General features: G+C 71.9%; 54 protein-coding genes and 3 tRNA genes (2 of these 57 running past the window's edge). 22 read left to right on the top strand and 35 right to left on the bottom strand.

Translation table 11 applies throughout. From position 1 onward, the window contains the following. Positions 1-214: the 3' portion of an MDR family MFS transporter gene (locus ACFXGI_RS09825; protein WP_384704900.1), read on the top strand. It extends 1460 nt beyond the left edge of the window; the window shows 214 of its 1674 coding nt (coding positions 1461-1674); its start codon lies off the left edge, out of view; the stop codon is at positions 212-214. Between the two features lie 82 nt (positions 215-296). On the opposite strand, the gene ACFXGI_RS09820 is transcribed toward ACFXGI_RS09825, so the two are convergent. From ACFXGI_RS09820 to ACFXGI_RS09765, 12 genes are all read right to left on the bottom strand, one after another. Then, positions 297-950, bottom strand: coding sequence for a TetR/AcrR family transcriptional regulator (locus ACFXGI_RS09820; RefSeq protein WP_384704899.1), 654 nt, complete (start codon positions 948-950; stop codon positions 297-299). A 90-nt stretch (positions 951-1040) separates the two neighbouring features. Next, positions 1041-3296 carry an ArnT family glycosyltransferase gene (locus ACFXGI_RS09815; protein WP_384704898.1) on the bottom strand — a complete coding sequence of 752 codons (2256 nt, stop codon included), beginning with the start codon at positions 3294-3296 and terminating at the stop codon, positions 1041-1043. Next, the gene (locus ACFXGI_RS09810) at positions 3293-4561 is read right to left on the bottom strand and encodes a glycosyltransferase (RefSeq protein ID WP_384704897.1); all 1269 of its coding nucleotides are present in this window, start codon (positions 4559-4561) and stop codon (positions 3293-3295) included. Before ACFXGI_RS09810 ends, ACFXGI_RS09815 begins: the two co-directional genes overlap by 4 nt. Positions 4562-4586: 25 nt before the next feature. Continuing rightward, on the bottom strand, positions 4587-6179 hold the full coding sequence (locus ACFXGI_RS09805) for an ATP-binding protein (protein ID WP_384704938.1): 1593 nt from the start codon (positions 6177-6179) through the stop codon (positions 4587-4589). A gap of 38 nt (positions 6180-6217) precedes the next feature. After that, positions 6218-6985, bottom strand: coding sequence for a response regulator transcription factor (locus ACFXGI_RS09800; protein WP_030857904.1), 768 nt, complete (start codon positions 6983-6985; stop codon positions 6218-6220). Between the two features lie 88 nt (positions 6986-7073). Next, positions 7074-7952 carry an amidohydrolase family protein gene (locus tag ACFXGI_RS09795; protein ID WP_384704896.1) on the bottom strand — a complete coding sequence of 293 codons (879 nt, stop codon included), beginning with the start codon at positions 7950-7952 and terminating at the stop codon, positions 7074-7076. Continuing rightward, the gene (locus tag ACFXGI_RS09790) at positions 7936-8274 is read right to left on the bottom strand and encodes an antibiotic biosynthesis monooxygenase family protein (protein ID WP_384704895.1); all 339 of its coding nucleotides are present in this window, start codon (positions 8272-8274) and stop codon (positions 7936-7938) included. Before ACFXGI_RS09790 ends, ACFXGI_RS09795 begins: the two co-directional genes overlap by 17 nt. 113 nt (positions 8275-8387) lie before the next feature. Beyond that, positions 8388-9269 carry a DUF2797 domain-containing protein gene (locus ACFXGI_RS09785; RefSeq protein WP_384704894.1) on the bottom strand — a complete coding sequence of 294 codons (882 nt, stop codon included), beginning with the start codon at positions 9267-9269 and terminating at the stop codon, positions 8388-8390. Further along, a complete protein-coding gene (locus ACFXGI_RS09780) occupies positions 9266-9700 on the bottom strand; it encodes an Lrp/AsnC family transcriptional regulator (RefSeq protein WP_030857900.1) in 435 nt (144 codons plus the stop codon). The genes ACFXGI_RS09785 and ACFXGI_RS09780 overlap by 4 nt, the downstream gene beginning before the upstream one ends. Before the next feature lie 126 nt (positions 9701-9826). Further along, the gene (locus ACFXGI_RS09775; protein ID WP_053692457.1) at positions 9827-10192 is read right to left on the bottom strand and encodes a PH domain-containing protein; all 366 of its coding nucleotides are present in this window, start codon (positions 10190-10192) and stop codon (positions 9827-9829) included. Between the two features lie 188 nt (positions 10193-10380). After that, positions 10381-10453, bottom strand: a tRNA-Arg gene (locus ACFXGI_RS09770). Positions 10454-10705: 252 nt separating this feature from the next. Continuing rightward, a tRNA-Ser gene (locus ACFXGI_RS09765) sits at positions 10706-10796 on the bottom strand. 247 nt (positions 10797-11043) lie between these two features. Here ACFXGI_RS09765 and ACFXGI_RS09760 point away from each other — a divergent pair. The 3 genes from ACFXGI_RS09760 (at position 11044) to ACFXGI_RS09750 (ending at position 15630) form a co-directional block, all read left to right on the top strand. Continuing rightward, on the top strand, positions 11044-11481 hold the full coding sequence (locus tag ACFXGI_RS09760; RefSeq protein ID WP_384704893.1) for an SSI family serine proteinase inhibitor: 438 nt from the start codon (positions 11044-11046) through the stop codon (positions 11479-11481). Positions 11482-11600: 119 nt separating this feature from the next. Further along, complete coding sequence (locus tag ACFXGI_RS09755) at positions 11601-15032, top strand: PAS domain-containing protein (RefSeq protein WP_384704892.1); 3432 nt, start codon at positions 11601-11603, stop codon at positions 15030-15032. A gap of 13 nt (positions 15033-15045) precedes the next feature. Beyond that, entirely contained in the window at positions 15046-15630 is a 585-nt protein-coding gene (locus ACFXGI_RS09750) for an antibiotic biosynthesis monooxygenase (RefSeq protein WP_384704891.1), read from the top strand. Between the two features lie 18 nt (positions 15631-15648). Here the strand turns inward: ACFXGI_RS09750 and ACFXGI_RS09745 are convergent, their stop codons facing one another. The 9 genes from ACFXGI_RS09745 to ACFXGI_RS09705 form a co-directional block, all read right to left on the bottom strand. Further along, positions 15649-17310: a long-chain fatty acid--CoA ligase gene (locus tag ACFXGI_RS09745; RefSeq protein WP_384704890.1), complete on the bottom strand. Its 1662-nt coding sequence runs from the start codon at positions 17308-17310 to the stop codon at positions 15649-15651. Between the two features lie 161 nt (positions 17311-17471). Further along, on the bottom strand, positions 17472-18005 hold the full coding sequence (locus ACFXGI_RS09740) for a SigE family RNA polymerase sigma factor (RefSeq protein WP_030153345.1): 534 nt from the start codon (positions 18003-18005) through the stop codon (positions 17472-17474). Between the two features lie 190 nt (positions 18006-18195). Beyond that, positions 18196-19362 carry a lipid-transfer protein gene (locus tag ACFXGI_RS09735; RefSeq protein WP_384704889.1) on the bottom strand — a complete coding sequence of 389 codons (1167 nt, stop codon included), beginning with the start codon at positions 19360-19362 and terminating at the stop codon, positions 18196-18198. Next, complete coding sequence (locus ACFXGI_RS09730; RefSeq protein WP_384704888.1) at positions 19359-19754, bottom strand: acyl dehydratase; 396 nt, start codon at positions 19752-19754, stop codon at positions 19359-19361. The genes ACFXGI_RS09735 and ACFXGI_RS09730 overlap by 4 nt, the downstream gene beginning before the upstream one ends. After that, positions 19751-20800 (bottom strand): acyl-CoA dehydrogenase family protein, encoded by a 1050-nt coding sequence (locus ACFXGI_RS09725; RefSeq protein WP_384704887.1) that lies wholly within the window; start codon positions 20798-20800, stop codon positions 19751-19753. The genes ACFXGI_RS09730 and ACFXGI_RS09725 overlap by 4 nt, the downstream gene beginning before the upstream one ends. Then, the gene (locus tag ACFXGI_RS09720) at positions 20800-21813 is read right to left on the bottom strand and encodes a bifunctional MaoC family dehydratase N-terminal/OB-fold nucleic acid binding domain-containing protein (RefSeq protein ID WP_384704886.1); all 1014 of its coding nucleotides are present in this window, start codon (positions 21811-21813) and stop codon (positions 20800-20802) included. Before ACFXGI_RS09720 ends, ACFXGI_RS09725 begins: the two co-directional genes overlap by 1 nt. Continuing rightward, positions 21810-22961 carry an acyl-CoA dehydrogenase family protein gene (locus tag ACFXGI_RS09715; RefSeq protein WP_384704885.1) on the bottom strand — a complete coding sequence of 384 codons (1152 nt, stop codon included), beginning with the start codon at positions 22959-22961 and terminating at the stop codon, positions 21810-21812. Before ACFXGI_RS09715 ends, ACFXGI_RS09720 begins: the two co-directional genes overlap by 4 nt. 231 nt (positions 22962-23192) lie before the next feature. Then, entirely contained in the window at positions 23193-23498 is a 306-nt protein-coding gene (locus ACFXGI_RS09710) for a hypothetical protein (protein ID WP_384704884.1), read from the bottom strand. Positions 23499-24027: 529 nt separating this feature from the next. Then, positions 24028-24378: a DUF6344 domain-containing protein gene (locus ACFXGI_RS09705; protein ID WP_384704883.1), complete on the bottom strand. Its 351-nt coding sequence runs from the start codon at positions 24376-24378 to the stop codon at positions 24028-24030. Between the two features lie 167 nt (positions 24379-24545). Between ACFXGI_RS09705 and ACFXGI_RS09700 the strand changes: the two genes are divergently transcribed. Both ACFXGI_RS09700 and ACFXGI_RS09695 read left to right on the top strand, forming a co-directional pair. Continuing rightward, positions 24546-25049 (top strand): GNAT family N-acetyltransferase, encoded by a 504-nt coding sequence (locus tag ACFXGI_RS09700; protein WP_384704882.1) that lies wholly within the window; start codon positions 24546-24548, stop codon positions 25047-25049. A gap of 95 nt (positions 25050-25144) precedes the next feature. Beyond that, a complete protein-coding gene (locus tag ACFXGI_RS09695; protein WP_384704937.1) occupies positions 25145-25963 on the top strand; it encodes a hypothetical protein in 819 nt (272 codons plus the stop codon). A 59-nt stretch (positions 25964-26022) separates the two neighbouring features. Here ACFXGI_RS09695 and ACFXGI_RS09690 read toward each other — a convergent pair. From ACFXGI_RS09690 to ACFXGI_RS09665, 6 genes are all read right to left on the bottom strand, one after another. Further along, positions 26023-26110: transfer RNA gene (locus tag ACFXGI_RS09690), tRNA-Ser, on the bottom strand. A 39-nt stretch (positions 26111-26149) separates the two neighbouring features. Beyond that, positions 26150-27112, bottom strand: coding sequence for a trypsin-like serine peptidase (locus ACFXGI_RS09685; RefSeq protein ID WP_384704881.1), 963 nt, complete (start codon positions 27110-27112; stop codon positions 26150-26152). 190 nt (positions 27113-27302) lie between these two features. Further along, the gene (locus tag ACFXGI_RS09680; RefSeq protein WP_384704880.1) at positions 27303-28361 is read right to left on the bottom strand and encodes a YeiH family protein; all 1059 of its coding nucleotides are present in this window, start codon (positions 28359-28361) and stop codon (positions 27303-27305) included. Continuing rightward, complete coding sequence (locus tag ACFXGI_RS09675) at positions 28361-28915, bottom strand: cysteine dioxygenase (RefSeq protein ID WP_384704879.1); 555 nt, start codon at positions 28913-28915, stop codon at positions 28361-28363. The genes ACFXGI_RS09680 and ACFXGI_RS09675 overlap by 1 nt, the downstream gene beginning before the upstream one ends. Positions 28916-29015: 100 nt before the next feature. Then, positions 29016-29921 (bottom strand): LysR family transcriptional regulator, encoded by a 906-nt coding sequence (locus ACFXGI_RS09670; protein ID WP_384704878.1) that lies wholly within the window; start codon positions 29919-29921, stop codon positions 29016-29018. Between the two features lie 108 nt (positions 29922-30029). Next, positions 30030-31547 carry a S1C family serine protease gene (locus ACFXGI_RS09665; protein WP_384704877.1) on the bottom strand — a complete coding sequence of 506 codons (1518 nt, stop codon included), beginning with the start codon at positions 31545-31547 and terminating at the stop codon, positions 30030-30032. A gap of 224 nt (positions 31548-31771) precedes the next feature. On the opposite strand from ACFXGI_RS09665, the gene ACFXGI_RS09660 reads away from it, so the two are divergent. The 3 genes from ACFXGI_RS09660 (at position 31772) to ACFXGI_RS09650 (ending at position 34403) form a co-directional block, all read left to right on the top strand. Next, a complete protein-coding gene (locus tag ACFXGI_RS09660) occupies positions 31772-32569 on the top strand; it encodes a glycerophosphodiester phosphodiesterase (RefSeq protein ID WP_384704876.1) in 798 nt (265 codons plus the stop codon). Positions 32570-32654: 85 nt separating this feature from the next. Continuing rightward, complete coding sequence (locus tag ACFXGI_RS09655; protein ID WP_384704875.1) at positions 32655-33257, top strand: ATP-binding protein; 603 nt, start codon at positions 32655-32657, stop codon at positions 33255-33257. 171 nt (positions 33258-33428) lie between these two features. Continuing rightward, positions 33429-34403, top strand: coding sequence for a DUF5926 family protein (locus ACFXGI_RS09650; protein WP_384704874.1), 975 nt, complete (start codon positions 33429-33431; stop codon positions 34401-34403). A gap of 181 nt (positions 34404-34584) precedes the next feature. On the opposite strand, the gene ACFXGI_RS09645 is transcribed toward ACFXGI_RS09650, so the two are convergent. Both ACFXGI_RS09645 and ACFXGI_RS09640 read right to left on the bottom strand, forming a co-directional pair. Further along, positions 34585-35202, bottom strand: coding sequence for a hypothetical protein (locus ACFXGI_RS09645; RefSeq protein WP_384704873.1), 618 nt, complete (start codon positions 35200-35202; stop codon positions 34585-34587). Between the two features lie 114 nt (positions 35203-35316). Continuing rightward, complete coding sequence (locus ACFXGI_RS09640) at positions 35317-36030, bottom strand: bifunctional DNA primase/polymerase (RefSeq protein WP_384704872.1); 714 nt, start codon at positions 36028-36030, stop codon at positions 35317-35319. A 408-nt stretch (positions 36031-36438) separates the two neighbouring features. Between ACFXGI_RS09640 and ACFXGI_RS09635 the strand changes: the two genes are divergently transcribed. Further along, positions 36439-38061 (top strand): PP2C family protein-serine/threonine phosphatase, encoded by a 1623-nt coding sequence (locus ACFXGI_RS09635; RefSeq protein ID WP_384704871.1) that lies wholly within the window; start codon positions 36439-36441, stop codon positions 38059-38061. Between the two features lie 104 nt (positions 38062-38165). Next, the gene (locus ACFXGI_RS09630; protein ID WP_384704870.1) at positions 38166-39632 is read left to right on the top strand and encodes an aminopeptidase P family protein; all 1467 of its coding nucleotides are present in this window, start codon (positions 38166-38168) and stop codon (positions 39630-39632) included. A gap of 114 nt (positions 39633-39746) precedes the next feature. Here the strand turns inward: ACFXGI_RS09630 and ACFXGI_RS09625 are convergent, their stop codons facing one another. Beyond that, on the bottom strand, positions 39747-40238 hold the full coding sequence (locus ACFXGI_RS09625) for an ATP-binding protein (protein WP_030857836.1): 492 nt from the start codon (positions 40236-40238) through the stop codon (positions 39747-39749). A gap of 219 nt (positions 40239-40457) precedes the next feature. Between ACFXGI_RS09625 and ACFXGI_RS09620 the strand changes: the two genes are divergently transcribed. The 9 genes from ACFXGI_RS09620 (at position 40458) to ACFXGI_RS09580 (ending at position 50266) form a co-directional block, all read left to right on the top strand. After that, entirely contained in the window at positions 40458-41282 is an 825-nt protein-coding gene (locus ACFXGI_RS09620) for a hypothetical protein (protein ID WP_384704869.1), read from the top strand. A gap of 106 nt (positions 41283-41388) precedes the next feature. After that, positions 41389-42096, top strand: coding sequence for a YcnI family protein (locus tag ACFXGI_RS09615; protein WP_384704868.1), 708 nt, complete (start codon positions 41389-41391; stop codon positions 42094-42096). A gap of 112 nt (positions 42097-42208) precedes the next feature. Beyond that, entirely contained in the window at positions 42209-42862 is a 654-nt protein-coding gene (locus tag ACFXGI_RS09610) for an SCO family protein (RefSeq protein WP_384704867.1), read from the top strand. Beyond that, complete coding sequence (locus ACFXGI_RS09605; protein WP_384704866.1) at positions 42859-43344, top strand: copper chaperone PCu(A)C; 486 nt, start codon at positions 42859-42861, stop codon at positions 43342-43344. Before ACFXGI_RS09610 ends, ACFXGI_RS09605 begins: the two co-directional genes overlap by 4 nt. Before the next feature lie 22 nt (positions 43345-43366). Beyond that, positions 43367-45394 (top strand): copper resistance CopC/CopD family protein, encoded by a 2028-nt coding sequence (locus tag ACFXGI_RS09600; RefSeq protein ID WP_384704865.1) that lies wholly within the window; start codon positions 43367-43369, stop codon positions 45392-45394. Further along, positions 45391-46674 (top strand): iron uptake transporter deferrochelatase/peroxidase subunit, encoded by a 1284-nt coding sequence (gene efeB / locus ACFXGI_RS09595; RefSeq protein WP_384704936.1) that lies wholly within the window; start codon positions 45391-45393, stop codon positions 46672-46674. The genes ACFXGI_RS09600 and efeB overlap by 4 nt, the downstream gene beginning before the upstream one ends. A gap of 42 nt (positions 46675-46716) precedes the next feature. Next, entirely contained in the window at positions 46717-47652 is a 936-nt protein-coding gene (pheA, locus tag ACFXGI_RS09590) for a prephenate dehydratase (RefSeq protein WP_229338015.1), read from the top strand. Between the two features lie 527 nt (positions 47653-48179). Beyond that, entirely contained in the window at positions 48180-49457 is a 1278-nt protein-coding gene (gene serS, locus ACFXGI_RS09585) for a serine--tRNA ligase (RefSeq protein ID WP_030857820.1), read from the top strand. Continuing rightward, on the top strand, positions 49454-50266 hold the full coding sequence (locus ACFXGI_RS09580; RefSeq protein ID WP_351775704.1) for an HAD family hydrolase: 813 nt from the start codon (positions 49454-49456) through the stop codon (positions 50264-50266). The genes serS and ACFXGI_RS09580 overlap by 4 nt, the downstream gene beginning before the upstream one ends. A 154-nt stretch (positions 50267-50420) precedes the next feature. On the opposite strand, the gene ACFXGI_RS09575 is transcribed toward ACFXGI_RS09580, so the two are convergent. From ACFXGI_RS09575 to ACFXGI_RS09555, 5 genes are all read right to left on the bottom strand, one after another. Then, entirely contained in the window at positions 50421-51089 is a 669-nt protein-coding gene (locus ACFXGI_RS09575; protein WP_384704864.1) for a rhomboid-like protein, read from the bottom strand. A gap of 85 nt (positions 51090-51174) precedes the next feature. Further along, complete coding sequence (locus tag ACFXGI_RS09570; RefSeq protein WP_030857813.1) at positions 51175-51894, bottom strand: ABC transporter permease; 720 nt, start codon at positions 51892-51894, stop codon at positions 51175-51177. 14 nt (positions 51895-51908) lie between these two features. Further along, positions 51909-52820, bottom strand: a complete 912-nt coding sequence (locus ACFXGI_RS09565; RefSeq protein WP_384704863.1) for an ABC transporter ATP-binding protein — start codon at positions 52818-52820, stop codon at positions 51909-51911. Further along, positions 52817-53704, bottom strand: a complete 888-nt coding sequence (locus ACFXGI_RS09560) for an ABC transporter permease subunit (RefSeq protein ID WP_363124711.1) — start codon at positions 53702-53704, stop codon at positions 52817-52819. Before ACFXGI_RS09560 ends, ACFXGI_RS09565 begins: the two co-directional genes overlap by 4 nt. Then, entirely contained in the window at positions 53694-54677 is a 984-nt protein-coding gene (locus tag ACFXGI_RS09555; RefSeq protein WP_384704862.1) for an ABC transporter ATP-binding protein, read from the bottom strand. Before ACFXGI_RS09555 ends, ACFXGI_RS09560 begins: the two co-directional genes overlap by 11 nt. A gap of 263 nt (positions 54678-54940) precedes the next feature. Between ACFXGI_RS09555 and ACFXGI_RS09550 the strand changes: the two genes are divergently transcribed. Next, on the top strand, positions 54941-55798 hold the full coding sequence (locus ACFXGI_RS09550) for a M24 family metallopeptidase (protein ID WP_384704861.1): 858 nt from the start codon (positions 54941-54943) through the stop codon (positions 55796-55798). Continuing rightward, positions 55795-56105 carry the start of an SDR family oxidoreductase gene (locus tag ACFXGI_RS09545; RefSeq protein WP_384704860.1) on the top strand. Its footprint extends 1480 nt past the window's final position, so the window shows 311 of its 1791 coding nt (coding positions 1-311); its start codon is at positions 55795-55797; the stop codon falls past the right edge of the window. Before ACFXGI_RS09550 ends, ACFXGI_RS09545 begins: the two co-directional genes overlap by 4 nt.

The following is a 56105-nucleotide window of genomic DNA, read 5'->3' as shown; positions in this document are numbered from 1 at the left end:
CGCGCCGTTCCGCACGGTCGTCGAGTCCGCGTACGGGCACGGCGTCGGCGACGTCTTCCTGTACGCGGCGCCGTTCGCGCTGCTCGGGCTCCTCCTGGTGCTGTTCATCAAGGAGGTCGCGCTGAAGTCGAAGCCCGCGGCCCACGCCCCGACGGCGTCGGCGGCCACGGCCACCGGCACGGCCACGGCCACGGCCACGGCCACGGCGGAGTAGCGGCACCGAGCGGTACTCACGGACCCCCGTCGGGCCGCCCCTCCCCTCTGACAGGGCGGGAGCGGCGCCCGGCGGGGGTTTCCTACACCCCCGGCCGGGCGGTGGCCTTCGCCTCGATGCCCGCGATCAGGACGTCGAGCGCGAGGACGAAGTCCCCGTCGGACGCCCGCCGCGCGGCGCCCCCGCAGCCGTGCAGGAACTGCGACACGGCCAGGTGGGCGCCGGTCCGGCAGGCACCCGCCAGGCCGGTGGCGTCGAGCAGCCGCTGCAGCGCGGTGTCGAAGGCCCGCGCGTGCGGGCCGATGTTCGGGTACGCGGCCGTCAGCGGCGCCACCCAGGGGTGTTCCGCCAGCAGCCGCCGGTAGCCGCAGGCCAGCGACCTCAGCCGGCCGGTCCAGCCCTCCTGGGGCGGCGCGGCGGGTGCGATCGGCTCGGCCGGGGCGCTGCGGGGCAGCGGGAGCTCGCCCAGGGCCCGGTCCAGGGCGAGTTCGAGCAGGTCGTGCTTGGTGTCGACGTACCAGTACAGGGACATCGCGGTGACCCCGAGCCCGGCCGCGAGCCGCCGCATGGAGAACCGGGCCAGCCCCTCGGCGTCGAGCAGCCGGACGGTGGCTCCGGTGATCCGGTCCCGGTCGAGACCCGAAGGCGCCTCGCTGCGGCGCCTGGCGGGTGCGGAGTGCCCGGGGGCCAGCCACACGCTGGTCCGGGAAGCGCCGGGATCGGCCGTGGTCACCATGGAGGCACCCTCCTCACGACAACTGGATCAGCCCGGAATGCCCGGTCCGCCCACTTGATGCTAGAGGGTGCCTCCCGCGTTCCGGCAGGTTCAGGACGGGGCGGACGTGCCGTTCAGGGGGGCGGTCAGGTCGTAGAAGGTGGCCCCACCGACCGTGGTGGTCTTGAAGTTGGCCTTGACCCAGCTCGTGATGGCGCTGCTGGTGCCACCACCCGGACCACCGCCCGGGCCGCCGCGCGTGCCCTGCCCCTCGCCGCCCGAGCCGCCGCCCTCACCGACGAAGTAGTGGATCTTCCCGGCGCGCACGTACTCCTGGAACTTGGCGAGCGTCGGGGACGGGTCGCTTCCGTTGAAGCCGCCGATCGGCATCACCGGCTCGCCGGAGGCCAGCTGGTAGCTCGCCGCGTTCTGCGCGCCGACAGCGGCCGCCGCCCAGGTGTACTTCCCCGCGTCCTTGCGCAGGGCGGCCGTGGCCTCCTTGCCGGCCTTCGTGCCGTTCAGCAGGCCGCCGAAGCCGCCGCCACCGCCGGGGCCGCCCGCGAAGTTCTCCATGCCGCGTGCACCGCGCCCGCCGCCGGCCCCCTGGCCGCCCGGGAAACCCTGGCCACCCTGACCGGGCCGGCCGGCCTGACCGCCCGGGAAGCCCTGGCCGCCGGGGAACTGTCCGGGCCCGCCCTGCGGACCGCCGCCCTGCTGACCCTGCGGGCCGCCCTGCTGCGCGCCCATGCCCGGCGAGAGTTCGCCGCCACCGAAGCGCATGCCCATACCGCCCATGCCGCCCCGGCCGCCCGAGACCGCGGGACCGGCCGTCACGATCGACCCGCTGCGCGCGGAGTCCACGGTCGTCAGGCAGTACGCGAGCGGACCGGCCAGCGCAGCCGCCAGCCCCAGCCCCGCCGCACCCAGCACGAACCGGCGGCCGAGCCGGGCGCCGAACAGCAGCCCGGCGGCGGCGAGGAGGCCGGCCACGAGGACCGTCCAGCGCAGCCACGGCAGGTATCCGCTCGAGCGGCCGAGCAGGACGTACGACCACCAGGCGGTCAGGGCGAGGGTGCCGGACAGGGTGAGCGCGGCGGCCTTGCCGCCCCGCTCCTCCCACAGCATCGCCACGCCCATGCCGACCAGCGCGGCCACGAACGGCGCCAGCGCCACGGTGTAGTACTCGTGGAAGATGCCCTGCATGTAGCTGAAGACGAGCGCCGTGATCAGCAGGGCGCCGCCCCACACCAGGAACGCCGCCCGGGCCATGCCCTCCAGGGAGTCGGCGGCCCGGCGGGCCCGCCAGGTGATCACGATTCCGGCGACGAGCAGGACCAGGGCCGCCGGGAGCAGCCAGGAGATCTGTCCGCCGATGTTGGCCGAGAACAGCCGGTCGATGCCGGTCTCCCCCCAGCCGCCACCGCCGCCACCGCCACCGCCACCGCCACCGGGGCGGGCTCCGCCGCCGCCGACGCTGCCGGTCTCGTCGCCGTTGATCCGGCCGAGGCCGTTGTAGCCGAGGGTGAGCTCCAGGAAGGAGTTGTTCTGCGAGCCGCCGATGTACGGGCGGGAGGACGCGGGCCAGAGCTCCACGATCGCCACCCACCAGCCGCCGGCCACCACCATGGCGGCTCCGGCGAGCAGCAGCTGGCCGAGCCGGCGGCGCAGCCGGGTCGGCGCGCAGACCGCGTACACGAGGGCGAGCGGCGGCAGGATGACGAAGGCCTGGAGGGTCTTGGTCAGGAAGGCGAAGCCGACCGCGACGCCGGCCCAGACGAGCCACTTGGTGTGCGCGCCGTCGAGGGCGCGCAGGACGCAGTAGACGGTGACGGTCAGCAGCAGGGTGAGCAGCGCGTCCGGGTTGTTGAAGCGGAACATCAGCGCGGCGACCGGGGTGAGCGCGAAGACCGCGCCGCTGACCAGTGCGGCGGCGGGCCCGAAGTGGCGGCGTACGGCGGCGTAGAGCACGGCGGTGGTGCCGACGCCCATCAGGGCCTGCGGGACGAGGATCTGCCAGCCGCCGAGCCCGAACAGCCGGACGGACAGCGCCATGGGCCACAGGGCGGCCGGGGGCTTGTCGACGGTGATGGAGTTACCGGCGTCGGAGGAACCGAAGAAGAAGGCCTTCCAGCTCTCGCTGCCCGCCTGGACGGCGGCGGAGTAGAAGGAGTTGGCGAAGCCGGAGGCGCCCAGGTTCCACAGCAGCAGGACGGCGGTGGCCAGCAGGAGCGCCGCGTACGCGGGCCGCTCCCAGCGGGGGCGCCCTGCGGTCGCGGTGCCGGCGCCGGAGGTGGCGGTCGGGGTGGACGGAGCGGTCGGGGCCCGTTCGGGGAACGGGGAGTCCATGGGTGGTACGGCCGTGGTCATCGGGTGTCGTCCTTCGCGGGTGTGGCGCGCCGCTCGGGGAAGACCCAGGCGCGGAAGAGCAGGAACCTCAGCACGGTCGCGGCGAGGTTGGCCGTGATCAGCACGGCCAGTTCGGTGCTGTGGGAGGGGGCGGAGGTGGCGGCGCCGAGGGCGGCGAGCGATCCGCTGGTCAGGGCCAGTCCGACGCCGAACACGACGAGGCCCTGGGCCTGGTGGCGTACGGCCCGGTCGCGGCCGCGGACTCCGAAGGTGAGCCGGCGGTTCGCGGCGGTGTTGGCGACGGCGGAGGCCAGCAGCGCGCCGGCGTTGGCGAGCTGTGGTCCGGCGCCGAGCCGGAAGAGGGAGTACAGGGCGAGGTAGGCGAGCGTGGACAGCGCCCCGATGACGCAGAAGCCGAGGAGCTGGCGGGCCAGCCCGCGCGGCACGCCGGGCAGGGCGCTGCGGTCGCGCGGGTCGTCGCCGAAGGGGCGGGCGAGCCGGTCCAGCGGCAGTGCTCCGACGGCCAGCGCCCGGCCCACCCGCCACATGCCCTTGAGGTCCTCGGTGGCGGTGCTGACGATGTGGACGGTGGAGTCCGGGTCGTCCACCCAGTCGACGGGAACCTCGTGGATCCGCAGCCCGGCCCGCTCGGCGAGCACCAGCAGCTCGGTGTCGAAGAACCAGCCCGAGTCCTCCACCAGCGGCAGCAGCCGCTCCGCGACCTCCCGCCGGATGGCTTTGAACCCGCACTGGGCGTCACTGAAGCGGGCGGCGAGCGAGGAGCGCAGGAGCAGGTTGTAGGCGCGGGAGACGAACTCCCGCTTGGCGCCGCGCACCACGCGCGAGGAGCGGGCGAGGCGGGTGCCGATGGCGAGGTCGGAGTGGCCGGAGATGAGCGGGGCGACCAGCGGCAGCAGCGCGTTGAGGTCGGTGGACAGGTCCACGTCCATGTACGCGAGGACGGGCGCCTCGGAGCGGGACCAGACGGTCCGCAGGGCGCGGCCGCGGCCCTTCTCCTCCAGCCGGGTGCTGCGTACGCCGTCGACGTCGGCGGCGAGGGCGGCCGCGATCTGGGGGGTGCGGTCGGTGCTCGCGTTGTCGGCGATCGTGATGCGGAACGGGTACGGGAACGTACGGGTGAGGTGGTCGTGGAGCCGGCGCACGCACGGGCCGAGGTCCGTCTCCTCGTTGAAGACCGGGATCACCACGTCGAGTACGGGCTCGCCGGGCACGGGCGCGAGGTGCGCCCGTGCCGGAAGGGCGCCGGAGGAGGTGTCGGTTCGCATGCACCGACCTTCTCCGGGCGGGCTGTCACCGCTGTGTGGTGAGCCTGTGCCCTGTCTGTGAGTCCGTCCGGGACTGCACCCGCGGCTCCGCCCGGGAGTCCGCCCGGGAGTCCGCCCGGGGGCTCGTCCTCGGGGTCTGGTCCGGTGCGAGCGGGAGCAGGACCTCGAAGCAGGTGAGCCCGGGCTCGCTGTGTACGTCGACCTGTCCGCCGTGTGCCGTCACCACGGCCTCGACGATGGCCAGCCCCAGGCCGGTGGAGCCCGCTGCCCGGGAGCGGGAGGCGTCGCCGCGGGCGAACCGCTCGAAGACGTGGGGGAGCAGGGCGGGCGGGATGCCGGGCCCGTCGTCCTCGATCCGCAGCCGGACGGCGGATGTTTCACGTGAAACATGGGCGGTGACGGTGGTGCCGGGCGGGGTGTGCGTACGGGCGTTGGCGAGCAGGTTGACCAGGACCTGCTGGATCCGGGCCGGGTCGGCACGGATGGGCGCGGGCTCGTCGGGAAGCTGAAGGCGCCAGTGGTGCTCGGGCCCGGCGGCCCGGGCGTCGCTGACGGCGTCGACGACGAGCGGGGCGAGGTCGGTGTCCTGCGAGCTCAGCGGGCGGCCCGCGTCGAGCCGGGCGAGCAGCAGCAGGTCCTCGACGAGGCCGGTCATCCGGGTCGCCTCGGACTCGATGCGGCCCAGGGCGTGCCGGGTGTCGGGGCCGGGCTCCTCCCGTCCGCGGCGGGTCAGCTCGGCGTACCCGCGGATGGAGGCCAAGGGCGTCCTCAGCTCGTGGCTGGCGTCCGCGACGAACTGGCGGACCCGGGTCTCGCTCTGCTGGCGGGCCGTGAGGGCGGAGGAGACGTGTCCCAGCATCCGGTTGAGGGCGGCGCCGACCTGGCCCACTTCGGTACGGGGGTCGGCCTCGGCCTCCGGGACCCTCTCGTGGAGGGCGGGTTCGCCGCTGTGCAGGGGGAGTTCGGAGACGCGGGTGGCGGTGGCCGCCACCCGGCGCAGCGGGCGCAGGGCGACCCCGACCAGGGCCTGTCCGGCGAGGGAGGCCGCGATCAGCCCGGCGAGGGTGACGAAGACCTCCACGGCGATCAGCGTGCTCACGGTGGAGTCCACCTCGGCGAGCGGGAAGCCGAGGACGAGGCGCCCGTCCGGGGCGGTGAGCACCCGGTACGCGCCGAGGTCCGGAAGGTCCAGGTTCACCGGGCCGGGCATGCCGTGTGCGGCGGCCTTGCGGGCGGCTCGGGCCAGGGCCTCGCTCTGGGCCTGGGTCAGGCGCTGGATGTGGTCGTACCCGGGCCCGCCGACGGCGGCGCTGCGTGCCGTGCTGGCGACCGTGCCGTCGGCGAGGAGCCGGATCCCGGCGGCGCCCAGCGGGGTGCCGGGGGCGAGGACGAACTTGTCGTCCTTGTCGCGGAGCGCCTTCTCCTCAAGGGGCTTGCGGATGCCCATGTCGACGGAGACCCTCAGCTGGTCGTCGAGCTTGTCGACCAGGTACGAGCGCAGCGCGAGGGTGGTGACGGCCCCGATGGCCGTGCCCACCACGGCGATCAGCGCCACCGCCGAGACGACGAGCCGGGCCCGCAGGGACCAGGAGCGGACCGGGCGGAAGGGGCGGGGCAGGCGGAAGGCGGGACGCGGCCGCGGCGGGGGGAGGGCCACTACTCGGCCGGCTTGATCAGGTAGCCGGCGCCGCGCCGGGTGTGGATCATGGGCGGGTAGCCGGGACCGCTCTCCAGCTTGCGCCGCAGGTAGGAGATGTACAGCTCGACGACATTGGCCTGGCCGCCGAAGTCGTAGGACCACACCCGGTCCAGGATCTGCGCCTTGCTCAGCACGCGCCGCGGGTTGCGCATCATGTAGCGCAGGAGCTCGAACTCCGTGGCGGTCAGGTGGATCTCCCGGCCGCCCCGGGACACCTCGTGGCTGTCCTCGTCGAGCCGCAGATCGCCGACGGCCAGGACGGAGCCCCCGCGGGCGGCGTGCGCCGCGCCCGAGCGGCGGACCAGGCCGCGCAGCCGGGCCACGACCTCCTCCAGGCTGAAGGGCTTGGTGACGTAGTCGTCTCCTCCCGCCGTCAGGCCCGCGATGCGGTCCTCGACGGAGTCCTTGGCCGTCAGGAACAGCACGGGGAGCTGCGGGATCTCCCGGCGCAGCCGGCCGAGGACGGCGAGTCCGTCCATGTCGGGGAGCATGATGTCGAGGACCACGACGTCCGGCCGGAACTCCCGCGCGGCCCGGACCGCGCCGGCCCCGTCGCCCGCGCTGCGGACTTCGCAGCCCTCGTAGCGCAGGGCCATCGAGAGCAGCTCCGAGAGCGAGGCCTCGTCGTCGACGACGAGCACCCGGCAGGGGCCGCCGTCGGGCCGGACGAGGGCCGTCGGGTTGCTGGTGGACGTGGACGCATGGGAGGTGGTCGTCGCAGTCATGCGACCACGCTGGCCGCGGCCTCTGAGAGCGTTCTTGTCCCTACCTGTGAATTTCCTGAGAAACCCCGAGCGGCGCCGGGCCGGCCGCTCAGACCAGGCGGAACAGCCGGGCCCCGTTGTCGTGACAGACCGCGCGCAGCCAGTCGTCGCCGAGGCCGAGCCCCTCCAGGGCCTCCAGCTGGTGCTCGTACGGGTAGGGGATGTTCGGGAAATCGGTGCCGAGCAGGATCCTGTCGCCGAGGTCGGCGAGCCGCCCGAGCTCTGTCTGCGGGAAGCCGCGGAACCGCTCAGAGAAGTCGGTGAAGGCCATGGTGGTGTCGAGGCGCACCGCGGGGTACCGGTCGGCGAGGTCCAGGAAGTCCGCGTACTCGGGCATGCCCATGTGCGCGACGATCAAGGGCAGCCGTGGGTGCCTGGCCAGCAGCCGGGCGACCGGCTCGGGTCCGGTGTACTTGGCCGGGACCGGCCCCGACCCGCAGTGGATCACCGTCGGGATGCCCGCATCGGCGAGCATCCCCCAGACCGGGTCGAGCCGGTCGTCGTTCGGGTCGTACCCGCCGACCTGGAGGTGCGCCTTGAAGACCCGGGCCCCGGCCTCGACGGCCTGCCGGACGTACGCCTCGGCCCCGTCCTCCGGGAAGAAGGTGGCGGTGTGCAGGCAGTCGGGGGTCCGGGCGGCGAAGTCTGCGGCCCAGGAGTTGAGCCAGGCGGCCATCGCCGGCTTGTGCGGGTAGAGCATCGAGGTGAAGGCGCGGACCCCGAACTCCCTCAGGAGCGCGACCCGCTGCTCCTCCTCGTGCCGGTAGGTGATGGGCCACTCGACGCCGCCCGGCGGCCCGAACGCGTCGAAGTAGTCCCACACCTTCGCCAGGACCCGCTCGGGCATGAAGTGCGTGTGGACGTCGACCAGTCCGGGCAGCCCGAGCCGCTCGCGGAAGGCGCGGACCGCGTCAGCCGTTGCGGGCAAAGCCGTGGCTCCGTTCGACGGTCGCGACGTGCAGGGTGTAGCTCTCGTACCAGTCGGCGCGGCCCTTCTTCATGGCCGCCTGGTGCTCCAGGTTCTGCCGCCACTCTCCGAGGGACTCGTGGTCGCGGAAGTAGGCGACGGTGATGCCGAGGCCGCCGGGGGTACGGGCGGATTCGTAGCCGAGGAAGCCCGGGTTCGCGGCCACGATCTCGTTCATCCGCTGATTGGTCTCCGGGTATCCGGTGTCGTCCGGCATGCGGATGTTGCTGAAGACCGCCATCACGTACGGCGGTTCGTAGGCGGGTACGGGCTGGATGCTCATGCCCACCACCTTCCGCAGCGGCCCCCTGGCATGTCCACCGGAAAGGGGCCCGGGGGCCCAAAGGGATCCAAGTTTTGACCTTGGACGTCCTGCCGCCGGTGTGGCCCCGCTGCTCAGAACAGCCCGTCCTGCCCGCCGGGCGCGGCGAGCGGGGGCAGTTCGGCGACGGGTACGGCGGTCGCGGCGTCGGCGGCGGGGGCGACGAGCTCCCATCCGGCGAGCAGCCGGGTGTCCACCACGAGCCCGTCCGCGAAGTGCAGATCGGGACCGGCCGCGCCGGCGAGCCGGCCCACGACGGCCCCGCCAGGGACCATCTCGGTGACCACCCGCGCGGGAGCCGGCAGCCCGTCCAGCCCGAACGGCCCGGCGTGATCGCCGATTTCGCACTCCAGCCGCTCCAGCGACTCCGGCCAGCCCTCCAGGGCCGCGGCCCGGGCGTGCAGCTCGGCGACCTCCCGGGCGCGGTCGGCCGGCGCCGGCAGGTGACCTCGTACGGCGCGCTTGCGGGCGTACGCGATCCGGTCCGGCACCCCGAGGGCGGCCCGCAGCAGCTCCTCGGTGCGGCGGGTGGCCATCAGCGGCCCCCGCCCCAGCCAGGTCCAGGTCACCGCGCCCTGCTCCAGCAGCCGGGCCGGGCCGCGCTCCTCGGCGGTGATGCCGACCTTGACCATCTCGGGCCCGAACCAGGCCAGGTAGACGCGGTAGGTGCGCGGGTCGGCGGCATTGGTGTCGGCGGCCACCGAGAACGACCGGTCCAGGCGGGCGCATTCGGGGCACTGGGCGTTCCCGGCCCGGCCGGGCACGATGGCGGCCGTGGGACACGGGGTCCGCTTCCCTGCCCGCCGCACACCGAGGCAGTGCCGCTCCCCGCGGGCCGCGAAAGCCAGCCGCTGCCCGTACGCGAGCGGGCTGCTGCGCTCACCGCGCCCCTCGGCCCACCACCCGATGGCGGGGAGGCCGCCGGTCCACCGGATCCCGGTGCACCGCCAGGTCACAGCGGGAGCGGCCGCTCGAAGAAGGTGTCCAGCACGACGGTGGCGTGCGTGCCGCTGACGCCGTCGACGGCGTAGAGGCGGCGCAGGACGTCCTGGAGCTGCTCGGTCGAGGCCGTGCGCACCTTCACCAGGACGGAGGCGCTCCCCGCGATGATGTGCGCCTCCTGGATCTCGGCGATCGCCTCGAAGGCCGCCTTCGAGTCCCCCATCCAGGCGTTGGAGTCGACCATCACGTACGCGAGCACCCCGCTCCCGACGGCCGCGGGATCCACCTCGACCGTCGTGCGCCGGATGACCCCGCGCTCGCGCAGCTTGCGTACGCGCTCGTGGGTGGCCCCGGCCGACAGCCCCACGGCGGTGCCGAGGGCGGCGTAGGACTGGCTCGCGTCCTGCTGCAGGCGCAGGACGAGCGCCCGGTCGATGTCGTCCACGCGATCTTCCTCCGCATCCCCTGAAACCCGTGCGTCGACAGTACAGGATCCTGCGATCTCACCGGCAGGCCGAACCAAATTCAGAAGCCAGTGCGCCGAGGGAGGGAGCGCCGCCCACAGGCGTGACTACCTGGCGACGAACTGGGTGAGGATCGCCTGCACCTCGTAGATGTCCACACCCTTGGTGAACGTCTTCTCGATCGGCGCGGCGCTCCCGGAGAGCCAGATCTTGAGCTCGGCGTCGAGATCGAAATGCCCGGCGGTCTCCACGGAGAAGTGCGTGATGCTCCGGTACGGGATGGAGTGGTACTCCACCTTCTTCCCGGTGAGGCCCTGCTTGTCGACGAGCACGAGCCGCCGGTCGGTGAACAGGATCGTGTCGCGTATCAACAGGTACGCGGCGTGCACCTGCTCCCCCTGCCCGAGCAGCCGCGCGTAGTCCCGCTGCGCCGACATCGGATCGACCGTGTGCGCGTTCCCGAACAGCCCCATGACAGTCCCCCTCTCGCGGCCCGACCGTTCCGAACCGTCTCCAAGGACCGTATCCACCCCCGGCCGGCCGATCATCCCCCACAGGACCGACCCCCACCCCCGAAGAACCCCGAGACCCGCCTCCCCACCGAGAAGGACACCGGAGAACGCAAGAGGCCCCCCGGCGAACCGGGGGGCCTCTCATGCTGTGCACTCGGCAGGATTCGAACCTGCAACCTTCTGATCCGTAGTCAGATGCTCTATCCGTTAAGCTACGAGTGCTTGGGCTTCTCGGGGTTTTGCGCCCCGTTGGCCTTGCGAGAACAACAATACATGGACCTCGGCGGGACGCGAAATCCATTAGCCAAACCGTGCCTGACCTGCGGAAACGCTCCAGATGAAGATCATCGAAGTGGGTCCGCACCGCTGTCGGGGCGGGGTTGGGACGGTGGTCGGCCTGGCCGGAACGCGTCAAAGCAAGACCCCGGAACGCACCGAAGCCCCGGTCCGTCAGGACCGGGGCTTCGGCAGGTGCGGAGGCGGAGGGATTTGAACCCTCGATGGGCTTTAAGACCCAAACCGCATTAGCAGTGCGGCGCCATAGACCGGACTAGGCGACGCCTCCAGCACACCCCCGCGTACGAGGGTGCGTGCAGATGATGACACAGCCACAGGGCCGCTCACCAATCCGCTCCCACGGTACAAGGACAGCCGCCACCAGAGCAAAGCCTTAAGCCTCCCGGTCCGCGTCCTCCCGTACGTCCTCCCACGCGCCCTTCCGGCGCGTCCGTCCGTACGCGCGCCCGTACGCAACGTCGGCGGGCGCGCGTCGTTGGTCAGGTGTACGACGTACGGACGACCTGGAGTGCCCCATGCTGCGTCTCGCCGCCTTCGCCGTCACCTCCGCCCTGGCCGCCTCGGCGGCCACGGCAGCGGGGCCACTGCCCCCGCTGCCGACACTGGGCCGGCTGCTGGCCGCGCCCGACCGCCTCACCATCACCGTGTCCGCCACCGGCAACCCCCGGGCGGACGGCGAGTACCTGCTCGAGTGCAACCCCGTCGGCGGGAACCACCCCGAGGCCGAGCGGGCCTGCGACCGCCTCGACATCCTCGCGAAGCAGGACAAGGACCCCTTCGCCCCCACCGCCAAGCGGCAGATCTGCACCATGCAGGACGGGGGCCCGGCCACCGCGCACGTCACCGGAACCTGGCAAGGCCACAAGGTGGACGCGACGTTCCGGCGGACCGACGGATGCGAGATCGTCCGGTGGAACAACCTGGAACCTGTGCTTCCGGGTGGGCGCTCCTGACCTGGGAGGATGCGAAGGATGCACGGTATCCACCGACCATCCGCCACCTCAGGCCGGGGCAGTGCCCTTAGACTCCTCCCGTGACATGCCGGTAGTTGTGGTCAGGGAGGAAGCTCGTCGTGAGCAGCAGGCCATCCCGAGGCGCTGCTCGCCTCGCAGCAATACTCGACGCTCTTCCGGACGCGCTGTTGCTCGTCAACGCCAACGGCACGGTCGTCAACGCGAATTCGATCGCCCTCGAAGTGATGGAGAGTCCCGGCACCGGCCTCGTCGGCCGCGGCGTGCTGGACCTCCTCCCCGAGTTCGACTCCAAACTGATCCCCGGCTCCATGCGCCGGCCCGGCGAGGACGAGGGCGGCCGGGCCAAGCCCAAGCGGATGGTCGCGCGCCGTACCGACGGCACCGAGTTCCCCGTCGAGGTCACCGCCGCCCACCTCGACGGCCGCGACGCCTACCGTGAGCCGCAGCCCGCGTACACGGGTGACGAACTGTTGATGCTCGTCGTGCGGGACCTCTCCGAGACCGTGGACACCGAGGCCGAGCTGGCCCGCTCACAGCGGCAGACCGAGATGATCCTGCGGGCCGCCGCCGAAGGCGTCGTCGGCACGGACACCGACGGTCGGGTCGTCCTCGTCAACCCGGCCGCCGCGCAGATCCTCGGGTACCGCGCCACCGACCTCGGCAACCGCGAGCTGCACGGGCTGATCCAGCACTCGCGCGCCGACGGCTCGCCGTTCCCCTTCGAGGAGTCCCCGCTCGCCGACACCCTGCGCAGCGGCCGCAAGCACCGGGTGCGCGGCCAGGTGCTGTGGAACAAGGCCGGGCAGCCCGTCGCCGTCGACCTGACCACCTCGCCCGTACGGGACGGGGAGCTGCTCGTCGGCGCCGTCATGACCTTCACCGACCGGCGGTCCTACGACGCGCTGGCCGCCCGGCACGCCCAGCTGCTGGCCGTCCTCGGCGATTCCCTGCGCGGGCCGCTGGAGGAGCTGCGGGGGGAACTGGCCACGCTGGCCGCCGACGACGCGGGGCAGCTGTGGCCCGAGGCCAACCAGCTGCTGCACCACCTGGCCGCCGGGTACTCCCGGATGACCGCGCTCGTCGACAACGTGCTCGGCTTCCAGCGGCTCGACGCGGGAACCGAGAAGCTCAGGAAGAAGAAGGTCCTGATCGACGGGGTCGTCGCGTCCGGCATCGACGGCGCGGTCGAGCTGATCGGCCCGGGCCGCGTGCAGTTCGCCGTCCACGCGCCGACCATCGAGGCCGAGGTGGACGCCGAGCGGATCGCCGGCGCCCTCGCGCATCTGGTCGCGGACGTCGCCGGGGTGGACGCCACCGGCAAGACCCCCCAGGGCAGCGGGTACGGCGACTCGACGATCGTCGTGGCCGCCGCGCAGCGGGGCGATGTCGTACGGATCGAGGTGCGTGGGCCGTACGAGGGCGGCAACCCGGTGCACGAGCCGATCGTGCGGGGCATCGTGGCCGCGCACGGTGGTGTGCTGCAGACGGTGGAGGTACCCGGCGCGCCCGGCGGTGCGTACGTACTGGAGCTGCCGCTCGGTGCGGGAGCCGGAACGGTGACGCTGCCGGAGCCGAAGCCCGAGCCCGCGAAGGAGCCCGCGGCCACCGAGGGCCCGGGCAAGGGCCCCGCCGGACGGCGGGCACGGCGCGGGGTGGACGCGTTCCTGGAGGACGCGGCCGAGGAGCCGAAGGCGACCGGCGCCGCCGGGGGCGGGAGCGCGCTGGCGCTGCCGTCCGGGCGGCGGCGGGCGGGTGAGTCCGGTGGAGTCGACGCCGCGAGCCCCGAGCTCGCGCAGTCCCCGGTGAACCCGGCGGGCCTGGGCACCGGGCGCCGACGCGGCCGGGACGGCGACGGAAGCGAGACGGGCGGCGAGGGCGGACCCGGCCGGCCCGTGCCCCCGCAGGGCACCGCCATGCCCGCGCTCCCGCCGGTGCCGCAGGGGTCTCCCGGACCCGGTCGCGGTCCCGGTGTGCCCCCGGTGCAGCAGGGCGCGCCGGTTCCGCCCGTACCCCCGGCGCCCGCCTTGCCGCCGGTTCCGGTGACCGAGCATCCCGCCGGGCGGCGGCGCGCGCTGGGTTCGGCCGCCGCTCCTCAGCCCGGCGGTCCCGTACCCGCGACGGGCCTCGGACCGGCTCAGGCCGCCGCCCCGCAGGCCCCCGTACGTCCCATCGCCCCCGAAGGCGGCTTCGCCCTGCCCGCGGGCCCGACCCCGGCAGCGGCTCCCGCACCGGCGCCGGGCTCCGCGCAGGGCCCCGCCGCGGCCGGACCGGCCCCCGCTCCCGGCGAGGCCGAGGGCGATGTCCCGGCCGGGCGGCGCGGGCGCCGGGTGCTGAGCGCGCCCGCCGCCGAGCCCGCCGCCGAGCCCGAGGCCCCCGCCGCGGAGCCGGCCGCGGAGGAGCCCGTACCGCCGACCGGTCGGCGGCGTGCGCTGCCCGCCACTCCGGCCTGGCCGGTCCCGGCGGCCCGTACCGCTCCCGAGGACGAGGAGGGCGCCGGCCCGGTGGCCGTCCCCGGTGCCAGGCAGCCCAAGGACACCCCGGCGGAGGCCGCCCAGCCGATCAGCGTGCGCGCCCTCGGCACCCTCGGCCAGGGCATCTCCGTCGACTCCGGCTCCACCGACGGCGCGGGCGGTACGAGCGGCTCCGGCCGTCGTCGCCGGCTCGCCGAGCCCGCGCCCCAGGGACGGGCGTTCGCGATAGGAGCCCCCGAGGCGGGCGCGGACGAGGGCCCCGAGCCGCTGGACGGCCCCGGGGGCGCCGTCGAGGTCGTCAACCGGCCCGTACCGCTGCCCGTGGACGACGAACTGCCTCCGGAGCCCCTGGACAACCCGCGCCGCCTCCTGGTGTGGCCGGCGCCGGATGTGCAGACGCAGCAGGCGCTCAGCGACCGCGGCTACCGCCCGGTGATCGTGCACTCCCGGGAGGAGGTGGACGCACAGATCGCCGCGTTCCCCGCCGCGCTGTTCGTGGACCCGCTGACGGGGCCGATCACCCGGACCGCCCTGCAGTCCCTGCGCCAGGCCGCGGTGGCCGCCGAGGTCCCCGTACTGGTCACGGCCGGGCTGGGGCACGCCACACGTGAGGCGGCGTACGGAGCCGACCCCGCCGTCCTCCTCAAGGCGCTCGCCCCGCGCGACAGCGAGCAGCACCCCTCCCGCGTGCTGCTGATCGAGGAGCGCGACGAGATCGCGACGGCGCTGACGGCCGCCCTGGAACGGCGCGGCCTCCAGGTCGCGCGGGCGGGCGCGGACACCGACGCGGTGGAGCTGGCGACGCGGATGCGTCCCAACCTGGTGGTCATGGACCTGATGCAGGTCCGGCGCCGGCGGGCCGGGATCGTGGACTGGCTGCGCGCCAACGGGCAGCTCAACCGGACCCCCCTGGTCGTCTACACGGCCACCGGGATCGCCCCGGACGAACTGCCGCGGCTGGCCTCGGGGGAGAGCGTGCTCTTCCTCGCCGAACGGTCCACCACGGCGGACGTCCAGGGCCGCATCGTGGACCTGCTGGCCAAGATCGGAACGAACTAGTCATCCTGGCCCGATGGCCATCATCGACACGCGCGAGCAGACCGTCCCCGCCGACAACGGGGAGGTGAACCTCCTCATCGCCCGGCAGGTGGAGCCGGGCCACGAGGAGGCGTTCGAGGCCTGGGCCCACGGGATCCTGGAGACGGCCGCGACCTTCCCCGGGCATCTGGGGTACGGACTGTTCCGTCCGGCGGCGGACGGCGGCCCGTGGTTCCTGGTCCACCGCTTCCGGAACCAGGAGGCCTTCCAGCGGTGGCAGGACTCCGCCGAGCGGGCCCAGTGGTTCTCCAACTGCCTGGGCCACCACCACACCGAGATAGCCCGGCGCGAACTGCACGGCATGGAGACCTGGTTCGCCAAGCCGGGTACGACCCGGCCCGCGCCGCCGCGCTGGAAGATGGCGATCAGCTCGGGGCTGGCCATCTTCCCGATCTCGCTCGTCGGCAACGCGGTGCTCGGGCCGTATCTGGTGAATCTGCACTTCGTCCTGCGGACGGCCGCCTTCGCCGTCGTCTTCAGCACGCTGATGACCTACCTGGCGATGCCGGCCGTCAGCAGGCTGCTGCGGCCCTGGCTGACCAAAGCCGCCCAGGGCTGAGCATCAGATGTTCGCGCTTCAGCCGATCCTGGTGACGACCAGCTCGCCGTCCGCGTACTGCTTACGGATCACCTTCTTGTCGAACTTGCCGACGCTGGTCTTCGGGACGGCTTCGACGGTCGTCCAGCGCTCGGGCAGCTGCCACTTGGCGATGGACTGGCCGAGGAAGACGCGCAGCCCGTCGTAGTCCACGGTCGCGCCTTCCTTGAGGACGACGGTGGCCAGCGGGCGCTCGCCCCACTTGTCGTCCGGGACGGCGACGACCGCCGCCTCGGCGACCTCGGGGTGCGCCATCAGCGCGTTCTCCAGCTCCACGCTGGAGATCCACTCGCCGCCGGACTTGATGACGTCCTTGGCGCGGTCGGTCAGCGTGAGGAACCCGTCGGGGCTGATCACGCCGACGTCGCCGGTCTTGAGCCAACCGTCCGCGCTGAACTTGTCCTCGGGGCGCAGCGGCTCGCCGGAAGCACCGCCGTAATAGGCGCCCGCGATCCAGGTGCCGCGTACCTCGAGTTCACCGGCCGACTCGCCGTCCCAGGGCAGGATGTCGCCGCCGGGGCCCACCAGGCGCGGCTCGACGCCCGCGGGGAAGCGGCCCTGGGTGATCCGGTACGGCCACTGCTCCTCCTCGCTCAGGCCGGCCGGCGGGTGCGCCATGGTGCCCAGCGGGGAGGTCTCGGTCATGCCCCAGGCGTGGCAGAGGCGGACGCCGAGCTTGTCGTAGGCCTCCATCAAGGAGGGCGGACAGGCCGCGCCGCCGATGGTGACCTGCTTCATCGAGGTGAGGTCGCGCGGGTTGGCGGTGACCTCGGCGAGCAGACCCTGCCAGATGGTGGGGACGGCCGCGGCATGCGTGGGCTTCTCCCGCTCGATCATCTCGGCGAGCGGGGCGGGCTGGAGGAACCGGTCGGGCATCAGCAGGTTGATGCCGGTCATGAACACCGCGTGCGGCAGACCCCAGGCGTTGACGTGGAACTGCGGAACCACGACGAGGCTGGTGTCCTTGTCGGTCAGGCCCATCGACTCGGCCATGTTGACCTGCATGGAGTGCAGGTAGATCGAGCGGTGGGAGTAGACGACGCCCTTGGGGTCGCCGGTGGTGCCGGAGGTGTAGCACATGGCGGCGGCCTGGCGCTCGTCCAGCTCCGGCCAGTCGTACGAGGTCGCGCGGTCCGCGATCAGCTCCTCGTAGTCGTGGACGCGGAAGCCGCGCTCCTGCGCGAGGGCTTCGAGCCCGGAACGGTCGCCGATGCCGGATACGACCACGTGCTCGACGGTCGGCAGGTGCGGCAGCAGCGGCACCAGAAGCGGCAGCAGAGTCCCGTTGACCAGCACGACCCGGTCGACCGCGTGGTTGACGATGAAGATCAGCTGCTCTGGAGGCAGGCGCAGGTTGAGGGTGTGGAGCACGGAACCCATGGAGGGAATCGCGAAGTACGCCTCCACGTGCTCCGCGTTGTTCCACATCAGGGTCGCCACGCGGTCGTCCTGCTGAACGCCCAGTTCGTCGCGCAGGGCGTTGGCGAGGCGGGTGGCGCGGGTACCGATCTCGGCGAAGCTGCGGCGGTGCGGCTCGGCCTCCCCGGTCCAGGTCGTGACCTGGGATTTACCGTGGATCGTCATCCCGTGCTGGAGTATGCGGGTGACGAGGAGCGGTACGTCCTGCATGGTGCTCAGCAAAGCGTCCTCCCGGTGAGCGCTGCGGCGCTGCGGCGGCTACGGATGGAGCCGATTCTGCGCACGTACCGGTCGGCATGTCACTACCCGGGGGTACAAACACGGCAACTCATTGGTGACGTTTCACGTGAAACGTCGATGTTTCACGTGAAACACGGGCCCGTTCAGCGGACCGGGGTGAGCTCCGGGTCCTCGCGGAGCTTGACCAGTGCGCGCGAGACGGCGCTCTTGACCGTGCCGATCGAGACCCCGAGCAGCTCGGCGGTCTGGGCCTCGCTCAGGTCCTCGTAGTAGCGCAGGACGACCATCGCGCGCTGCCGGTCGGGAAGCCGGGTCACCGCACGCCACATCGCGTCGCGCAGCGCCTGCGCCTCGGCGGGGTCGGAGGCGGGAGTCTCCTCGGGCTCCGGGAGCTCGTCGCACGCGAACTCGTCGACCTTGCGCTTGCGCCACTGGGAGGTACGGGTGTTGACCAGGGCCCGGCGGACGTAGCCGTCGAGGGCGCGGTGGTCCTCGATGCGGTCCCACGCGACGTACGTCTTGGCGAGGGCCGTCTGGAGCAGGTCCTCGGCATCGCACGGGTTGGCGGTGAGCGAGCGAGCGGTGCGCATCAGGACCGAGCCGCGGGTCCGGACGTACGCCGAGAACGACGGGTACGGCGTCGGGTTCGAGGCGAGCGTGCACACAGGCGTGGTCATGGCTCCACGCTAGAAGCGCGGTACGGACCTGGGATCGGCCGCAGGTGCCGAAACTGGATCCATCTCAGGTTGTAGGGGTGGGGCCTGCCCCACCTCCTGAAGGTGGAGGGGCAGGGCGACCTCGGGCGCCCCGGGGACGCGCGCGGACCGGCCGACGGACCGGCCCGCGGACCGGCCCGCGGCTGCGGACTCAGCCGTCGGCTCCCAGGATCAGCCCGGACGTCGGCACCCCGGTCCCGGCCGTGACCAGGGCACGGGAGGCTCCCGCCACCTGGTTCACGGAGGTGCCGCGCAGCTGCCGGACGGCCTCGGCGATGCCGTTCATGCCGTGCAGGTACGCCTCTCCGAGCTGGCCGCCATGGGTGTTGAGCGGCAGCGCGTCCGCGGCGACGAAGTCGGCGGCCTCGCCGGGCTTGCAGAAGCCGAACTCCTCCAGCTGCATCAGGACGAAGGGGGTGAAGTGGTCGTAGAGGATGCCGACGTCGATGTCCGAGGGCCGCAGTCCGCTGGTCCGCCACAGCTGCCGGGCGACCACGTCCATCTCCGGGAGCCCGGTGAGGTCGTCGCGGTAGAAGGAGGTCATGCCCTCCTGGCGGCGCCCGGCGCCCTGCGCGGCAGCGGTGACCACGGCGGGTGCGTGGCGCAGGTCCCGGGCGCGCTCGGTGCTGGTGACGATCAGGGCCTGACCGCCGTCCGTCTCCTGGCAGCAGTCCAGCAGCCGCAGCGGTTCGACGATCCAGCGCGAGGCGGCGTGATCGGCGAGGGTGATGGGCTTGCCGTGGAAGTACGCGGCGGGGTTGTTCGCGGCGTGCCGGCGGTCGGTGACCGCGACGTGGCCGAAGGCCTCGGGGGTCAGGTTGTACGCGTGCAGATAGCGCTGGGCGGTCATGGCCACCCAGGAGGCCGGGGTGAGCAGCCCCCAGGGCAGGGACCAGCCGAGCGCCGCGCCCTCCGCCGAGGGCTCGCGCTGCTGCACCCCGGAGCCGAAGCGGCGGCCGGAGCGCTCGTTGAACGCCCGGTAGCAGACCACGACCTCCGCGACCCCGGTGGCGACGGCGAGGGCGGCCTGCTGGACGGTGGCACAGGCCGCGCCACCGCCGTAGTGGATCCGGGAGAAGAAGGAGAGGTCCCCGATCCCGGCGGCCTGGGCCACGGTGATCTCGGGGCTGGTGTCCATGGTGAAGGTGACCATGCCGTCGACGTCGGCGGGGGTCAGCCCGGCGTCGTCGAGGGCCGCGTGCACGGCTTCGACGGCGAGCCGCAGCTCGCTGCGGCCGGAGTCCTTGGAGAACTCGGTCGCGCCGATGCCGGCGATGGCGGCGCGCCCGCCGAGCGTGTCGCGGTGCCGGACGCTCATGCCGCCACCTCCGCCGTGACGGTGACGGTGACCGTGCCGGTCACGTGGTGGCCGATGCCGTTGGCGCCGACGACCCGGATCTCCGCCCGGTCCCCGTCGACGGCGACCACGGTGCCCGTCAGGACCATCGTGTCGCCCGGGTGGTTGGGGGCGCCGAGCCGGATGGCCACCTTGCGCAGAACGGCGCCCGGCCCGAGGCGGTCGGTGATGTACCGGCCGACCAGGCCGTTGGTGGTCAGGATGTTCATGAAGATGTCCGGGGAGCCCTTCTCGCGTGCGAGCGAGGCGTCGTGGTGGACGTCCTGGTAGTCGCGCGAGGCGATCGCGCCCGCCACGATCAGCGTGCGCGTCACCGGTATCTCCAGCGGCGCCAGTGTGTCGCCGACGTTCATGCGTCGTCCCCCTCGGGTGCTGCGTGGTCGGACAGGAGCGCGCCCAGCTCGGCCAGCAGCTCGCCGCCGCAGCCCAGGTACGCGTCCAGCTGGCGCCCCCAGAGGAAGTGCCGGTGGACGGGATGGTCCAGGTCGGCTCCCATCCCGCCGTGCAGGTGCTGGCCCGCGTGCACGACCCGCGTGCCGGCCTCGGAGGCCCACCAGGCCGCGGTCAGGGCGTGCTCGCACGCCGGAAGTCCCTCGTCGATCCGCCAGGCCGCCTCGTACGCGGTGACCCGGATCGCCTCGGTGTCCATGTACGCGTCGGCCGCGCGCAGCATGACCCCCTGGTTCGTGGAGAGCGGCCGGCCGAACTGCTCGCGGGTGGAGGTGTACTCGACGGCCCGGGCCAGGGAACCCGCGCAGACCCCCGCCTGGAGCCCCGCGAAGGCGGTGCGGGCGGTGGCCAGTACCGCTTCGTAGGCCCGGCCGTCCCCGAGCCGTTCGGCCTCGGCCCCGGCCAGGGTGAGCCGCCCCGCCGACCATGGGGCGGTGGTCTCCACCTCGGGCGTCCCGACGCCGGGCGCGTCCGTCCGTACGAGCCACAGGGCCCGGTCCGTGTCCGGGACCAGCACGTGCGTGGCATCGCGCAGCCAGGGCACGACGGGCGCGGTCCCGGTCAGCCGGCCGTCCGGCGTGGCGGTGATGCGGCCGCGGGCCGGGAAGGCCCCGGTGGCGACCGCCTCGCCCGAGCCCAGGGCGGGCAGCAGCCGGACGCGCTGCTCGGCGCTGCCGTGCGCGGCGACGGGCAGGATCCCGTACACGCAGGTGGCGGCGTACGGGACCTGCGCGGTGGTGCGGCCCTGCTCCTCCAGCAGCAGCACCAGGCCGAGCAGGCCGATGTCCTCCACGGCGGCGGTCAGTCCGGCGGCGGTGAGGGCCTTCCACAGCTCGGCGTCGCTGCCGGTGCCGGCAGCGGCGAGGCGTTCGTGGGTGGCGAGGTCGCGGAAGATCCGGCCGGCCAGCCCGGACGCCGCGGCCTGCTCCTCGGTGGGGTGGAAGTCCATCAGCCCTCGCTCCCTCGGAAGACCGGCAGCTCCAGGTCCTCGTCGACCCGCAGGAACTCCAGCTGCACGGGCATCCCGATGCGGACCTTGTCGTACGGGACGCCGGTGATGTTGCTGACCGTGCGGACGCCCTCGGCGAGTTCGACGAGCGCGACCGCGTAAGGGGGGTCGAAGGCCGGGAAGGGCGGGTGGTGCATGACGACGTAGCTGAACACCGTGCCGGCGCCGGAGGCCTCGACGGTGTCCCAGTCCAGGGACGCGCAGGCGTTGCAGCCGGGCAGCCAGGGGAAGCGGAGGGTCGCGCAGGCGGTGCAGCGCTGGATCAGCAGCTTGTGGTCCGCGACCCCGTCCCAGAAGCCCTGGTTGTCGCGGTTGACCACCGGGCGGGGGCGCCGGGCCGCGGGCTTCTTCTCCCGCGGGGCGGCGGGCGCGTACTTGAGGATCCGGAAGCGGTGGGTCCCGGCGAGTTCGCCGTCCGCACGCACGTCCATGCGGGTGGTCACGAAGTGCCCGGTGCCCAGCTTGGTCGTCTTGCGCGGGGACACGGACTCGATGACGGCGTCGTAGGTGACCGTGTCGCCGGGGCGCAGCGGCCGCAGGTACTCCTGCTCGCAGTCGGTGGCGACCACGGCGGTGCAGCCCGCGCCGTCGAGCAGGGCGAGGAGCTCGTCGTAGGCGGAGGAGCGGTCGCCGTGCCCGGAGAGCCCGCCCATCGTCCAGGCCTGGAGCATGGTGGGCGGGGCGACGGCGTCCGGACCGGTGTACGCGGGGTCGGCATCGCCCATCGCCTCGCACCAGTGGCGGATCATCGGCTGGTTGACGGGGTCCTTGCCCTGTCCCGCGGTGGCGGCGGCGCGCCCTTCGAAGGTCTTGAGCAGCGCGTGGAACCGGGCGGCCTCCTCGGCGCCCGTACCCGCGCCCGTACCGGCGTCCGCTCCCGCTCCCGTTCCTGCTCCCGTTCCTGCTCCCGCTCGCGCTCCCGTTCCCGCTGCCTGGTCCGCCGTGGCGGTCATCGCTTCCTTCCCTTCATGCCGAGCCGCATCATGGCGACGATCTCGCGCTGGACCTCGCTGACCCCGCCTCCGAAGGTGTTGATCTGCGCGGCCCGGTTCATCCGCTCCAGCTCGCCGCCGGCGAAGGCCGCGGGCCCCCGTACGAGGGCCTCCTCGCCGACCACGTCCTGGCACATCCGGTACACCTCGACGGTGGACTCGGTGCCGAGGAACTTCACGCCGCTGGCGTCGCCGGGGGCCAGGGTGCCGCCGCCGACGTCTTGGACGAGGCGCCAGTTGAGGAGGCGTACGGCGGCCAGCCGGGCGTGTGCCTCGGCGAGCCGGGACTGCACCCAGGGCCGGTCGGCGGGGCGCTCGCCGGTGACCGGATCGGGGGTGCGGGCGTGGTGCAGGGCCCTCGTGTAGAAGTCCTCGGCCTGCATGCCGATGGCGGCGAGGGCCACGCGCTCGTGGTTGAGCTGGTTGGTGATCAGCCCCCAGCCGCCGTGCTCGGGGCCGACGAGGTTCCCGGCGGGCACGCGTATCCCGTCGTAGTACGTCGATGTGGTCGTGAGCCCGCCGACCGTGTCGATGGGGGTCCACGCGAAGCCCGGGGCGTCGGTGGGCACCAGGATGATCGAGATGCCCTTGTGCTTGGGGGCGTCGGGATCGGTTCGGCAGGCGAGCCAGATCCAGTCTGCGCTCTGGGCGTTGGAGGTGAAGATCTTCTGCCCGTCGACGACCCAGTCCGCTCCGTCGCGTACGGCACGGGTGCGCAGCGAGGCCAGGTCGGTGCCGGCCTCGGGCTCCGAGTAGCCGATGGCGAAGACGATCTCGCCGCTGAGGATCCGGGGCAGGAAGAAGTCCTTCTGCTCCGGGGTGCCGTACTTCATCAAGGTCGGACCCACGGTGTTGAGGGTGACCATGGAGACGGGGGCGCCGGCCCGGTAGGCCTCGTCGAAGAACACGAACTGCTCTTCGGGGCCTCGTCCTTGGCCGCCGTAGTCGACGGGCCAGCCGAGGCCGAGCAGTCCGTCGGCGCCGATGCGGCGCAGCAGTGCGCGCTGGGCGGCGGGGTCCTCGGGAGGCCCGCCCGGCAGCAGATCGTGGAAGTACTCCCGCAGTTCGGCGCGGAGCCGCAACTGGCCTTCGGTCGGGGCGAGGTGCACGGCGCTGGCCTCCCGGCATCACATCATCGAGTGAACCTGACTGTCCGTCAGATTCGCTGTGGATGTCAAGGTCGGGAGAGCCCCGGAGAGGACTGCGCGCGGATCTGTGCGCGGGACCGGCGTTGCGGATCGGCGCGCGGACGCGAGAACGCGCGAGGGCGCCTGTGCCACCGGACCCCAGCCGGTCCGGTGGCACAGGCGCCCTCAAGACTCAGAGGACTCGGCGATCGACTACCACCAGGGGTGGAAGTTGAGAGCGGCGTTGCCCTGCTGGATCGCCGTGAAGGCCGAGCCGTTCACCTGCGCGGTGTTGTTCTGGTTGGACGCACCGGAGCCGGTGGCCACCTGCTGGGAAGTCGACGAGTTGCCGCTGTTGTTCCCGCCGACACCGCTGCCGATGATGCCGGCGACGCTCGCATTCGATCCGTCGTTCGCGAAGGAGCCGTTGTCGGCTGAGGCCACACCGCCGAAGAGGGAAACGGCGAGGGGGAGAGCGGCGACGGCGGCGAAGACGCGGGCGGTACGGATGCTTGCCATGTCTGAATCCTCCAGAAAAGCGAAGTGGGACTTGCTCCAAGGCAGTTGGCCGACCGCCTCGGTCGTTGCGTGGTGACGACGTCGCGACACCAGAGTTGCCCACCGAATCCCCGGCGAACCAGCCCGGAGTCCACGATTCCCCCGCAAGTATGAGCAACATCGGATAAACCCCATTCGCACCCCAACGCCGCTGGTCAGAGCGGCGGAGCCGGCCGAAACCACCGCCGGATCTGGGCTGAAACGTTCCCTCAAACTCATGTGCGCCGGACATGCCGAAAAGGGCCGCTCCGTCCGGGAACCCCACCGTCTCCCGGGCCTGCGGCCCTGCAATGCCAGGCTTCACGCCCCCTGCACGCCCCCGGCGCCCGCCGGGGCCATCCCACCGTGCCCCGCTCCGGGGCACATCACCGGCGCGATCCGCGGTCGCGACCTGCCGACCGGGCTCCAGCGCCTGCTGCTGCCATTACCACTCTCGACCGCCTACCGCGTTGGTACGGGATACGCGGTGCACGACGACGCCGTACGGGTGCTACGCGACCAGATCGAGGTCTTCGCGGGCGGCTCCGGAGCTGCTCCCGGCCAGGGACGCGGCGGCGGTGGTCGAGCGGCGGACGGACGGGGCCTTGCCGTGCGCCTCGGCGCGGATCCGCTGCTTGATGGTCGGCGGGAGCGATCCGCCGCGCATCATCGCCCGCCAGCTCCGTCGTCCCATCGGCCGGGCCGGCCGGCGTACGGCGGCCGCCGCGCGACGGGAAGGAGCAGGAGCCGGGGCGTTGGCGGCCGGGGCGGCCTTGGCGCCGAACCCGAGGGAGGCGAGGAGGACCACGAGGACGGCGACGACTGCGGTCCAGATCGACGTGACGGTGATGCGGTGAGCCATGACGAGGTCCTTCGTTTCGCGATGTTCCGACGGGCGGATCTGCATACATTCGTCATGATGTGGTCGCAACCGCAGTGCCCCCACGACCCGCGCCGATCTTCCGACAAACACCACTCGAAGGGCCTAAGGGGTGTCTTGCCGGTCGGGGCCGTGCCTACGGTGGCTGCATGGATGCATCCCTGCAGCTCGTGCCCTGGGCCGAGGACGACTTCTGGCTGCTGCTGCGCAAGAACGAGCCCGTCATGACCGAACACCTCGGCGGCCCGGAGACCGAGGCCAAGCTCCGGGAGCGCCATCAGCGGTACCTGGCGATGAGCGCCCGCGAGCCGGCGGCCGGACGGGTGTTCCGGATCGTCGCCGAGGGCGAGAGCGTGGGCACGATCGCCTTCTGGGAGCGCGTGTGGAAGGACGAGGAGGTCTACGAGACCGGTTGGGGCGTCCTCCCCGGGTTCCAGGGCCGCGGCCTCGCCGCGCAGGCGGCCCGCGCGGTCATCGCCCACGCGTCCGCGCACGGCGCGCGCCGCCACCTCCACGCCTTCCCGTCCGTCGACCACGCGGCATCCAACGCCGTCTGCCGCGCCGCGGGCTTCGTACTCCTCGGCGAGACCGAGTTCGAGTACCCGCCGGGCCAGTGGCACACGAGCAACGACTGGCGGGCCGCACTGGCGTAGCCCACCGGCACGCCCCGCCGCCCGCCGCCCCGCCGCCCCGCACAATCCGATGGCACCGCCGGCCATCCGGCGGCAAGACTGCACCGGTGAACGCCATGCCACCACCGCCCGACCCGCTCCTGCTGCCGGTACGGGACCCCCGCGCCTCCCACGACGTACTCGACTACGCGGACATGCACGGCCTGGTTGCCGACCTGGTTCTGCCCGGCGGGGCGTCGATGTACGTCATGAGCGCGCTGGAGACCTCCCGTGAGCTCATACGGCACTCCTACTACCGGTACGAGTTCGCCACCGTTGCCGTCACGCACTCCCTGTTCGCCCTGGAGCACGTCCTCGCCGAGCGTCTGGCCTCGAACGAACCGCTCGGCACCCTGATCGGGCGGGCCACGGACGCAGGACTCATCACGGCCGCACTCGCCGCCGAACTCGACCGCAGCCGACAGCTGCGCGACAGGTTCACACGGGGGGCCGAGTCGAGTGCCGCTCTCCGGCAGGCCCAAGCCGTTTTCTTGGTGCGTGCCGTCTTCGATGCCGTCTCCCTGCTCCTTCACCCTCCGTACATGACGGAAGAGACGGCCGCCGACGCGGGCGGAGCACAGCCCGAAGGGGTACTCGCCAGGCTGTGGGAAGAACACATGCGCGCGCCGTTCCCCGACGGCTTCCGCGGCGTGGACTTCGACGGCGTGGATCTCGTCCTCCTCGACGCCGACGCCGCCGGTTCTGTGCTGAGCGAGCTGAAACGCGGCCTCGACGACAGTGGCGTGGCCCGCCTCTGGAGCTGCATCGCCGACCTCGACAAGGTCGTGCCGTTGATCAACGAGGAGTACTGCGCCTCGTACTTCACCAGGCTCCGGACCATGGCCCGGACCGCGGCGGAGCGCCATGTCCCCGCTGCGATCCGAACACCGTGGTGAGCGGAGAGGGCGGGTCCCCTCATCGGGGACCCGCCCTCTGACCTGCTACTTCTCTGGTCTGGCGGTGGGTGTGGGATTTGAACCCACGGTGACTCGCGCCACGACGGTTTTCAAGACCGTTCCCTTAGGCCGCTCGGGCAACCCACCTGGCCGGTACAGAGTACCGGCAGGTGGGGGGCGGCCGGGTCAGGAATTCTGGGCCTTGTCATAGGCCGCCTTCGCCTCGTTGCCGAAGTACGGGCCGAACATCCGGTTCGGCAGGAAGGTGTAGCCGAAACTGTTCACCGAGACCTGGGTGCCCAGGCCCGTGGCCTCGTTGAAGTCCTGGAACCACGGGCCCCCGCTGGAGCCGCCGGTCATGTTGCAGCCCAGGCTGTGGTCCTTGGTCAGCAGGAAGTCCTTGCCGGTGTTCCCGCTGCAGTAGACCAGCTTGGTGCCGTCGTACGGCGCGGCCGCCGGGAACCCGAACGAGTACATCTTCTTGTTGTAGCCGCCGTTGAACAGGATTCCCTGGGCGCCGACGACCTGGCTGAGCTTCTGGCCGTTCAGCGGAGCGACGACGGCGAGGCCGACGTCCATGTTCATGTCCTCGCTGGCGGCCCACTGGTCCGTCGCGAAGGTCTTGGTGGCCGACCACTGGCCGTAGGGCGCGTTCCCGTTCTCGTACGCGGGTACGAAGATCCAGTTGGTGTGCCAGGTGCCCTGGTACTTCACGCAGTGGCCGGCGGTGATGACCGTGCTGCCGTTGGCGCTGGTGATCGAGTCACCGGAGCAGGACGCCGTACGGTCGCCAAAGGTGAAGAAGACGCGGCCCGAGGTCTTGACCACCGCGCCGCCGCCCGTCCACGCGCCGCCCGCCTGCGGGAACGACGCCGGGGAGGCCGCGGGGGCGGATGCCGCCGTCGGGGCGACCGCCGTGGGCCGGGGTGCGGCCGCCGCGACCGGCGCCCGCCCGGTCCCCGGCGCTGCCGTCACGTCCAGCGGGGTGGCGCCGCGCATCCGTTCGGCGGTCCAGAAACCCTGGGTGTGCTGCTGCTTGAACGAGGCCGGGGAGTCGGCGGCGGCCGAGGGGGCGGCCGCCGTCAGCGCGCCCGCGATCAGGGCGCCCGCCGCCATGAGGACCGATGCTGCCGTGCGATGACGATTCACGCAGGACTCCTTCTGCCGTGCCCGGTCCCGTCGGAACGGGCAGGGTGGGGGTGAAGAGCTGTCGGTGCGGATCGGCCGCAGGGTCGCACGTGCGGAACGAGAAGTCAGGAGACGGTCGGAACGTTCGGTCGGTTCCGGCCAGGAATTGGCCAACTCCCTTCGCCGGACCATGAGAACCGGCTCGCCGAGGTCATACCGTCAGCAGTACGCCCGCGTACGAGACCCCCGCCACCACCAGCCAGGCCCCGAGCCCCAGTACCGCGGCCCGGCCGCCGGTCCGGGCCAGCCGGGGGAGGTCCACCGCGCTGCCCAGCCCGAACAGGGCCGCCGCCAGCAGCAGTTCCTGTGCGGTGTGCGCCCAGTCCAGTGCCGCGTCGGGCAGCACCCCGGTGGCGCGCAGCCCGGCCGCGGCCAGGAACCCGGCCACGAACAGCGGCACCGGCGCCGGGCGCCGCCCCGAGGGCGTGCGCACTCCCTGCCGCCGCGCCCGTACGGAGAAGGCCACCGCGGCCACCAGCGGGGCGAGCAGGGCCACCCGCATCAGCTTGACCAGGACGGCCTCGCCGAGCGCGCCCGGGCCCGCGGTCTGCGCGGTGGCCACCACCTGGCCGACGTCGTGGACGCTCGCGCCGACCCAGCGCCCGAAGGCCGGGTCCGAGAGCCCCAAGGGGCCCTGGAGGAGCGGGAGGACCGCGATGGCCAGCGTCCCGCACAGGGTCACCAGCGCCACCGAGGCGGCCACGTCCTCCTCGTCACTGCCCGATACCTGGCTCACCGCGCCGATGGCCGAGGCCCCGCAGATCGAGTACCCGGTGGCGATCAGCAGCGGCTGGTCCCCGGGAAGCCCCAGCCGTCGGCCCAGCCACAGGGTGCCGAAGAAGGTGGCGGCGACCACCGCGGCCACCATCGCCACCGTGGCCCAGCCCAGCCGGAGCACCTGGTCCAGGCCCAGGCCGAGGCCCAGCAGGACGATGCCGATCCGCATCAGCCGGCGCCCGGCCAGCGAGAGGCCCGGGCGGGCTGATCCGCGTACGACCTCGCGTATGCCCGGGAGGTGGGCCGCCGCGATGCCGAGCACCACCGACGCGGTCAGCATGGGTACCGCGGGCACCAGCCGGTGCACGCACCACGCCACCAGCACTCCGGCGGCCGCCATCCCCAACCCGGGCCAGGACGAGGATGTTTCACGTGAAACATGCTTGTCGCCCTCGGTGTCCGCCCCGCGTACAGGGCGGTTCAGCAGGGCCATCAGTCGGTGGGGAGCGTGTAGACGCGGCGGACGCTGCTGCCCAGGCGGACGACATCGGCTCCGTAGACGTGCAGGGATATCGCCGTGGTGCGACAGGAGTTGTAGACCTTGTGGATATCGCCGGGCGGGGCGAATCCACAGACGTCACCGGGGCCGTTGACCACATGCTCGGTAGCCACCAGTCGGGCGCAGGCGTCTCCCGTCGCGGGGGCCAGCCGGTAGCGGAGCTCGCTCTCCTCACCCTCGTGCACCCCGGCCACACACCACGAGACGTGGTCGTGGATGGCGGTCTCCTGACCGGGCAGCCACACGAGTGCGACCACCGAGAAGCTTCCGTCCGGCTCGGCGTGCAGGACGTGCTGCCGGTACCGGTCGGGGTTCCCTACGCGCTGCTCGGGAGTGAGCAGGTCGGGCGTGCCCAGGTGCGGGGCGACGCGCTCGCCGACGAGGTAGGCGGTCAGGTCCGGGGCCAGCCCCCGGTCCACGACCGTACGGATCTCACTGACGAGGGCGGCCATCCTCGCGGTCGTACGGGCCGGCGTAGTGGTGGTCATACCCGCAGCGTCGGACAGCCGATCCATCACGTCCAACGACAGTTCTCACCTGAAATCCAAAGCACTGCTTATGAATTCAAGGGGAAGGACGGTCCGGTGATCAGCAGCCGACGCGGTTCGCAGCCACCTGCTTGAGCGCGCCCAGGACCACGGAGGTCGCCGGGATGCGCAGATGGTCGCGGTAGACGTACGCGGCGATGTGCCGGCGCGCGGCGGGCTGGAGCGGCCGCCCGCACACCTTGTTCAGGGAGAGGGAGGGCAGCACGAGCGCGGGCATCATCGCCACGCCGAGCCCCTGCCCGACCATGCTCTGCACGACCAGGTTGTCGTCCGTGGCGAACCGGATGTCGGGCACGAAGCCCAGCTCGGCACACTCGTGCAGCAGGTTCGCCCGGCAGCGCGGGCAGCCGGCGATCCACCGCTCCTCCGCGAGATCGGCCAGGTGCACGGCCCGCCGCCGGGCCAGCGGGTGCCCGGTCGGGAGCAGCACCGTCAGCTGGTCCTCCAGCAGCCTGACCTCGGCGACCTCCTCCGGGATCTCCTCGTGGAGCCCGGGATAGGTGAAAGCCAGGGTGATGTCGCACTCCCCGCGCTCCAGTCGGCGCAGCGACTCCGGGGGCTCCCCCTCCAACAGCTCGACCTGAATGCCCGGATGGTCCTTGGCCAGGTCGCTCAGGGCCTCCGGGACCAGGGTGACGTTGGCGCTGGGGAAGCCGCACAGCCGGACCCGCCCGGTGCGCAGGCGGGCGTACGCCTTGAGCTGTGCCTCGGCGGCGGAGAGACTGCCGAGGATGGACTCGGCGTGCCGGGCCATGGACTCGCCGGCCTCGGTGAGCTGCATCTTGCGGCCGACCCGGGTGAAGAGCGGGGTGCCGACGGCGCGTTCGAGCGCCTTCATCTGCTGCGTGATCGCAGGCTGGGTGTACCCGAGGGCGCGGGCTGCCGCCGAGTAGGACCCGGAGGCCACCACTTCGTGGAAAGTACGTATGTGCCGGGAATCGAACACATGGGAAGCATAAGCGGACGTTGGGAGGGGCCGTAGGCGTATTCGCGCCCACGGCCCCTCCCCATCAAGCCAGCGGCCCCGTCGGTTTCGCGCCCGGGCCGGGCGTCGTTACTTGTCGCCCACCCGCGAGCCGAGGGTGATGTCGACGGTGGTCGGCTTGCCGTCGCGCAGGTAGGTCAGCTTCACCACGTCGCCCGGCTTGTGCGTCCAGATCTCGCTGATCAGGGTCGGGCCGCTGTCGATCGGCTTGTCGCCGAACCGGGTGATCACATCGCCGGGCTTGAGGCCCGCCTTGCCGGCCGGACCGTTGGGGTCGACCAGGTCGTTGGCGGGCGCGCCCTGCTCGGAGATCTTGGCGCCGTCGGTCTTGGACTGGAGGTCCACGGAGACCGAGATGATCGGGTAGACCGGCTTGCCGGTCTTGATCAGCGACTCGGCGACGTTCTTCGCCTGGTTGACCGGGATGGCGAAGCCGAGGCCGATGGAGCCGGCCTGGCCGCCGCCGAAGCCGCCGTTGCCGGCCGACTGGATGGCGGAGTTGATGCCGATGACCGCACCGCGCCCGTCGAGCAGCGGACCGCCGGAGTTGCCGGGGTTGATCGAGGCGTCCGTCTGGAGCGCGCTCATGTACGAGTTCTTGCCGCCGGAGCCGTCACCGGAGGCCACCGGGCGGTTCTTGGCGCTGACGATGCCGGTGGTGACCGTGTTGGACAGGCCGAAGGGGGCGCCGATCGCGATGGTCGAGTCGCCGACCGCGACCTTGTCGGAGTCACCGAGCGGCAGCGGCTTGAGGCCGGCCGGCGGGTTCTTCAGCTTGAGCACGGCCACGTCGTAGCCCTGGGCCCGGCCGATGACCTCGGCCTCGTACTTCTTGCCGTCGGAGAAGGTGGCGGAGAGCTTGCCGCCGTTCGCGGCGGAGGCCACCACGTGGTTGTTGGTGAGGATGTGGCCCTGCTGGTCGTAGACGAAGCCGGTGCCGGTACCGCCCTCGCCGTCGCCGGCCGAGGCCTCGATGGTGACGACGCTGGGCAGCGCGCCGGCGGCCAGGCCCGCGATCGAGCCGGCCTCCCGCTTGATGTCCTTGGGGGTGCTGCTCGCGGCGACCGTGGTCGAGCCGACGCCGTTCCCGCTGCGCTCGGCGGCCCAGAAGCCGATGCCGCCGCCGACGCCGCCGGCGAGAAGGGCTGCCACGAGCACGGCGGCGACCAGGCCGCCCTTGCCCTTCGGCTTGGCGGGCGGGAAGCCGTCGGCGGTCGGGGGCGCGCCCCAGACGCCGCCGTCGTGGCCGCCTCCCGAGCCGTACGCCGGGACCGCGGGCGGCGGGGGCGGCCAGCCCTCGGCGCCGTGCGCGGCCGGGGCCTGCGGCGCGGGGGCCTGGGCGTAGGCCGGGCCCGTTGCGGGGGGCGGGGTGGGCGGGATCTGCTGGGTCGGCTCCGTGCCGGGCGCGGGCGCCGGCGGGAACTGCTGGGTGACCGGCTCCGCGGCGGGTGCGGCCGGAGCGGGCGGCGCCGGGGTCTCGGCGGCCGGTGCGGGCGCAGGCGTCTCGGGGGCAGGAGCGGCCACCGGGGGTGTGGACGGGGCCGCGGGGGGCGTCGGGGCCGCGGTGCCCTCGTTCTCGGTGCTCACAGCGCTCTTCTCCTCGTCACACACGGCTTCAGAAAAACTGGCGATTCGGCCCGACAGAACGTTCGACGTGCCGCACAAGTTCCTGGGAAAAGCCTTCCCTATGACCCGTCAGAGCACTGTAAGCCGGACCTGTGCGTCTGCCCCATTCTTTATATCCGGCATTCCGGGCGCATCCGCAGGGCGGAGCCCGACACCCGGGGCCGTCTCGGTGGCACCATGACCCGGTGACCCACGCACTGCCGCCCATCCAGGTCGTCGCCCACCGCGGCGCCTCGGAGGATGCCCCCGAGCACACCCTGGCCGCCTACCGCAAGGCCATCGAGTACGGCGCCGACGCCCTCGAATGCGATGTCCGGCTCACCGCCGACGGACATCTGGTGCTGGTCCACGACCGCCGGGTCAACCGCACCTCCAACGGCCGCGGCGCCGTCTCCGCCCTGGAGCTGGCCGACCTCGCCGCCCTCGATTTCGGCTCCTGGAAGGACCGCGAGGAGTCCCCGGACTGGGACGCCGACCCCGAGCGCACCTCCGTACTCACCCTGGAGCGGCTCCTGGAGCTGGTCTCCGACGCCGGCCGGCCGGTGCAGCTCGCCATCGAGACGAAGCACCCGACCCGCTGGGCCGGACAGGTGGAGGAACGGCTCCTCTTCCTCCTCAAGCGATTCGGGCTGGACTCGCCGCCCGCCGAGGGCCCGCACCCGGTCCGCGTCATGAGCTTCTCGGCGCGCTCCCTCCACCGGGTGCGGGCGGCCGCGCCGACGGTCCCGACCGTGTACCTGATGCAGTTCATCTCGCCCCGGATGCGCGACGGGCGGCTGCCGGCCGGGGTGCGGATCGCGGGTCCCGGGATGCGCATCGTGCGCAGCCACCCCGGGTTCATCCGCAAGCTGCAGGGCGCGGGCCACTCCGTACACGTATGGACCGTGAACGAACCGGAAGACGTTCAGCTCTGCGCTGATCTGGGTGTGGAAGCAATCATCACGAACAGACCGCGACAAGTTCTGTCACAGCTAGGGCGCTGACATCCCGTTTTGCGCACCCGTCCCGCACGCCACTCAGGTGACAGGGTGTGCACCGGCGCATCCGCTCCGCAATCGTCCGACATCAATGCGTCAGAGGGCTCCGCTTGGTCGGTTTCCGGTCCAGGCCATTGGGGCATCCAGACCATGGCGTGGGGCTAAGGAGGTTCCGGGGGTGGCGTTGGTGGTGGCACAGGAAGTGCCCACGTCTTCGCGTATGGACGTATGCCATGGTCCTGCGGGCGTGGGCGAGGCAAGGCGCCGCATGCGTGAGCAATTGCGTATGAGCGGGGTGCCCGAATCGGTCGTGGACGACGCCGTACTGATCCTTTCCGAACTGCTCAGCAACGCCTGCCGACACGGCAGACCACTGAGCGCCGGAGAGGTCGGGGACGGGGAGATACGCGCCGCGTGGCGCATCGACAAGGCGGGGCGGCTGACGGTCGAGGTCACGGACGGGGGCGGTCCCACCCGCCCGGTTCCGGCCACGCCCTCGGTCACCGCGCGCGGCGGCCGGGGGCTGAACATCATCAGCGCCCTCGCCCAGGACTGGGGTGTGCGGGACGGAGCGGCAGGCGAGGTCACCGTATGGGTGACGGTCGCGTGCGGGGCCCGGCACGAGGATTTCGCTACGCGCGTTGCGCCCCCGGCGATCGACTTCAGCACGGCCTTCGACGATCTCCATCCGTGACCGGATCCCTGACCCGGATCCCCGACGACGACACCGGCCGTCCGAACGAGCGGCCGCCGGGAGCGCACGCCGACCGTGCTCCCGGCCGCACCCTCCCGGTTGCGGCGGCGCGAACGGCTAGGCTCGCGCCCAGACACAACGCCGTACCGCCGCAACCGGGAGACACCCACGATGGCCAAGAAGCGCCCCGCAGCGAAGACTGCAAAGCCGCAGCTCAAGAACGGGGAGATCCCGGTGGTGGGCGCACGCGAGCCCTGCCCCTGCGGATCCGGGCGCCGTTACAAGGCCTGCCACGGCGCGGCCGCCGCGCACGCCGTCACCGAGCACGTGGCGCGCCCCTTCGAGGGCCTGCCCGCCGAGTGCGACTGGGTGGCGCTGCGCGAGCTCGTGCCCGCGGCGACCATCCCGCTCACGCTCAAGGGCGGCCTGCCCGAAGGCGTCCCGTCGGTCACGCTGGTGACCGTACTGCCGATGGCCTGGCCGGCGCTGCGCCGCGAGGACGGGTCCGTCCTGCTCGGCCTCCAGAACGACTCGACCACCGGCGACCTCGCCCGGGACATGGCCGACACCCTGGAGCGCGCGCTCGTCGCGGAACCGGGCACCCCGGTGGCCGCCCGCCGCGTTCCCGCCGAGGGTCCGCGACTTCAGGATCTCCTGGACACGGACGGCGTTTTCGAGCCGGTTGTGCACAGTGGCTTCGAATTCTGGATTCCGGATGCGGAGAGCGCTCAGAACGCCTCCCCGGAGATCGCCGCCTCCCTCGAGCGCGCCAACGCCGCCGCCATCCCCACCGTCAAGCTGGCCGGCGTGGACTCGGCCTACTGGTGCGAGACCCCGGACAAGAACCACCTGCGCTGGGTCATGCCGCACCCCGAGGAGAAGCTGCTCGACGCCCTCGCGCGGCTGCACGCCGCGGGCACCTCCTCGCTCGGCGAGGGCACCCGACTGGTCGGTTCGTTCCGGGCGCACGGCCTGATGGTCCCCGTCTGGGACCTGCCCACCGGAGTGACCGCCGACGACGTGGAGAAGCCCGCGGCGGAGTTCGCGGAGCGGCTGGCCACGGCCCTGGCCGCGGACGCCCCCCTGACCGCGGAGGAGCGCCGGGCTCGCGGCGGACTCACCAACCGCCAGGTCACGCTCAGCTGACCGCCGAGCGCCCGCAGGACCGGTGACTGGGGTCACAACTCCCGCTAATCGCCTGCAAATCGGTGTCTGAATATCAGAGATCGAATTTGCGAACAGGCGATCTCTTGTTACCGTTCTTGTAGCCCGGTCGCTGGTGCATCCCCCGTCGCCAGCGACCGGGCCCTTACATTTCCGCCGTCGCTCAACCGTCGGACGGTGCCGGTGAGTTGCTCCCGGACCGCAGCAGCAGCCGCCCTTCATCATCCGGAACTGCAAACTCCGCAACTGCCGAGTAGGCGTCCGGCGTCCCCGCCGAGTCCTCACGCGGCGTCTCGCACTGCCCCGGCTCGTCGCCCGCCCCGACCGCGCAGCGGATCTGCACCGTGCGCCCCGCCGGCCCCATCATCGTCAGGACGGCGTCCAGCGCGCGCCCGCTGGTGTTGCGGTAGTAGCTGCGGCCCCAGGTCCGGCCCTCGCCCACGAGGACGCAGGTCTGCGCCTCCAGGCCTTGCGGGGAGGAGAGTTCGGGGCCGCACCTGGAATCCGTACGGGGCTGCTCGGACGGGCCCGGCTGAGCCCGCTGAGCGGGCGGCTGCCCCGGCCGCGCTCCCCGCGCCGGCTCGGCCCGCCGCTCGGGCCCGGCGGCAGGTGTCGACGTACGCGATCCGCCCGATGGATCGGCCAGTCCGAGCGCGGAGAGCAACCCGCCGCCTTTCCCGTCGTCCTGACCGTCGAAATCCGGTCCGGCGATCGCTCCTGCCAGCGGGAGCGACAAGATGATCAGCACACCGGCGCTGATACCGATCAAGCGGAGATTCATTCGGCGAAGATAGCGATGCCGGAATGGGGCACGGAGATCCCCGCGCCCAATTCCCTTGGAAACACGTCGCACTGGCACCCGTACGAGTGATCCGCGGGCGCCCGGAGCACCGGTTCAGTACGCGAGCCGACTGCCGCCGCCCGAGGCCCCGCTGCTCGCCTCGACCAGCGCATGCACGACGGCCTCGATCTCCGGCAGCCACAGGCCGCCGGGGACGGGGCCGTCCTCGGGCTCGCGCTCCCACCGCACCTGCCCCCCGCCGGAGGCGGGGGAGGGCGGGAGCAACAGGTAGCCGCCCTCGCCGTGGAAACGCAGCGCGGAGGGCACGTGGTCCTTGGCGTACAGGAGTTCGCCGAGCCGCTCCAGTGAGTACGGCGCGACCAGCAGCGCCCAACGGGTGGGCGTGGCAACGATCGGGCCGAGCCGCATGCCCTGCGCGTCCAGCCGTACGACGGCCCGCGCGGCCGCGTTGGCCGGCAGGCTCACGGCACAGGGCGCGGACCCTCCGGTGGCCAGCAGTACGGGAGCGGTGGGCCGGTTGGTCCACCACCAGGACACCATCCGGGGGTCGGTGGTGGCCGCGAGCAGCCCGGGGTCGAAGGGGTGTGCGCCGGGAACGACGCAGTCGGGATCGGGACAGGCGCACCGGTTGCTGTCGGCGCCGGAGCGGCCGACGCCGGGCAGCACCGGCCACTGCCGGGCGGTGGCGCAGGTGAGCGCCGCGTCGAGGAGGGGGAGGGTCGGATCACCGCTCTGCCCGGGGGCCGGGCGGAGGGTTTTCAAGCGATCGCGGAGCCGCTGGAGACGCCTTCCGAGGATCTCGCGCATGAGCGCTCGTTCCTTTCCGTTGAACGCCGAGGGCCACATCACACCACGTAACCGGCGTTTCACCACACGTACACGTTTCGCGTCACTGTCCGCCTTGAAGCAGGTCCACACGGTTCGTGCAGTCTTCTTACGGGTCCATGGAACGTCCGGCGGGGGCGGAACGCGACCCGCGCCAGTGCCGAGACCGGCTGCCGCCGCTAAGGACGACGGACCGCGCCGGGCGGTTCCCGGCAACCGCCGGGCTGCGCCAACTCTCCCCGGGCACCACCGATTAGGTACCCAGAGCCGCTCCGGCGCCCGACCAGTCGATCGCAAAAACCGTCCGCTTCCGGCTTTTTCCAGCCAAGTTCTAGCCTTGGCTGGACAGTGAGTTGCCGTCTCACGGACACCAGGATTCCCACCTGGGCAATGCTGGACATCGATCCTCGTGTGCGTGTAGATGTGGATTCATTGATGGCGGCGCAGCACGATCTGGGGGTTTGCGATGCTATATGGCGAATCGCACCAGGTGGAAAGGCGGACGCCATGAGCGCCCCGCATCTGCCGAAAGTGGCTGGAATCGATCCAGCAGTTACCGCGGTCCCGCAGACTGCGGCGCCCACGCCCGCCCGAACCGCCCCCGCACAGGCTGCGGCAGCGGTCCCCGGACCGAGCACGGTGATCCAGGACAGGCTGGCGGGGATGGTCTCCGACCTGACCACCCTCCACGAGCTCACCGAGCGCCTCGCCCGCGCCCGTGACCTCGACTCCTCCCTCCATGAGTTCCTGCGCGCCGGAGCCGCCCTCGTCGGCGCCCGCCGCGGCCTGGTCGTCCTGGAACCCTCCGACGGGCTCGGCCCGACGACCACGATCGGCCTGGGCCTCGGCCGCGCGGACCTCGGGCACATCGAGACCGTCCCGCGCACCGCGACCTCGTACGGCCGCATCCTCGACGGACTCCCCGACGCCCGGGGCGGCTCCGAGGTGCTCCCCGAACCCGACGCCGCCCCCGGCTCGAACGGGTACGGCACCCCGGTCGACCCCCGCCACCGCGAGGTCGCCGCCCGGCTCGGCTACGCCGCGAGCTACGCACTGCCGCTGACGGCCGAGGCCACGGGGCGGCTGGGAGCCGCCGTCTGGCTCTACGACGAACAGGCCGAGCCGAGCGAGCGCCAGCGCGACCTCGCCGGGCTCTACGTGCGGCACGCCGCCGAACACCTGGCCCGGATGCTGGAGGTGGAACGCTCCCGCACGCGTCTGGCCACGGTCGCCGAGGAGCTGCTGCCCAGCCGGCTCCCCCGGATCCCCGGGGTGCAGCTCGCCGCCCGCCACCACACCGGGCCGCGCGGCGGGGGCGACTGGTACGACGCGCTGCCGCTGCCCGAGGGCGCCCTGGGGCTGGCCGTCGGTTCCGTCGGCGGGGCGGGGCCCAGCGCCGTCGCCGCGATGGGACGGCTGCGGGCCTCGCTGCGCGCGTACGCCGTCATGGAGGGGGAAGACCCCGTCGCGGTCCTGTCCGACCTGGAGCTGCTGCTGCGCCTGACCGAGCCCGCGCGCTGCGCGACGGCGCTCTTCGCGTACTGCGAACCCGCCGGGGGCCCTCAGGGGCGGAAGATCATCCTGGCCGGAGCCGGGCACGCCCCGCCGCTGCTCATCGGCGAGCACCGCACGGAGTACGTGGAGACCACCCTCTCCGCGCCGCTCGGGATGCTGTCGTGCTGGGAGGCGCCGAGCGTGGAGATCGAACCCGCGCGTGGAGAAACGGTGCTGCTGTACACCGACGGGCTGCTGCGGCGGACCGGAGACTCCATGGACCGGGCCTACGCACGGCTGCACGCGGCCGCCGCGGGGGTGCCCCGGGCCATCCGGGACGATCCGGCGGCCATCTGCGACCACATCCTGCGGACGTTGCTGCCCGCGGACGATCCTGCGGTCGCCCCCGCCGGTTCCGCCCCTGCGGCGGCTTCCGCCACCACGGCCACCACGGTCACCACGGCCGACACGGAGGACGGAGTGGAGGACATCGTCCTGCTCGCTGCCCGTTTTGACTGAATTCTCACACCCGCCGCCGGGCGTCTTCCCCTCGCACATACGATGGATACGGTCCTACCCGGTCCTGCAGTAGCTGTCGTACGTGTCGTAGCTGAGGAGAAGACGTGGCTGAGGAGCTCACCCCGGAGACCCCGGAAGAAGAGCAGCCCCAGAAGAAGCACAAGCAGCGCAAGAACGGGCTGTACCCGGGCGTCAGCGACGAACTCGCGGAGAGCATGCGCACGGGCTGGGCCGACACCGAGCTGCACGGGCTGGAGCCGATCGCCCAGGCCGCGCACACCGCCGCCCGCCGCGCCGCGCTGTCCGCGCGCTTCCCCGGCGAGCGCCTGGTCGTGCCCGCGGGTCGCCTCAAGACGCGCTCGAACGACACCGAGTACCCCTTCCGCGCCTCGACCGAGTACGCGTACCTGACCGGCGACCAGACCGAGAACGGCGTGCTGGTCCTCGAGCCCTCGGGCGAGACCGGCCACGCCGCCACCGTCTACCTGCTGCCCCGCTCCGACCGCGAGAACGGCGAGTTCTGGCTCTCCGGCCAGGGCGAGCTGTGGGTCGGCCGCCGCCACTCCCTCGCCGAGGCCGAGCAGCTGCTGGGCATCCCGGCCAAGGACGTGCGCAAGCTCGCCGACGAGCTGACCGAGGCGGAGGGCCCCGTACGCAACGTGCGCGGCCACGACTCCCTCATCGAGTCGGCCCTGACCGACAAGGTCACCAAGGAGCGCGACGAGGAGCTGCGCGTCTACCTCTCCGAGGCCCGCGCCGTGAAGGACGAGTTCGAGATCGGCGAGCTCCAGAAGGCCTGCGACTCCACCGTCCGCGGCTTCGAGGACGTCGTGAAGGTCCTGGACAAGGCCGAGGCCACGTCCGAGCGCTACATCGAGGGCACCTTCTTCCTGCGCGCCCGCGTCGAGGGCAACGACGTCGGCTACGGCTCCATCTGCGCCGCCGGCCCGCACGCCTGCACCCTGCACTGGGTCCGCAACGACGGCGACGTCCGCTCCGGCGACCTGCTGCTGCTCGACGCCGGTGTGGAGACCCACTCCCTCTACACCGCCGACGTCACGCGCACGCTGCCGATCAGCGGCACGTACACCGACATCCAGCGCAAGATCTACGACGCGGTGTACGAATCCCAGGAAGCCGGCATCGCGGCCGTCAAGCCGGGTGCCAAGTTCCGCGACTTCCACGACGCCTCGCAGCACGTGCTCGCCGAGAAGCTCGTCGAGTGGGGCCTGCTGGAGGGCCCGGTCGAGCGTGTCCTGGAGCTCGGCCTGCAGCGCCGCTGGACCCTGCACGGCACCGGCCACATGCTCGGCATGGACGTCCACGACTGCGCCGCCGCGCGCACCGAGGCGTACGTCGACGGCACGCTGGAGCCCGGCACGTGCCTCACCGTCGAGCCCGGTCTGTACTTCCAGGCCGACGACCTGACCGTGCCCGAGGAGTACCGGGGCATCGGCGTCCGCATCGAGGACGACATCCTGGTCACCGAGGACGGCAACCGGAACCTGTCGGCCGGGCTGCCCCGCGCCTCGGCCGATGTCGAGGCCTGGATGGCGCGCCTGAAGGGCTGACGCCCGCCCTTGGGCCGGCCTTCGGGCCGGCCCCGCGTTCGCCTCCGATGGGCGGGACCTCGTACGCGAGTCCCGTCCATCGGCGTATCCGGGGCCCTTCCGCCGGGGCTTCCGCTAGGACACCTTCAGCAGCGCTCCCTCACGCCATTTCAGGATCTTGTCGAAGCTGACCACCGCGCCCCGGCCCGGCCGGTTGCGCAACCTGACGTGGTCGGCGAGCTCCGCGATCAGCCACAGGCCCCGGCCGTGCTCGCTCTCCGAGGGTTCGGAGGGGCCGGCCGGCGGGGGTCTGTGCCCCGAGACCGTCGCCGCGGGGAAACCCGGCCCCGAATCGGTCACCTCGATGCGGCAGCAGTCCCCGTCCAGGTACGCGGTGACGCGGTACGCCGCGCACGCCTCCGGGAGGGATTCCGCGCCGGCACCGGCTTCGGCCGCCGGACCGCCGTGCTCCACCGCGTTCGCGCAGGCCTCGCTCAATGCCACCGAGAGATCGAAGGAGATGTCCGGGTCCACCCCCGCGGTCTCCATCGTCCCCAGCAGCAACCGCCTGGCGAGCGGCACGCTCGCGGCTTCGCGCCTCAAGTGGAGAGACCACCAGATGCTCATACGGTTACGTATTGCCGCCCGCGGCGGGGCGTAAGCCCCTGGCGGCCGCCACAGCCCTCATTCGGCCGATGCGGCACTCCGAAGCAGCGGTGTATGCGGTGGCGTACGGGCCTCCGCCCCGGCGGTGACACCCGAGGTGAAGCCCTCGTACAGGGGCACTCACGACCTTCCGGACCTGCCGTATGGGCGGTGTGAGGGCAGTGCGATGATGGCCCGGCCATGACTGTCCCCCACGCGACGCCTGCCGGAGCCGGACTCCGGCTGCTTCGGGCCGCGGTGTTCACCGCGGTCTGCGTCGTGCTGTCCGCGGCCGGGCACGCCCGGGCGTCCTGCGCCACGGTGCCCTGGTGGGCCCTGGTCATCGCCTTCCTCGCCGTGTTCGCGGTCGCCGCCCCGCTCGCGGGCCGCCGCCGGACGCTGCCCGGCATCGCCGCCGGACTCGCCTTCGGACAGCTCGGACTGCACACGGTGTTCGGCCTCGGCCAGCACAGCGCGGCCTCTGCCCCAGCACCTGCTGGCGCTGACACCTCGCTCGCGGCGCTCGCCGCCCGGCTGGTCTGCGGGGGCAACTCCGTCCCGCTCAGCCCGGCCGACGCCCGGCAGATCCTGGAGACCGCCGGACTGGATCCGGCCGCCCTGGCCGCCCAGGCCGCGGCGCAGGGAGCGGCACCGGTCCACGCCGGCCACGCGCACCTCGCGCAGGCCGCCGCCGCGCCCGCCACCGGCCTGTTCAGCACCGGCATGCTCCTCGGGCACCTGCTGGCCGCTCTGGCAGCCGGCTGGCTGATGGGGCGCGGCGACGCCGCCCTGTTCCGGCTCGTGGAGCTGTCCCGCAGCTCCGCCGAAGCCGATCCGGTACGTCCGCTGCGCGCCGCGCTGGCCTTCGTACGGGCCCTCGGCGCGGGGCTCGCGGGTACGCCGGCCGGTGCCCCGCAGGCAGCCCGTACCGCAGCCGAACCCACCGCGCACACGGGCCGGGACGCACTCCAGCACACGGTGATCAGGCGCGGGCCGCCCTCCACCGCGCTCGCCCTCGCAGCCTGACGCGGCACCCCTCCCCGGAGCACCCGGCGGAAGCACCGGTGCCGCGAACTCCGCGCGCACCCGTGCGCGGAATCACCGTCACCCTGCCTCTGTGGAGTGTTCCGCCATGAAGACCTCTCGCGTCTCCTTCGCCGCCGCCCTTGCCGCCGGCTCCGTCCTCGTCCTGTCCGGCACGGCCTTCGCACACGTCAGCGTGCAGCCCGGGGACGCCGTCAAGGGCGGCTACGCGACCATCAACTTCAAGGTCCCGAACGAGCGCGACAACGCCTCGACCACGCAGCTGGAAGTCAACTTCCCCGTGGACCAGCCGCTGACCTCCGTCATGCCGCAGGACATCCCCGGCTGGACCGTGACGATCGAGAAGAGCAAGCTCGACAAGCCGCTCACCGTCCACGGCAAGCAGGTCAACGAGGCCGTCACCAAGGTGACCTGGAGCGGCGGCAAGATCGAGCCCGGCAAGTTCCAGCAGTTCCCGGTCTCCGTCGGCAAGCTGCCCGACAATGCCGACCAGATGGTCTTCAAGGCGATCCAGACGTACGACAACAACGAGGTCGTCCGCTGGATCGAGGAGACGAAGGCGGGCGCGGCGGAGCCGCAGAACCCGGCGCCCGTCCTGAAGCTGACCGCGGCCAAGGCCGCCGACGACCACCACGGCGACGGCGACAAGAACGCCGCCGCCAAGGACGACAAGGGCCACGGCGAGGCCGCCAAGAGCAGCTCCGACACCACCGCGCGCGCCCTCGGCGTCGCGGGCATCGTCATCGGCCTCGGCGGTGTCGCCTTCGGTGTCGCCTCGCGTCGCCGCGCCTCCTGACCCCGGGCGGCCCCAGGCCGTATCCCCTTAGTCCAGAACGTGCGCGCGGCCGGTCCTTCTTCGTCGCCGGCCCGCCCGTGCACCACATCCCCGATCCCAGGGACATCCCTCCATGCGCACCACACGTGTGACGGTCGCCGCCCTCGTGGCGGCGGCCGCGCTCACCCTCACCGCCTGCGGCGGCGGTGAGACCGCCAAGACCAACGAGGTCACCCAGCTCACCGGCCAGACCAAGGCCGGCAAGGCCACGGTCCTCGACCGCCCCTTCGACAAGCCGGAGCTGGTCCTGACGGACACCACCGGCAAGCCGTGGAACCTGCGCGAGCAGACCAAGGGCAAGCCGACGCTCATCTACTTCGGCTACACCCACTGCCCCGACGTGTGCCCCCTGACGGTGAGCAACATCGCCGTCGCGAAGAAGGCACTGCCGAAGGCCGACCAGGACAACCTCCGGGTCGTGTTCGTCACCACCGACCCCGAACGGGACACTCCCGACTCCCTCGGCGCGTGGCTCAAGGCCCAGGACCCGTCCTTCACCGGGCTGACCGGGGACTTCGCCACCATCCAGGCAGCCGCGCGCAAGCTCGGCATCGGTATCGAGGCACCGAAGAAGGAGGCCGACGGCAGCGTCGTCTCCATGCACGGTGCCCAGGTCATCGCGTTCTCGCCCAAGACCGACGAGGGATACCTCCTCTACGGCGAAGGCACGACCGTCGACGACTACACCAAGGACCTGCCGAAGATCGCCAAGGGAGAGAACCCGTGAACGCCCGCACCACCCGCACCCTCGCCGCCGCCCTCTCCCTGACGGCAGCGCTCGCCATATCCGGCTGTTCCTCGGACTCCGACGCCAAGGCCGGCGCGGACAAGCCGAAGATGACGGTCAGCGGCGCCTTCATGCCGGAGCCCGTGAACGACACGATGGCCGGCGCGTTCATGATCATCAAGAACGGGTCCAAGACGGCCGACAAGCTCACGGCCGTCACCAGCCCGATCTCCGACGATCTGCAGATCCACGAGACCAAGGACCAGAAGATGCAGCAGGTCGCGGCCATGCCCGTGCCTGCCAACGGCGAGCTCCGGCTGGAGCGTGGCGGCAGCCACGTCATGCTCATGGGGCTGAAGAGCATGCCGAAGGTCGGCGACAAGGTCACCGTCGAGCTGCGCTTCGAGAAGGCCGACCCGGTCAAGGTCGAGCTGGACGTCAAGGAACGGACGTACAACGCCCAGAACACCAGCGCCCACTGACGGACCGAGGTACTGACACGCCATGACGGCCATCGCCCCCTCCCCGGCCCGCGTCCGGGCCCCGGCACTTCTGCCGCGGCTCGTGCTGGTCCTCGCAGCCCTGCTGGCGGCCCTGTTCACCGCGGCCGGCCCGGCCTCGGCACACGCCGCGCTCACCGCGAGCGACCCCAAGGACGGGGCGGTGGTCGCCACGGCACCCGCCCAGGTCACCCTCTCCTTCTCGGAGCAGGTCGCCCTGGGCGACGACTCCATCCGCGTCATGGACCCGCAGGGCAAGCGGGTGGACACCGGTGAGCTGCGCGACATGTGCAGCGGAACCACCATCCGCTACGGCACCGCACTGCACTCCGGACTGCCGGACGGCACCTACACCGTCGCCTGGCAGGCCGTCTCCGCCGACAGCCACCCCGTCTCCGGAGCCTTCACCTTCTCCATCGGCGCCCCCTCCGCGACCAGCGTGGCGCTGCCCACCGCCCAGGCGGGCGGCGGACCGGTGGGCATCGCGTACGACATCGCGCGCTATGCCGCCTACGGCGGTTTCACCGTCCTCGTCGGCGGCGCGGCCTTCATCCTGCTCTGCTGGCGACGCGGCGCGGCACAGCGCCCGCTGCAGAAGCTCATCGTGCGCGCGTGGGTCACGCTGACCGCCGCCACTCTCGTGATGCTGGTGCTCCGCACCCCGTACACGGGGTCGGGGAAGTTCGCCGACGCACTGGACCTCGACGGCCTGAAGGCCGTTCTGGAGACCAAGACCGGTGCCTCCCTCGTCTCCCGGCTGCTGCTCCTCGGCGCCGCCGCGCTGTTCATCGCCGTGCTGTTCGGCGCCTACGCGCGCAAGACCGCCGAAGCCGCGGAAGCGGCGGAAGCGGCGAAGCCCAAGGGCAAGGGCAAGGGCAAGGGCAAGCAGAAGGACCGCGGGGCGGACAAGGCGTCTGGGTCTGGGTCTGCGTCGGACAAGGACAAGGAGGCGAACGACCTGCTCTTCGGCCTCGGCATCGGCGGAACCGTCGTGGCCGGCGGCATCGCCGCCACCTGGGCCCTGTCCGAGCACGCCTCTACCGGCATCCAGCCCGGTATCGCCATGCCCGCCGACATCCTGCACCTGCTGGCCGTCGCCGCCTGGCTCGGAGGTCTCACCGCACTGCTCGTCGCCCTCCACAAGGTCCCGGACATGGAGCGGGAGGCGGTCCGGCGGTTCTCTCGGGTCGCGTTCGTCAGCGTCCTGGTCCTCGCCGTCACCGGCGTCTACCAGTCCTGGCGCCAGGTCGGCAGCTGGTCGGCCCTCACCGGGACCAGCTACGGACAGCTCCTGCTGGTGAAGATCGGGCTCGTCGCCGTCCTCGTCGGCATCGCCTACGTCTCCCGCTCGTGGACCGCACGGCTCACCGATGCCCCCGCCCTGAAGCCTGCCAAGATCGCCCGGCAACGCGATGTTTCACGTGAAACATCGCCGGCCTCCGTCACCGTCCCCGAGGACCCCAAGCGGGCCGCCCAGCTCGCCCGACAGCGCGCCGCCCGGGAGAACGCCCGCGAGAAGCAGGTGCGCGACGCCGATCCGGCCCGGGCGGGACTGCGCCGCTCCGTCCTTGCCGAGGCAGGGGTCGCCATCGCCCTGCTCGCCGTGACCACCGTGCTCACCAGCACCGAACCCGGCCGGACCGCCGAGCGGGCGAGCGGGCCGGACTCCGCGGCCACCGCCGTCCCCAACCGCGCCATCAAGATCAGCCTGCCGTTCGACACCGGCGGGCAGAACGGCAAGGGTTCGGTCCGTGTCGAGGTCGACCCGGGCCGGGTCGGCGCCAACTCGCTCCACGTCTGGGTCGACGACCCCCAGGGCCAGCCCCTCGACATCCCCGAGATCAAAGTCGCCTTCACCCTCCCCGCCAAGGACATCGGCCCCCTGCCGCTCCTCCCGGAGCGCGCGGCCCCCGGACACTGGAGCGCGTCCGGCGTCCAGCTGCCGCTGGCCGGGGAATGGCGGATCGACGTGACCGTCCGTACCTCCGACATCGACCAGACGACCGTGCAGAAGAACGTGAAGATCGGCTGACCAGCGTGACCGAGAGCAACCCCGACATCGAGATCACCCGGCGCCGACTGCTGGGCACCGTCGGCGCCGCGGGCGCCGCGGGGCTCGCGCTCGGCGCCACCGGCGGCGCCCTCGTGCACTCCGCGTTCGGCGACTCCCCGGCCGGCGCCACAGGGGCCCCCGGGAGCCTCGCCTCCCTCGGCGCCACCCACATCGCCTTCCAGGGCGAGCACCAGGCCGGCATCACCGACCCGCTGCAGGCCAAGGGCCACGTCATCGCCTTCGACCTGGCCCCCGGGGCCGGCCGCAAGGAGGCCGCCGCTCTGATGCGGCGCTGGTCCGACACCGCACGCCTGCTGATGGCGGGCAAGCCCGCATCGGGCGCGGACTCCGGTATCGCCCTCGACGCCGGGCCTTCCTCCCTCACCATCACCTTCGGCTTCGGCCACTCCTTCTTCGAGCGCACCGGGCTCGCCGCCCGCCGCCCCACCGCCCTCGACCCGCTGCCCGATTTCTCCGCCGACCGGATCGACGCCCAGCGCAGCAACGGCGACCTGTGGGTCCAGATCGGCGCCGACGACGGGCTCGTCGCCTTCCACGCCCTGCGCACCCTCCAGAAGGAGGCCGGGGAGGCAGCCCGGGTCCGCTGGCAGATGAACGGCTTCAACCGGTCCCCCGGCGCCACCGCCGCACCGATGACCGCCCGCAACCTCATGGGCCAGATCGACGGCACCGGCAACCCGAAGCCCGCGCAGCCCGACTTCGACAAGCGGATCTTCGTCCCCGCCGCCGGCCCCGGGCCCGCCGAGCACGCCTGGATGGGCGGGGGCTCGTATGCCGTCGTACGGCGCATCCGCATGCTCCTCGACGACTGGGACAAGCAGTCCCTGGCCCAGCAGGAGCAGGTCATAGGCCGTACGAAGGCCACCGGCGCGCCCCTCACCGGCGGCACCGAGACCACGAAGATGGCTCTCGACAAGATCGGACCCGACGGCAAGCCCGTCATTCCGTCCAACGCGCACGCCCGGATCTCCGCACCCGAGCAGAACGGCGGGGCCGCCATGCTCCGGCGCCCGTTCTCCTTCCACGAAGGGATCGCCGCCGACGGCACCCCGGACGCGGGTCTCCTCTTCATCTGCTGGCAGGCCGATCCGCTGCGCGGCTTCGTCCCCGTCCAGCGCAAGCTGGACCGGGGTGACGCCCTGTCGGAGTTCATCCGGCACGAGTCCAGCGGGCTGTACGCGGTCCCGCCCGGCCCCCGCGACGGGGAGTACGTGGGGCAGCGGCTGCTCGAAGGATGAACAGCGACCCGGCGGTCGGGGGCCCGGCATTAGGCTGATCACATGTCGGCCACCCGCTTCACCTATCTCGGTCCCGAGGGCACCTTCACCGAAGCCGCCCTCCGCACACTGCCGGAAGCCGCGACCCGGGAGCTCGTCCCGATGGTGTCGGTCCCGGCCGCCCTGGACGCCGTACGCAACGGGGAGGCAGCGGCCGCCCTGGTGCCGATCGAGAACTCGGTGGAGGGCGGGGTCACCTCCACCCTGGACGAGCTGGCCTCCGGCGAACCGCTGATGATCTACCGCGAGGTGCTGCTGCCCATCGCCTTCGCGCTGCTCGTGCGGCCCGGTACCAAGCTGTCGGACGTCAAGACCGTCACCGGGCACCCGGTCGCCCAGCCCCAGGTGCGCAACTGGCTGCGGGCGAACCTGCCCGACGCGACGTGGGAGTCGGCCGCCTCCAACGCCGACGGGGCCCGGCTGGTCCAGGAGGGCCGCTTCGACGCCGCCTTCGCGGGCGAGTTCGCGGCGGCCACGTACGGGCTCGTCCCGCTGGTCACCGAGATCCACGACGCGGAGAACGCCGAGACCCGGTTCGTCCTCGTCGGGCGGCCCGCCCGGCCGGCCGCGCCGACGGGCGCCGACAAGACCTCCGTCGTGCTGTGGCTCGGGGACGACCACCCCGGTGCGCTGCTGGAGCTCCTCCAGGAGTTCGCCGTCCGCGGGGTCAACCTGATGCTGATCCAGTCCCGGCCGACGGGCGAGGGCATCGGCAACTACTGCTTCGCGGTCGACGCCGAGGGTCACATCTCCGACCGCCGGGTCAGCGAGGCGCTCATGGGTCTCAAGCGCACCTGCCCCCAGGTCCGCTTCCTCGGCTCCTATCCGCGCGCCGGTGTCGCTCAGGGTGACGTGCGCGCTCCGCGGCCCGGAACCTCCGATGGAGACTTCATGGCCGCTTCCGACTGGCTGACGCGCTGCCTCGACGGCCGGGCGTAGCTCTTCCTCCACTGTCCACAGAGTTATCCACAGGCAGAGATGGGGACCTGTGGACTAGTCGACATCGCGGCGCGACAAGGTCGACAAATCGGTCGGGGGTCCCGGGTTTCGCGCTGGGGAGCGGAAGGTGAACGGCGTCACCCCTACATCGCCGATCAACTCTTTGGAGCGAGCCATTCCCACCCGAATGAGTGTGTGAGGGTGGTTTGAACCCTGAATCGTCTTGACGGGTCGCGGGTGGGGATTGATCTATTTCCGTGTCCACAGATCCGGCGCACAGCCTGTGGACAAGTCCCCGCGGTGGGCAATTCCTGTGGACAAGGAAGACCTTCCCGCCCTGCTCAGGGACTGCCCGGATACCGCGCTTGTGCCCCTTTTCGGGGAATGGGCCGCTTTTATTGACCACACGGGAAGGGTCACTTCCGGCCAGCGGGTTCCGGGTTTTCCATTCTCCACAATTGGGACATAGTGACACGCGGCGTGATATCGGTGTGAGCCCAGGAAGCCCAGCCCGGTAGCCTGGAGGGGTGATTGACCTCCGGCTGCTCCGTGAAGACCCTGACCGTGTCCGCGCCTCGCAGCGCGCCCGTGGAGAGGACGTCGACCTCGTCGACGCACTGCTCTCCGCCGATGAGCGCCGCAGGTCCTCCGGCATGCGCTTCGACGAACTGCGCAATGAGCAGAAGTCACTCGGCAAGCTCATCCCCAAGGCCTCTCCGGAGGAGCGGGCAGAGCTGCTGAAGAAGGCCGAGCAGCTCAAGACGGACGTCAAGGCCGCCGAGGCCGAGCAGAACGAGGCCGACGAGGCCGCCAAGCGGCTGCTGCTCCAGCTCGGCAACATCGTCCACGAGGACGTCCCGGTCGGCGGCGAGGAGGACTTCACCGTCCTCGAGACGCACGGCACGATCCGCGACTTCGGCGCCGAGGGCTTCGAGCCCAAGGACCACCTGGAGCTCGGCGAGTCGCTGGGCGCCATCGACGTCGAGCGCGGCGCCAAGGTGTCGGGCTCGCGCTTCTACTACCTGACCGGTGTCGGCGCGCTGCTGGAGCTCGCCCTGGTCAACGCGGCGATCGCGCAGGCCACCGAGGCCGGCTTCATCCCCATGCTGACCCCGGCACTGGTCCGCCCGCGCGCCATGGAAGGCACCGGCTTCCTCGGCCAGGCCGCAGAGAACGTGTACCACCTGGAGAAGGACGACTACTACCTGGTCGGCACCTCCGAGGTCCCGCTCGCCGCGTACCACATGGACGAGATCATCGATGCCGAGAAGCTGCCGCTGCGCTACGCCGGCTTCTCGCCGTGCTTCCGCCGCGAGGCCGGTACGTACGGCAAGGACACCCGCGGCATCTTCCGCGTCCACCAGTTCGACAAGGTCGAGATGTTCTCCTACGTCGCGCCGGAGGACGCCGAGGCCGAGCACCAGCGCCTCCTGGAGTGGGAGAAGCAGTGGCTGACCAGCCTGGAGCTGCCCTTCCAGGTGATCGACGTCGCCACCGGTGACCTGGGGGCCTCCGCCTCGCGCAAGTTCGACTGCGAGGCGTGGATCCCGACGCAGGGCAAGTACCGCGAGCTGACCTCGGCGTCGAACTGCAACGGCTTCCAGGCCCGCCGCCTGTCGATCCGCTACCGCGACGGCAAGAAGACCGCGCCGCTCTCGACGCTGAACGGCACGCTGTGCGCCGTACCGCGCACGATCGTCGCGATCCTGGAGAACCACCAGCAGGCCGACGGTTCCGTGCACGTGCCGGTGGCGCTCCGCCCGTACCTGGGCGGCCGCGAGGTCCTGGAGCCGATCGCCAAGTGAGCCCGGTCCCGTTCCCGTACAAGCTCGTCGCGACCGATCTCGACGGCACGCTGCTGCGTGGCGACGACACCGTCTCGGAACGCACCCGTGAAGCGCTCGCCGCGGCCACCGCGGCGGGCGCGGCGCACATCATCGTCACCGGCCGGGCCGTGCCCTGGACCCGGGGCGTGCTGGACGATCTCGGCTACAAGGGGATCGCGGTGTGCGGGCAGGGCGCACAGCTCTACGACGCGGGGGCGCACCGGCTGCTGACCTCGGTGACGCTGGACCGGCAGCTGGCCGGTCTGGCGCTGTCGAAGCTCGAGGCCGAAGTGGGTCCGCTGGCGCTCGCGGCCAGCCGGGACGGGGTGGACGGCGACGTGCTCTTCGGCCCCGGCTATCAGGTGCAGGGGGGTCTGCCGGCCCTCTACCTGGCGGATACCGCGGAGGTGTGGACGGCTCCGCTGAACAAGCTCTACATCCAGCACCCGGAGCTCGGCGACGACGCGCTGGTGAAGGTGGCCCGGGAGACCGTGGGCTCACTGGTCGACATCGTCATGGCCGGTCCGGGGATAGTGGAGATCCTGCCGCTGGGGCTGACGAAGGCCACCGGACTCTCACTGGCCGCGCGCCGGCTGGGTGTGAAGGCGGCGGAGACGATCGCCTTCGGCGACATGCCCAACGACATCCCGATGTTCGGCTGGGCGGCGCACGGAGTGGCCATGGCCAATGCCCACGCGGAGCTGAAGGCGGTGGCCGACGAGGTGACGACCTCCAACGAGGAGGACGGCATCGCGGTGGTGCTGGAGCGACTGCTGGGCGCTGCCTGACGGTCAGCCCGGCAACGGGAACGAGAACGGGGAAGGTCCGGAACAGCCCGCGCCGCGAGGCGCGCTCGAAGTGGCTGCTCCGGACCTTTTTGTTGCTCCCCGCACGACTCACTCTGCCCGGGGCGCAGGTCCCGTACCAGTCAATTTCCGCGGGTCAGCCGTCGTCGGCGTGATGCTCTGTTTCACGTGAAACATGCCTGGGGTGCGGGTGGCGGGTGAGAGGCCAGGCGAGCAGACCGACGGAGAGCGAGATGGCGTGCCCGAGGTCGGTGAAGGTCCCCCCGGTGAGGAGCGGCAGCCCGAAGAAGGCGACGACTCCGACGAGGTAGAGCCAGCGCAGCGGGTTCGGGAGCCGGTACGTGAGGACCCCGGCCGAGGCCGCGAGGCCGTAGCTGACGCCGACGTCGACGACGTGGACCATGCTGTGCGGGGCCCGGTGGTCCTGAATGGCCATCAGGACCACCTTCTGGCTGACCAGGGTTGCCGTGATGTGGGCGGTCGCGACGATGGCGAGCCAGCGCAGCGTACCGAGCCAGCGTTCCACGGGCGCGTGGAAGAGCTCGAAGAGGACGGCGTAGAGGGCGAGCGAGGCCGGGTTCTCGATCCAGAAGGCGCTGGAGAGCAGGGCCCGCAGGGGGTGCCGGGTGAGTTCGTGGATGTTGCTGCTGTGGCGGTGGAGCAGGACGTGCTCGAGATGGTCGGGCGCGATCACGACGATGACGCTCGTGACGGCGAGGAGCAGCAGCCATATGTGCGTACCCGGCGAGGAGCGTATCCAGGACCGTACGGGCCTGGACGGCTCGGGCTCGGGGTGCTCGACCATGCCCTGATTTTGCCCCGTACGGCGGTGCCCCGCCCGGCCTGTGGGCCGTGCGGGGCACCGGGCGTGGAGCCGGTACGGCGGGTGCCTACTCCTCGCCCGCCAGAGTGAGGCGGCGCAGCTTCTGGCCGGCGTAGACGGTGGCGCCCACGGTGACCACGCAGAGCAGGATCACCGCGGTGGGCAGGCCGACGGTGGCGTCGACGTAGCCTTCGCCGGCGACCTTCTCGGCGAGGGCCAGGGCCCACTGCTGGACGCTGAGGGTCTTCGCGCCGGAGACCAGGCTGCCGAAGAGCGACTCCCAGATCAGGGCGTAGACCAGGCCGAAGACGACCGCGTGCCGGCTGACGGTGCCCAGCAGCAGGAACAGAGCGCTGTAAGCGATCGAGGCGACGAGGGCCGCGACGGTGTAGGCGACGGCGATCTGCTGCCCGTTGCCGTTGAGGATGAACCCGGCGATCAGGGTCGGGATCGCGGAGAAGGCCATCGTGACGCCGATCGCGACGATCAGCTTCGTCATGATGATCGTCGGGCGCTTCACCGGCTTGGAGAGCAGGTAGACGATCGAGCCGTCGTCGATCTCCGGGCCGATGGCGCCGGTGCCGGCGATGACGCCGATCAGCGGGACCATCGTGGCGAGGGCGAAGCCGCCCAGCAGGTCGGCGGCGACCTTGTCGTCCAGCCCGGTGAAGGCGCGGACGGCGATGGAGATGACGATCAGCAGGACGGGCAGTCCGCAGAGGATCAGCGCACGGCGGCGGCCGAGCAGCGCGCGGTAGGTGAGCCGGGCGACGGTGGGGTTGTACATGGGTGCCAGCTCCTTCAGGCCGCGACGAGGTAGGAGAAGACCGACTCGAGGGACTCGTCGGAGGGCGAGACCGTCAGCAGCCGGATGCCGTGCGCACGGGCGACCCGCGGCAGCAGCTCGGTGAAGCGGCCGAAGTCGACGGCCTGGATGCGCAGCGCGCCTTCCTTGAGGTCGACCTCGATGCCCGCGGTGGAGGGGTCGGCGATCAGGGCCGCCGCGAGGGCCCTGTCGTCGGAGGAGCGGACCACGTAGCGGTGCGGGCGGTCCGTCATCAGGCGGCGGATCTTGCGGAAGTCGCCGGATGCGGCGTGCCGGCCGGCGACGACCACCTCGATGTGGGAGGCGAGCTGCTCGACCTCCTCCAGGATGTGCGAGGAGAAGAGCACGGTGCGGCCGTCGTCGCCCATGCGCCGCAGCAGGTCCATGAGCTGCATGCGCTGGCGCGGGTCCATGCCGTTGAACGGCTCGTCCAGGAGCAGCACCGACGGGTCGTGGACGAGGGCCGAGGCCATCTTCACGCGCTGGCGCATGCCCTTGGAGTACGTGGAGATCTTGCGGTCCTGGGCGTACTCCATCTCGACGGTGGCGAGCGCCCGCTGGGCGGCCGCGTCGTCGAGGCCGTGGAGCTCGGCGTTGGCGACGACGAACTCCTGGCCGGTGAGGAAGTCGTACATGGCCTCGCGCTCGGGGACGACGCCGATCTGCTGGTAGACCTTCTCGTTCTGCCAGATCGGCGCGCCGTCGAGGGTGACGGTGCCCGTGGAGGGGGCGAGGAAGCCGCCCATCATGTTGATGAGGGTGGACTTCCCGGCGCCGTTGGGGCCCAGCAGCCCGGTGACGCCGGGGCCGATGTGCATGGTCACGTCGTTGACGGCGACGACGTTCCCGAACCAGCGGGAGGTGTGGTCGATGTCGATGGTGGTCACAGCCCGGCCTTCCGGTAGCGGGCCATCAGAGCGGCGTAGGAGCCGGCGATGAGGCCGAGGACGACGAGCAGGTAGACGAATCCGACGCCGGCCGAGGGGCCGTCTCCGCCGGGGAAGGCGGAGGTGGCGCCGAGGAAGGCCGTCTGCACGCCGTCGATCAGGGTGATCGGGGAGAACAGGCCCATCCACTCGATGGGACCGGTCGAGCCGGTGTTGTACGCGATGCCCTGGACTGCGGTCACGGCGCCGTAGGGGATCAGGAGCAGGGCGATGATGGCGGCGACGCCGAAGCCCCGGCGCGGGGTGAGCGCGGCCATGATCAGGCCGAGGCCGGCGAACAGCACCGAGAGCAGCAGCACGGAGACCAGTCCCTGGGCGAACCCCTTGGTCTGGTCCGCGAAGTCGAATTTGGCCAGCAGCGCGCCGATCCACATGATCAGCAGCGGGGTGGCGGTGAGTACGAAGAGCGCCGAGGCCATCGCCGCGAACTTGGCGAGGACGTAGTCGACGCGCTCGATCGGCCGCGAGAAGTAGAGCGGCACGGTTTTGAAGCGCAGGTCCCGGGAGACCGACTGCGGTGCCTGCGAGGCGAGGTACAGGCCGATGATCACCTGGGTGGTCAGCGCGTACGTCGTGTACTTGATCGGCAGGCTGGTGGAGCCGGGCACCGCGATGGCGACCGCGACGATGATCAGCGCCGGGACGCACATCACCGCGAAGAGGAGCATCGGGAGGACCTTGGACTTGGCGGACCGGCCGAGTCCGTACGCCCCGCGCAGGGACTGCGAGAACAGCGACTTGCGGGCGTAGGCGCGGCCGAGCCGGGCTCCGTCGTAGGACCGGTAGCCGATGTTGTGGATCTGGGTCGAGGTGTCAGGCGCCATCGGAACCGGCTCCCTTCCGGACGAGCTGCTGCTGGTCGTTGTCGCGGAAGACCTCCGCGATGTGGTGGCGGCGCTGTTCCATGCGGACCAGGCCGAGGCCGAGGTCGGCGACGGTGTCGCGCACGATGTCGTAGGTCTCCTCGCCGGTGGCTTCCAGCAGCAGGATGTGGCCGGCTCCGGGCAGCCCCTGCTCCTCGCCCGCGTGCAGGGTCATGCCCAGGTCTGCGAGCGCCTTGCGCAGGGCGGCGGTGCCGTCCGGGTGGGCATCGGTGTCGGTGACCTCGACCGCGAGGGTCGTGGTGATCTGGGTGAAGTCGCTCGTGGAGCTGGAGCGCAGCAGCTTGCCGCCGTCGACGACCACGACGTGGTCGCAGGTCCGCTCCAGCTCGCCCAGGAGGTGGGAGGTGACGAGGACGGAGATGCCGAAGTCGGTGTAGACGCGGCGGATCAGGCCGAGCATCTCGTCCCGGCCTACGGGGTCGAGGCCGTTGGTGGGCTCGTCGAGCAGGACCAGCTGGGGGTCGTGGACGAGCGCCTGGGCCAGCTTGACGCGCTGCTTCATGCCCGTGGAGTAGCCGCCGATGGGGCGGTAGCGCTCCTCGTACAGGCCCACGTGGCGCAGGGTGTCGGCGGTCCGCTCGCGGGCGGCGGTCGGCGGGAGTCCGGACATGCGCGCCATGTGCACGACGAACTCGGTGGCCGAGACGTCGGGCGGCAGGCAGTCGTGCTCGGGCATGTAGCCGACGCGTTCGCGGATGGCGCTGCCATGGGTGGCGACATCGAGTCCGAGCACGGCGGCGCGGCCCTCGGTGGCGGGGGACAGTCCAAGCAGGATTTTGATCAGCGTGGACTTGCCGGCTCCGTTGGCACCCACGAGGCCGGTCACTCCGGGCCCGATGTCCAGGGAGAGCCGGTCGATTGCGGTCACTCGGGGGTACCGCTTGCTCAGGCTTTCGGTCGCGATGACAGTCACGGCTTCGACGTTAGTGGTGCGGATCGCGCCGATCGTCAGACCTGGAGCGTCATCCCGTCTCCGCCTTCAGGACTACACACCCTGACGAAAGGCTGATGCGGACCGGTCAAAGCGGACCGACGAAGCGGACCGTACGCAGTGGATCGGACAAGTTGTCCACAGGTCCGTGCACGACCCTTGACGTGATCTCCGGTCATTGTCACATTCATCAGTGTCAAGTTACGGGCGCGTAGCGCGTACGGCTCTACGGACGGACGGCTGTCATGGCTGCGGACACCAGGCAACGCACCGCGCAACTCTCGCCGGACCTGCGCGGGTTCAGGGAAGTGCAACGCCTCTCGTACGAGTGCGCGGAGACCGTCGCGGCGCAGCTGCGGCCGGGCGTGACCGAGCGCGAGGCGGCGCGGATGCAGCGCGAGTGGCTGCGCGAGCATGGAGTGCGGGACTGGTTCCACCTGCCGTTCGCGTGGTTCGGGGACCGCACCGCCTTCGCGAACTTCAAGATCCCCCTCCAGTTCTTCCCGACGAACCGGAGGCTGGAGCCGGGGATGCCGTTCATCCTCGACATGGCGCCCGTGTACAAGGGGTACGCGGCCGACATCGGGTACTCGGGCAGCCTCGGGCTGAATCCGGTGCAGGACCGGCTCATGTCCGATCTGCGCGTGCACCGCGAGCTGATCCTGGACCAGGTGCGCGAGCGCCGCCCGCTGCGCGAGATCTACGAGAACGTCGAGCGGCTGATGATCCGCCAGGGGTATGCCAACCGGCACCGCGCCTACCCCTTCGGCGTGATCGCCCACAAGATAGACCGCGTCAAGGAGCGGCGCTGGTCCCCGACCGCCTTCGGGTTCGGGACGCAGTCCCTCAAGGGGCTGGCCTCCGACGCCCTGCACGGACACCGCGAGGGCTGGTCCCCGCTGTGGAGCCCGTACCGCTTCTCCGACCACCCGCCGCAGCCCGGGCTGTGGGCGGTGGAGCCGCACCTGGGGTTCCGGGGCACCGGTGCGAAGTTCGAGGAGATCCTGGTCGTCACCGACTCACGGGATCCCGGGGAGAGTGCGTTCTGGCTGGACGACGATCTGCCGCACGTGCGGCGCTGGGCCGAGGAGAAGGCAGCATGAGCGGCATGAGCGAGATCAACGGGTCGGGCCTCGCGGGAGCGCGCGAGCGCCGGGTGAGCACCGGCGGCATCGAGCTGTGCGTCGTCGAGCTCGGCGAGACGGACCGGCCGACCGTGGTGCTCGTGCACGGGTACCCGGACAGCAAGGAGGTGTGGTCGGAGGTCGCGGAGCGGCTGGCGGCCCGCTTCCACGTGGTGCTCTACGACGTACGCGGCCACGGGCGCTCCGCGGCTCCGGTGCCCCTGCGCGGCGGCTTCACCCTGGAGAAGCTGACCGACGACTTCCTGGCGGTGGCGGACGCGGTCAG

The sequence above is a fragment of the Streptomyces sp. NPDC059355 genome (assembly GCF_042752335.1).
In the GTDB taxonomy this organism is placed as follows: domain Bacteria; phylum Actinomycetota; class Actinomycetes; order Streptomycetales; family Streptomycetaceae; genus Streptomyces.
The sequence above is the reverse complement of the archived record's forward strand: the minus strand, read 5'-3'. Positions and strand labels throughout refer to the sequence as shown.

Coding starts and splice junctions, on each gene's coding strand:
- ACFXGI_RS09775 (WP_053692457.1), bottom strand. CDS start 10,192: ATGGGGCTGTTCGGGAACGCGCACACGGTCGATCCGATGTCGGCGCAG.
- ACFXGI_RS09640 (WP_384704872.1), bottom strand. CDS start 36,030: ATGCGCGAGATCCTCGGAAGGCGTCTCCAGCGGCTCCGCGATCGCTTG.
- ACFXGI_RS09700 (WP_384704882.1), top strand. CDS start 24,546: ATGGATGCATCCCTGCAGCTCGTGCCCTGGGCCGAGGACGACTTCTGG.
- ACFXGI_RS09610 (WP_384704867.1), top strand. CDS start 42,209: ATGCGCACCACACGTGTGACGGTCGCCGCCCTCGTGGCGGCGGCCGCG.
- pheA (WP_229338015.1), top strand. CDS start 46,717: ATGTCGGCCACCCGCTTCACCTATCTCGGTCCCGAGGGCACCTTCACC.
- ACFXGI_RS09550 (WP_384704861.1), top strand. CDS start 54,941: ATGGCTGCGGACACCAGGCAACGCACCGCGCAACTCTCGCCGGACCTG.
- ACFXGI_RS09650 (WP_384704874.1), top strand. CDS start 33,429: ATGGCCAAGAAGCGCCCCGCAGCGAAGACTGCAAAGCCGCAGCTCAAG.
- ACFXGI_RS09810 (WP_384704897.1), bottom strand. CDS start 4,561: ATGCGAACCGACACCTCCTCCGGCGCCCTTCCGGCACGGGCGCACCTC.
- ACFXGI_RS09730 (WP_384704888.1), bottom strand. CDS start 19,754: ATGAACGTCGGCGACACACTGGCGCCGCTGGAGATACCGGTGACGCGC.
- ACFXGI_RS09720 (WP_384704886.1), bottom strand. CDS start 21,813: ATGACCGCCACGGCGGACCAGGCAGCGGGAACGGGAGCGCGAGCGGGA.
- ACFXGI_RS09790 (WP_384704895.1), bottom strand. CDS start 8,274: ATGAGCATCCAGCCCGTACCCGCCTACGAACCGCCGTACGTGATGGCG.
- ACFXGI_RS09760 (WP_384704893.1), top strand. CDS start 11,044: ATGCTGCGTCTCGCCGCCTTCGCCGTCACCTCCGCCCTGGCCGCCTCG.
- ACFXGI_RS09600 (WP_384704865.1), top strand. CDS start 43,367: ATGACGGCCATCGCCCCCTCCCCGGCCCGCGTCCGGGCCCCGGCACTT.
- ACFXGI_RS09680 (WP_384704880.1), bottom strand. CDS start 28,361: ATGGCCCTGCTGAACCGCCCTGTACGCGGGGCGGACACCGAGGGCGAC.
- ACFXGI_RS09625 (WP_030857836.1), bottom strand. CDS start 40,238: ATGAGCATCTGGTGGTCTCTCCACTTGAGGCGCGAAGCCGCGAGCGTG.
- ACFXGI_RS09725 (WP_384704887.1), bottom strand. CDS start 20,800: ATGGACTTCCACCCCACCGAGGAGCAGGCCGCGGCGTCCGGGCTGGCC.
- ACFXGI_RS09705 (WP_384704883.1), bottom strand. CDS start 24,378: ATGGCTCACCGCATCACCGTCACGTCGATCTGGACCGCAGTCGTCGCC.
- ACFXGI_RS09570 (WP_030857813.1), bottom strand. CDS start 51,894: ATGTACAACCCCACCGTCGCCCGGCTCACCTACCGCGCGCTGCTCGGC.
- ACFXGI_RS09740 (WP_030153345.1), bottom strand. CDS start 18,005: ATGACCACGCCTGTGTGCACGCTCGCCTCGAACCCGACGCCGTACCCG.
- ACFXGI_RS09635 (WP_384704871.1), top strand. CDS start 36,439: ATGCTGGACATCGATCCTCGTGTGCGTGTAGATGTGGATTCATTGATG.
- ACFXGI_RS09710 (WP_384704884.1), bottom strand. CDS start 23,498: ATGGCAAGCATCCGTACCGCCCGCGTCTTCGCCGCCGTCGCCGCTCTC.
- ACFXGI_RS09560 (WP_363124711.1), bottom strand. CDS start 53,704: ATGGCGCCTGACACCTCGACCCAGATCCACAACATCGGCTACCGGTCC.
- ACFXGI_RS09820 (WP_384704899.1), bottom strand. CDS start 950: ATGGTGACCACGGCCGATCCCGGCGCTTCCCGGACCAGCGTGTGGCTG.
- ACFXGI_RS09575 (WP_384704864.1), bottom strand. CDS start 51,089: ATGGTCGAGCACCCCGAGCCCGAGCCGTCCAGGCCCGTACGGTCCTGG.
- ACFXGI_RS09615 (WP_384704868.1), top strand. CDS start 41,389: ATGAAGACCTCTCGCGTCTCCTTCGCCGCCGCCCTTGCCGCCGGCTCC.
- ACFXGI_RS09675 (WP_384704879.1), bottom strand. CDS start 28,915: ATGACCACCACTACGCCGGCCCGTACGACCGCGAGGATGGCCGCCCTC.
- ACFXGI_RS09655 (WP_384704875.1), top strand. CDS start 32,655: ATGCGTCAGAGGGCTCCGCTTGGTCGGTTTCCGGTCCAGGCCATTGGG.
- ACFXGI_RS09750 (WP_384704891.1), top strand. CDS start 15,046: ATGGCCATCATCGACACGCGCGAGCAGACCGTCCCCGCCGACAACGGG.
- ACFXGI_RS09735 (WP_384704889.1), bottom strand. CDS start 19,362: ATGAGCGTCCGGCACCGCGACACGCTCGGCGGGCGCGCCGCCATCGCC.
- ACFXGI_RS09645 (WP_384704873.1), bottom strand. CDS start 35,202: ATGAATCTCCGCTTGATCGGTATCAGCGCCGGTGTGCTGATCATCTTG.
- ACFXGI_RS09815 (WP_384704898.1), bottom strand. CDS start 3,296: ATGACCACGGCCGTACCACCCATGGACTCCCCGTTCCCCGAACGGGCC.
- ACFXGI_RS09800 (WP_030857904.1), bottom strand. CDS start 6,985: ATGACTGCGACGACCACCTCCCATGCGTCCACGTCCACCAGCAACCCG.
- ACFXGI_RS09695 (WP_384704937.1), top strand. CDS start 25,145: ATGCCACCACCGCCCGACCCGCTCCTGCTGCCGGTACGGGACCCCCGC.
- ACFXGI_RS09620 (WP_384704869.1), top strand. CDS start 40,458: ATGACTGTCCCCCACGCGACGCCTGCCGGAGCCGGACTCCGGCTGCTT.